At 61.9% G+C, this 41,892-nt stretch carries 37 protein-coding genes (1 of these 37 cut by a window edge); 17 read left to right on the top strand and 20 right to left on the bottom strand.

All coding sequences use genetic code 11. The annotated features are described in order from the left end of the window. From KGA89_RS02335 to nagE, 5 genes are all read left to right on the top strand, one after another. A partial coding sequence (locus KGA89_RS02335; RefSeq protein WP_223470417.1) for a GntR family transcriptional regulator occupies positions 1 to 705 on the top strand: 705 nt, incomplete at its 5' end. 17 nt (positions 706 to 722) lie between these two features. After that, positions 723 to 1,829, top strand: coding sequence for an N-acetylglucosamine-6-phosphate deacetylase (gene nagA, locus KGA89_RS02330; protein ID WP_003205247.1), 1,107 nt, complete (start codon positions 723 to 725; stop codon positions 1,827 to 1,829). Beyond that, complete coding sequence (locus tag KGA89_RS02325) at positions 1,810 to 2,832, top strand: SIS domain-containing protein (protein ID WP_003205249.1); 1,023 nt, start codon at positions 1,810 to 1,812, stop codon at positions 2,830 to 2,832. The genes nagA and KGA89_RS02325 overlap by 20 nt, the downstream gene beginning before the upstream one ends. Positions 2,833 to 2,883: 51 nt before the next feature. Beyond that, entirely contained in the window at positions 2,884 to 5,397 is a 2,514-nt protein-coding gene (gene ptsP, locus KGA89_RS02320) for a phosphoenolpyruvate--protein phosphotransferase (protein WP_223470416.1), read from the top strand. A 33-nt stretch (positions 5,398 to 5,430) separates the two neighbouring features. Continuing rightward, on the top strand, positions 5,431 to 7,146 hold the full coding sequence (gene nagE / locus KGA89_RS02315) for an N-acetylglucosamine-specific PTS transporter subunit IIBC (RefSeq protein WP_223470415.1): 1,716 nt from the start codon (positions 5,431 to 5,433) through the stop codon (positions 7,144 to 7,146). Between the two features lie 250 nt (positions 7,147 to 7,396). Here the strand turns inward: nagE and KGA89_RS02310 are convergent, their stop codons facing one another. Then, positions 7,397 to 7,708 (bottom strand): YqfO family protein, encoded by a 312-nt coding sequence (locus KGA89_RS02310; RefSeq protein WP_003205254.1) that lies wholly within the window; start codon positions 7,706 to 7,708, stop codon positions 7,397 to 7,399. Positions 7,709 to 7,712: 4 nt separating this feature from the next. Beyond that, on the bottom strand, positions 7,713 to 11,609 hold the full coding sequence (gene purL, locus KGA89_RS02305) for a phosphoribosylformylglycinamidine synthase (RefSeq protein WP_003205256.1): 3,897 nt from the start codon (positions 11,607 to 11,609) through the stop codon (positions 7,713 to 7,715). 288 nt (positions 11,610 to 11,897) lie between these two features. Between purL and mltF the strand changes: the two genes are divergently transcribed. Next, the gene (gene mltF / locus KGA89_RS02300) at positions 11,898 to 13,358 is read left to right on the top strand and encodes a membrane-bound lytic murein transglycosylase MltF (RefSeq protein ID WP_003205258.1); all 1,461 of its coding nucleotides are present in this window, start codon (positions 11,898 to 11,900) and stop codon (positions 13,356 to 13,358) included. Between the two features lie 91 nt (positions 13,359 to 13,449). Here mltF and pdxJ read toward each other — a convergent pair whose 3' ends face one another. The 8 genes from pdxJ to lptF form a co-directional block, all read right to left on the bottom strand. Beyond that, a complete protein-coding gene (pdxJ, locus tag KGA89_RS02295) occupies positions 13,450 to 14,193 on the bottom strand; it encodes a pyridoxine 5'-phosphate synthase (RefSeq protein WP_003205260.1) in 744 nt (247 codons plus the stop codon). 49 nt (positions 14,194 to 14,242) lie between these two features. Beyond that, positions 14,243 to 14,932 (bottom strand): DNA repair protein RecO, encoded by a 690-nt coding sequence (gene recO, locus KGA89_RS02290; RefSeq protein ID WP_003205262.1) that lies wholly within the window; start codon positions 14,930 to 14,932, stop codon positions 14,243 to 14,245. A 170-nt stretch (positions 14,933 to 15,102) separates the two neighbouring features. Continuing rightward, complete coding sequence (gene era / locus KGA89_RS02285) at positions 15,103 to 16,005, bottom strand: GTPase Era (RefSeq protein ID WP_003205264.1); 903 nt, start codon at positions 16,003 to 16,005, stop codon at positions 15,103 to 15,105. Further along, on the bottom strand, positions 15,998 to 16,687 hold the full coding sequence (gene rnc, locus KGA89_RS02280; protein ID WP_003205268.1) for a ribonuclease III: 690 nt from the start codon (positions 16,685 to 16,687) through the stop codon (positions 15,998 to 16,000). Before rnc ends, era begins: the two co-directional genes overlap by 8 nt. A 183-nt stretch (positions 16,688 to 16,870) precedes the next feature. Beyond that, complete coding sequence (lepB, locus tag KGA89_RS02275) at positions 16,871 to 17,725, bottom strand: signal peptidase I (protein ID WP_003205272.1); 855 nt, start codon at positions 17,723 to 17,725, stop codon at positions 16,871 to 16,873. Between the two features lie 5 nt (positions 17,726 to 17,730). Next, positions 17,731 to 19,530, bottom strand: a complete 1,800-nt coding sequence (lepA, locus tag KGA89_RS02270; RefSeq protein ID WP_003205274.1) for a translation elongation factor 4 — start codon at positions 19,528 to 19,530, stop codon at positions 17,731 to 17,733. A 198-nt stretch (positions 19,531 to 19,728) separates the two neighbouring features. Continuing rightward, positions 19,729 to 20,790: an LPS export ABC transporter permease LptG gene (gene lptG / locus KGA89_RS02265; protein ID WP_057448993.1), complete on the bottom strand. Its 1,062-nt coding sequence runs from the start codon at positions 20,788 to 20,790 to the stop codon at positions 19,729 to 19,731. Then, complete coding sequence (gene lptF, locus KGA89_RS02260) at positions 20,783 to 21,904, bottom strand: LPS export ABC transporter permease LptF (protein WP_223470414.1); 1,122 nt, start codon at positions 21,902 to 21,904, stop codon at positions 20,783 to 20,785. The genes lptG and lptF overlap by 8 nt, the downstream gene beginning before the upstream one ends. A 313-nt stretch (positions 21,905 to 22,217) precedes the next feature. On the opposite strand from lptF, the gene KGA89_RS02255 reads away from it, so the two are divergent. The 5 genes from KGA89_RS02255 (at position 22,218) to rlmF (ending at position 28,942) form a co-directional block, all read left to right on the top strand. Then, positions 22,218 to 23,708, top strand: a complete 1,491-nt coding sequence (locus KGA89_RS02255) for a leucyl aminopeptidase (protein ID WP_223470413.1) — start codon at positions 22,218 to 22,220, stop codon at positions 23,706 to 23,708. Between the two features lie 60 nt (positions 23,709 to 23,768). Further along, positions 23,769 to 24,197: a DNA polymerase III subunit chi gene (locus KGA89_RS02250; RefSeq protein ID WP_003205282.1), complete on the top strand. Its 429-nt coding sequence runs from the start codon at positions 23,769 to 23,771 to the stop codon at positions 24,195 to 24,197. An 8-nt stretch (positions 24,198 to 24,205) separates the two neighbouring features. Then, a complete protein-coding gene (locus KGA89_RS02245; RefSeq protein ID WP_027911412.1) occupies positions 24,206 to 24,571 on the top strand; it encodes a hypothetical protein in 366 nt (121 codons plus the stop codon). A gap of 241 nt (positions 24,572 to 24,812) precedes the next feature. After that, positions 24,813 to 27,659: a valine--tRNA ligase gene (locus KGA89_RS02240; RefSeq protein ID WP_003205286.1), complete on the top strand. Its 2,847-nt coding sequence runs from the start codon at positions 24,813 to 24,815 to the stop codon at positions 27,657 to 27,659. A gap of 257 nt (positions 27,660 to 27,916) precedes the next feature. Continuing rightward, the gene (gene rlmF, locus KGA89_RS02235; protein WP_223470412.1) at positions 27,917 to 28,942 is read left to right on the top strand and encodes a 23S rRNA (adenine(1618)-N(6))-methyltransferase RlmF; all 1,026 of its coding nucleotides are present in this window, start codon (positions 27,917 to 27,919) and stop codon (positions 28,940 to 28,942) included. An 80-nt stretch (positions 28,943 to 29,022) separates the two neighbouring features. On the opposite strand, the gene KGA89_RS02230 is transcribed toward rlmF, so the two are convergent. After that, positions 29,023 to 29,304, bottom strand: a complete 282-nt coding sequence (locus KGA89_RS02230; protein ID WP_003205289.1) for an HU family DNA-binding protein — start codon at positions 29,302 to 29,304, stop codon at positions 29,023 to 29,025. A 396-nt stretch (positions 29,305 to 29,700) separates the two neighbouring features. On the opposite strand from KGA89_RS02230, the gene yejK reads away from it, so the two are divergent. Both yejK and KGA89_RS02220 read left to right on the top strand, forming a co-directional pair. Continuing rightward, the gene (yejK, locus tag KGA89_RS02225; RefSeq protein ID WP_003205290.1) at positions 29,701 to 30,705 is read left to right on the top strand and encodes a nucleoid-associated protein YejK; all 1,005 of its coding nucleotides are present in this window, start codon (positions 29,701 to 29,703) and stop codon (positions 30,703 to 30,705) included. Beyond that, positions 30,705 to 31,061: a glutaredoxin family protein gene (locus tag KGA89_RS02220; protein WP_027911414.1), complete on the top strand. Its 357-nt coding sequence runs from the start codon at positions 30,705 to 30,707 to the stop codon at positions 31,059 to 31,061. The genes yejK and KGA89_RS02220 overlap by 1 nt, the downstream gene beginning before the upstream one ends. A 187-nt stretch (positions 31,062 to 31,248) precedes the next feature. Here the strand turns inward: KGA89_RS02220 and KGA89_RS02215 are convergent, their stop codons facing one another. From KGA89_RS02215 to KGA89_RS02195, 5 genes are all read right to left on the bottom strand, one after another. Continuing rightward, positions 31,249 to 32,184, bottom strand: coding sequence for a glutathione S-transferase family protein (locus KGA89_RS02215; protein WP_223470411.1), 936 nt, complete (start codon positions 32,182 to 32,184; stop codon positions 31,249 to 31,251). A 79-nt stretch (positions 32,185 to 32,263) separates the two neighbouring features. Further along, positions 32,264 to 32,587 carry a GIY-YIG nuclease family protein gene (locus KGA89_RS02210; protein WP_003205293.1) on the bottom strand — a complete coding sequence of 108 codons (324 nt, stop codon included), beginning with the start codon at positions 32,585 to 32,587 and terminating at the stop codon, positions 32,264 to 32,266. Positions 32,588 to 32,627: 40 nt separating this feature from the next. After that, positions 32,628 to 33,098, bottom strand: a complete 471-nt coding sequence (locus KGA89_RS02205) for a nuclear transport factor 2 family protein (RefSeq protein ID WP_063324522.1) — start codon at positions 33,096 to 33,098, stop codon at positions 32,628 to 32,630. 87 nt (positions 33,099 to 33,185) lie between these two features. Further along, positions 33,186 to 34,490 carry a CynX/NimT family MFS transporter gene (locus KGA89_RS02200; protein ID WP_223470426.1) on the bottom strand — a complete coding sequence of 435 codons (1,305 nt, stop codon included), beginning with the start codon at positions 34,488 to 34,490 and terminating at the stop codon, positions 33,186 to 33,188. Positions 34,491 to 34,526: 36 nt separating this feature from the next. Beyond that, positions 34,527 to 35,186, bottom strand: a complete 660-nt coding sequence (locus KGA89_RS02195) for a FadR/GntR family transcriptional regulator (RefSeq protein WP_223470410.1) — start codon at positions 35,184 to 35,186, stop codon at positions 34,527 to 34,529. A 166-nt stretch (positions 35,187 to 35,352) separates the two neighbouring features. Here KGA89_RS02195 and KGA89_RS02190 point away from each other — a divergent pair, with 166 nt between their 5' ends. Both KGA89_RS02190 and KGA89_RS02185 read left to right on the top strand, forming a co-directional pair. After that, positions 35,353 to 35,664: a type II toxin-antitoxin system MqsR family toxin gene (locus tag KGA89_RS02190; protein ID WP_003205297.1), complete on the top strand. Its 312-nt coding sequence runs from the start codon at positions 35,353 to 35,355 to the stop codon at positions 35,662 to 35,664. After that, positions 35,661 to 36,149: a type II toxin-antitoxin system MqsA family antitoxin gene (locus KGA89_RS02185; protein ID WP_223470408.1), complete on the top strand. Its 489-nt coding sequence runs from the start codon at positions 35,661 to 35,663 to the stop codon at positions 36,147 to 36,149. Before KGA89_RS02190 ends, KGA89_RS02185 begins: the two co-directional genes overlap by 4 nt. A gap of 67 nt (positions 36,150 to 36,216) precedes the next feature. Here KGA89_RS02185 and KGA89_RS02180 read toward each other — a convergent pair whose 3' ends face one another. The 4 genes from KGA89_RS02180 to KGA89_RS02165 all read right to left on the bottom strand — a co-directional run bounded on the left by KGA89_RS02180 (position 36,217) and on the right by KGA89_RS02165 (position 40,379). After that, on the bottom strand, positions 36,217 to 36,981 hold the full coding sequence (locus KGA89_RS02180; protein WP_003205299.1) for an amino acid ABC transporter ATP-binding protein: 765 nt from the start codon (positions 36,979 to 36,981) through the stop codon (positions 36,217 to 36,219). An 11-nt stretch (positions 36,982 to 36,992) separates the two neighbouring features. Next, positions 36,993 to 38,090 (bottom strand): amino acid ABC transporter permease, encoded by a 1,098-nt coding sequence (locus tag KGA89_RS02175; RefSeq protein WP_003205300.1) that lies wholly within the window; start codon positions 38,088 to 38,090, stop codon positions 36,993 to 36,995. 10 nt (positions 38,091 to 38,100) lie between these two features. Next, positions 38,101 to 39,282 carry an amino acid ABC transporter permease gene (locus tag KGA89_RS02170; RefSeq protein WP_214512392.1) on the bottom strand — a complete coding sequence of 394 codons (1,182 nt, stop codon included), beginning with the start codon at positions 39,280 to 39,282 and terminating at the stop codon, positions 38,101 to 38,103. A 65-nt stretch (positions 39,283 to 39,347) separates the two neighbouring features. Then, on the bottom strand, positions 39,348 to 40,379 hold the full coding sequence (locus tag KGA89_RS02165) for an amino acid ABC transporter substrate-binding protein (RefSeq protein WP_003205302.1): 1,032 nt from the start codon (positions 40,377 to 40,379) through the stop codon (positions 39,348 to 39,350). A 473-nt stretch (positions 40,380 to 40,852) separates the two neighbouring features. Here KGA89_RS02165 and KGA89_RS02160 point away from each other — a divergent pair, with 473 nt between their 5' ends. Together KGA89_RS02160 and rhlB are read left to right on the top strand one after the other, a co-directional pair. Further along, positions 40,853 to 41,509, top strand: a complete 657-nt coding sequence (locus KGA89_RS02160; RefSeq protein WP_223470406.1) for an alpha/beta hydrolase — start codon at positions 40,853 to 40,855, stop codon at positions 41,507 to 41,509. Between the two features lie 98 nt (positions 41,510 to 41,607). Beyond that, on the top strand, positions 41,608 to 41,892 hold the beginning of the coding sequence (gene rhlB, locus KGA89_RS02155) for an ATP-dependent RNA helicase RhlB (RefSeq protein ID WP_057448977.1). It continues 1,179 nt past the right edge of the window; only the first 285 of its 1,464 coding nucleotides appear in the window; the start codon lies at positions 41,608 to 41,610; its stop codon lies off the right edge, out of view.

Raw genomic sequence — 41,892 nt, 5'->3', positions numbered from 1 at the left:
GACGACACCCAACCCACCCCGCTCTACCTGCAACTGGCCCGCAACCTGGAGGCCGCTATCCACGCCGGCCAGTGGAAAGCCGAGCAAGCAATGCCCTCCGAACGCAGCTTGAGCGAGCAACTGGGCATTTCCCGGGTCACCGCCCGCAAAGCGCTGGAAGTACTGTTCGAACAAGGCCTGATCCGCCGCAACCAAGGCTCGGGAACGTTCATCACCCCGCGCCTCGAACAACCGCTCTCGCGCCTCAGCGGGTTCAGCGAAATGCTCCGGCTCAAAGGCTTCGTGCCCGGCTCCCAGTGGCTGGAGCGGGAAATCACCCCGCCAACCCACGAAGAACTGATTCGCCTGGGCCTGTCACCCACTGACAAAGTCGCCCGGCTCAAACGGCTGCGCAAGGCCGACAACACGGTCATGGCCATCGAGATGAGCACCCTGCCCGCATCAATCATTCCCAAGCCACAGGCGGTGGGCGATTCGCTTTATGAATTCCTCGATGGCATCGGCAAACCGGTGGTGCGCGCCCTGCAACACATCCAGGCCATCAACGCCTCGGACGAGTTCGCCGCCCTGGTGGGCATTGCCCCCGGCACCGCAATGCTACTGATGACCCGGGTCGGCTACCTGGAAGACAACACGCCCATCGAAGTCACCGACACCTATTGCCGCAACGACTACTACGACTTTGTCGCAGAGCTGCGGCGCTAGACGACCAGAGAATCCCAATGTCCGAAGACAACATCCTCACCGCCAACGGCTGGATACGCGGCCGCCTGGTCCACGAACACGGCAAGGTCGTGTCCGTCGAAGGCCAGCCCTGCGACCCGGCGAGCAACGACCTGCCCTACCTGCTGCCCGGCTTCATCGACCTGCATGTGCACGGCGGCGGCGGCAAAGACATCATGGAAGGCGCGCCAGCGTTCGAAACCATTGCCCGCACCCACGTGCGCTTCGGCACCACGGCGCTGCTCGCCACCACCATGACCGCGCCGAGCGAAGAAATCGCCAGCGTACTCAAGGCCCTCGGTGAGTTCTGCGAACAGCGGCCCAGCGGCAGCGCACGCGTGCTGGGGGTGCATTTGGAAGGCCCCTATATCAACCCCGGCAAACTCGGTGCCCAACCGAATTTCGCCCACACCGCGTTGATGGCCGAAGTGGAGGCCTACCTGGCCCTGGCACCGATCCGGGTGATTACCATCGCACCGGAAATCGCCGGGCACGACGCCTTGATTCGCGCGCTCAGCGCCCGGGGCGTGCGCATGCAGATCGGCCATACCCTGGGCAGTTACGAAGAAGGCGTCGCGGCACTGGCGGCCGGGGCCAGCAGTTTCACCCATTTGTACAACGCCATGAGCCCGTTGCATCACCGCGAACCGGGCATCGTCGGCGCGGCTCTGGCCCATGCCCGATATGCCGAGTTGATTCCCGATTTGCTGCACGTGCACCCCGGTGCCATGCGCGTGGCCTTGCGTGCGATCCCGTGCCTGTATTGCGTCACCGACTCCACCGCCGCCGCCGGAATGCCCGACGGCGAATACAAGCTGGGCAGCCACACCGTGACCAAATGCCTCGGCGGTGTGCGCCTGGCCGACGGCACGCTGGCCGGCAGCACCCTGACCATGGACCAGGCCCTGCGCAACCTGGTGAAGATCGGCCTGCCCCTCGCCGAAGCCTCGCAACGCCTGTCGCAATTCCCCGCCGACTACCTCGGCCTGCCCGAGCGCGGACGCCTGCAACCCGGCGCCTGGGCTGACTGTGTGCGCCTTGATCGTGCCCTGAACCTGATCGACGTGATGGTCGAAGGAGAAGCCATTGACTTCCAAAATGCTTGAAGAGGCCCTGGCCTCGTCCGCCGCCGTCGAGCGCCAATTGCGGCTATTGGACCCCGCCCTGCAGGAAATTGCCGGGCGTCTGCGCCGCCAACCGCCGCAAGTGGCGATGACCGTGGCCCGTGGCAGCTCCGACCACGCCGCCAGCTACTTTGCCTACCTGACCATGCAACAACTGGGGTTGCCGGTGGCGTCGCTGCCGATGTCGGTGGTGACCATGCAGCAGGCGCCGCTGAAGGTCAGCGGCCAGGTGGCGTTCGCATTCTCCCAATCGGGGCAAAGCCCGGACCTGGTGAACAGCCTGCGCCTGTTGCGCAAGCGCGGCGCGTTGAGTGTGGCGATGGTCAACGCAGAGGACTCTCCGCTGGAGGCGGCCTGTGAATTCAGCGTGCCCTTGTGCGCCGGCATCGAAAGCAGTGTCGCCGCGACCAAGAGTTTCATCGCCACTCTCAGCGCCAGCGCGCGTCTGGTGGCCCATTGGAAAGACGATGCAGAATTGCTCGAAGCCGGCACCGCGCTGCCCGAAGGCCTGCGCGATGCCGCGAGCCAGGATTGGAGCGCCGCCGTCGAGGCCCTGCGTGACGGCCAGCGCTTGATGGTCATCGGCCGTGGCGCCGGGTTCGCCATCGCCCAGGAAGCCGCGCTCAAATTCAAGGAAACCTCAGCGATCCAGGCCGAAGCCTTCAGCAGCGCCGAGGTCCGCCACGGGCCGATGGCACTGATCGATGCAGATTACCCGCTGTTGGTGTTCGCCCCGCGCGGCGCCGAGCAGGCTGGTGTGTTGAGCCTGGCCGCCGACATGCGCCAACGCGGCGCCCGGGTGCTACTGGCCGCGCCCGATGACATCGCCGAGCGCAACCTGACGCTGTCCCGCGCCGAACACCCGGCCCTGGACCCGATCCTGGCGATCCAGAGCTTTTACCGCATGGCCGCCAGCCTGGCTGAGGCCCGAGGCCTGGACCCGGACCAGCCACGGCACTTGAGCAAGGTCACCCGGACCCACTGAACCGACAATCCTTTAACGCAAGGTCAACGAAATTACAAAGAGAGCGAGCCCATGCCCAACAACAATAAAGAGCTGACCCTCAGCGCCCCGCTCAGCGGGCCGGTGCTCACCCTCGCCAACGTCCCGGACGCGGTGTTCGCCAGCGGCGCCATGGGCGACGGGATCGCCATCGATCCGCTGAACGACACCCTCTACGCCCCCTGTGACGGCGAGGTGATCCACGTCGCTCGCACCGGCCACGCCGTGACCCTGCGGGCCGACAACGGCGCCGAACTGCTGCTGCATCTGGGGCTGGACACTGTCGAATTGCAGGGCGACGGTTTTTCCATGCTGGTCAAGGAGGGCACGCGGGTCAGCAACGGCCAGGCGCTGCTGCGTTATGACCTGGACAGCGTGGCACAGCGCTGCAAAAGCCTGGTCAGCCTGCTGATCATCACCAATGGCGAGCACTTCCAGGCTCGGCCGATTACCCTCAAAGGGGTCAAGGTCGGCGAGCCGTTGCTGCACATCGTCAGCAAGACACCGGGTGAAACACGCGACGATGAAGCGGACGTCGGCATCGAAGTGTTCGGCCAGATCCGCATCGCTCATCGAGGCGGCCTGCACGCGCGGCCGGCCGCCTTGGTTCGCCAGACCGCCCAAGGCTTCAAGAGTCGCTCGCACCTGCACTTCAGCGGTCGATTGGCGTCCTGCGACAGTGTGATGGGCATGATGGGCCTGGCGATCACCGAACAGGCCGAAGTGCACGTCAGTTGCCGTGGCAGCGATGCCGAGGCGGCGTTGCAAGCGCTGCTGAAAACATTATCCACAGCCCTGGCCGAAGAGGCCCATGCCGAGGCACCGCCGGCCAAGGCGCCCAGCCGTAGCGCCGAAGACGGTGTGCTGCACGGCGTATGCGCCGCGCCCGGCCTGGTCAGTGGAGCGCTGGTTCACCTGGAAGGCATTCAGTTGCCCGAGGATGTCGGGGGTCACGACGTCGCAGAACAACGGCAACGGCTTCGCGATGCCTTGGCGCAGGTCAGTCGCGAGATCCAATTGACCCTGGACAACGCCAAGGCCCGGCGCCACGTCGATGAGCAAGCGATCTTCAGCGCCCACTTGGCATTGTTGGAAGATCCGGTCCTGCTGGACGCCGCCGACCTGTCGATCGAACAAGGTTGCGCCGCGCCCCACGCTTGGAGCCGCTCCATCGACGAGCAGTGCCAAGTGCTGCGGCAACTGCAAAGCACGCTGCTGGCCGAGCGCGCCAATGATTTGCACGACTTGCGCCAGCGGGTCTTGCGGGTGCTGTTGGGGGAAGCCTGGCAATTCGACGTACCGGCGGGCGCCATTGTCGTCGCGCAGGAACTGACCCCATCGGACCTGTTGCAACTCAGCGCCCAAGGCGTGGCCGGTGTGTGCATGGCCGAGGGCGGCGCGACGTCCCACGTGGCGATCCTGGCCCGTGGCAAAGGCCTGCCCTGCCTGGTGGCATTGGGCGAGGCACTGCTTGCACAGGCACCGGGGCAATCGGTGGTGCTGGACGCCGACGGCGGCCGCCTCGAACTCACGCCAACCGCCGAGCGCCTGGCGCAGGTGCAGCAAGCACAGACCCGACGCACAGCCCTGCGCGCCCAGCAACAGACCCTCGCCCACACGCCGGCGCGAACCGTCGATGGGGTGGAGGTTGAAGTTGCCGCTAACGTCGCCTCCAGCGCCGAAGCCAGCCAGGCCTTTGCCAACGGCGCCGATGGCGTTGGCTTGCTGCGCACCGAGTTTCTCTTCGTCGACCGCCACACTGCCCCCGACGACGAAGAGCAACGCCAGGCCTATCAGGCCGTGCTCGATGCCATGGGCGACAGGCCAGTGATCATCCGCACCATCGACGTCGGTGGCGACAAACAATTGGATTACCTGCCGCTGCCGGCCGAAGCCAACCCGGTGCTCGGCCTGCGGGGCATTCGCCTGGCCCAGGTGCGCCCGGAACTGCTGGATCAGCAATTGCGAGCCCTGCTGCAGACTCGCCCACTGCACCGCTGCCGGATTTTGTTGCCGATGGTTACCGAGGTTGACGAACTGCTGCACATCCGCCAGCGTCTCGACGCCTTGGGTGCCGAACTCGGCCTGAGCGAACGCCCGCAACTGGGGGTGATGATCGAAGTACCAGCCGCCGCCCTGCTGGCCGAGCAACTGGCCGAGCACGCGGACTTCCTGTCCATTGGCACCAACGACCTGTCCCAGTACACCCTCGCCATGGACCGCGACCACGCCGGCCTCGCCGCCCGGGTCGATGCCTTGCACCCGGCGCTGTTGCGACTGATCGCCCAGACCTGCGCTGGCGCCGCCAAGCATGGGCGCTGGGTTGGCGTATGCGGGGCCTTGGCTTCCGATCCCCTGGCCACACCGGTGCTGATAGGCCTGGGCGTACGGGAGCTGTCGGTCAGCCCGCCGCAGGTCGGCGAAATCAAGGACCGCGTGCGTCACCTCGATGCCGCCCAGTGCCGCCGCGTCAGTACCGATTTGCTGAACCTGGCCAGTGCCGCCGCCGTGCGCCAGGCCTGCCATCAACACTGGCCCCTGGGCTGAGCCACGTCGGACAACAATAAAAGGAGAGACGCCATGTACCAGCATTTCATTGAAGGGCTGCAACGCCTCGGCCGGGCGCTGATGTTGCCCATCGCGATCCTGCCGATAGCCGGCCTGCTGCTGCGCCTGGGTGACACGGACCTGTTGAATATCGCGATCATCCACGATGCCGGCGAAGCGATTTTCGCCAACCTGCCGATGATCTTCGCCATCGGCATCTCTGTGGGTTTCGCCCGGGACAACAACGGCACGGCGGGGCTGGCCGGGGCCATCGGTTACCTGGTGATGATCGCGACGCTGAAGGTGCTCGACGCCAGCATCAACATGGGCATGCTCGCCGGGATCATCAGTGGTCTGCTGGCCGGCGCGCTGTACAACCGCTTCAAGGACATCAAGCTGCCGGAGTACCTGGCGTTCTTTGGCGGCCGACGCTTCGTGCCGATTGTCACCGGCTTCAGCGCCGTCGGTCTCGGCGTCGTGTTCGGCCTGATCTGGCCGCCGATCCAGCACGGCATCAACAGCTTCGGCGAGCTGCTGATGGCCAGCGGCAGCTTCGGCGCGTTCGTCTTCGGTGTATTCAATCGGTTGCTGATCGTCACCGGCTTGCACCACATCCTCAACAACATGGCCTGGTTCATCTTCGGCAGCTTTACCGACCCGACGACCGGGGCGGTGGTCACCGGGGACCTGACCCGTTATTTCGCCGGCGACCCCAAGGGCGGCCAGTTCATGACCGGGATGTTCCCGGTGATGCTCTTCGGTCTGCCCGCGGCGTGCCTGGCGATGTACCGCAACGCCCTGCCCCAGCGACGTAAGGTCATGGGCGGGATCCTGCTGTCCATGGCGCTGACCTCGTTTCTGACCGGTGTCACCGAACCGATCGAATTCGCCTTCATGTTCCTTGCGCCGCTGTTGTACCTGGTCCACGCGCTGCTCACCGGCCTGTCGATGGCGGTGACTAATCTACTGAACATCCACTTGGGCTTTACCTTCTCCGGCGGTTTCATCGACATGGTCCTGGGCTGGGGCGAATCCACTAACGGCTGGCTGGTCGTCCCGGTGGGCCTGGCCTACGCGGCGATCTATTACCTGGTGTTCGACTTCTGCATCCGCCGCTTCGACCTGAAGACGCCGGGGCGCGAAGAGGTACCGGCGGGCGACAAACCGGCCATCGCCGAAAACCAGCGGGCCGCTGCCTACATCCAAGCGTTGGGCGGCGCTGACAACCTGATCACCCTCGGCGCCTGCACCACGCGCCTGCGACTGGACCTGATAGATCGCAACAAGGCGTCCGACGCCCAGCTCAAGGCCCTCGGCGCCATGGCCGTGGTCCGCCCCGGCCACGGCGGCAGCCTGCAGGTGGTGGTGGGGCCGATGGCCGACAGCATCGCCGATGAAATCCGCTTGGCGTTGCCCTCTTCCGAACGGCCAGCCAGCGCATCCGTGGCCGAAGTGGTTGCGTCTGCCCCACCGGCTGTCGTCTCCGAAGCCGAAGCGCAACAATGGCTCGCGGCCCTGGGCGGTGGCGGGAATGTGGTGCAGCTCGATTGCGTGGCGATGAGCCGTTTGCGCGTGCAACTGGCCGATGGCAAAGGGTTGTCGGAAAGCCAGCTCAAGGCGCTGGGTTGCCAGGGGGTCAGCTCGCTGGAGGATGGTGTGTGGCACTTGTTGCTAGGGGAAAAAGCGCCAGGGTTGTGGCGGGCGTTGGAGGCGGTGGTGCCGAGTCGTCAGGCGGGTGTCAAAGCCTGAGTTTTCGTTGCCTGAAAGTACGCCATCGCGAGCAAGCTCGCTCCCACAGGGTTCGGTGTCGATCACTTGTTTTGTGAACGACACCCATCCACTGTGGGAGCGAGCTTGCTCGCGATGGGGCCTGTACACACCCCACAACTATATCTGACACAGCGCAATCCCCGTGGCGAGGGTTCATGTACACAGAATCACGGGCAATAAAAAACCCGCTGAATCCATCAGCGGGTTTTTCATTTCAAGCGCCAGAGGATCAGAAATCCTCCAACCGCCACACTTCATACGCCGGTGTCTCGTAGGGATGGCTGTGCTTCAGCGCCTCCACCACTGGGCGGATCAACTCATCGGCCACCACCAGTTCCACCTTCCATTCCTCGACCTGCTCGACCTGCCCTGCTTCGCCAATGAACGGCTGGCTGCCGTCCAACGGGCGAAACTGGCCCAGGCCCAACACTTGCCAGGCGCAGTGGTCATAGTCGCCGATTCGCCCGCCACCGGCAGCGAATACGGCGTTTTTGACCACGTCCAGATGGCTGGCCGGAACGAAGAAGCAGAGCTTGTACACCGCCTTAGTTCACCCAGACGCGGGCGTTGCGGAACATGCGCATCCATGGCGCGTCTTCGTTCCAGTCGTCCGAACGCCACGAGTTCTGCACCGCGCGGAATACACGCTCGGGGTGCGGCATCATGATCGTGACGCGGCCGTCGCGGCTGGTCAGGCCGGTGATCCCGCGCGGCGAGCCGTTCGGGTTGGCCGGGTAGGTTTCGGTGACCTTGCCGTGGTTGTCGACGAAGCGCAGCGACACACAACCGGACAAGTCGGCCTCGAGCAACGCTTCTTCGCTTTCGAATTCCGCGTGGCCTTCGCCGTGGGCGATGGCGATCGGCATGCGCGAACCGGCCATGCCCTGCAGGAAGATCGAATTCGACTCCTGCACCTGGACCATCGCCACGCGGGCTTCGAACTGCTCGGAACGGTTACGCACGAAGTGCGGCCAGAACTCGCTGCCCGGGATCAGCTCGTGCAGGTTGGACATCATCTGGCAACCGTTGCACACGCCGAGGGTGAAACTGTCGGTGCGTTCGAAGAAACCCTGGAACGCATCGCGGGCGCGGCTGTTGAACAGCGCCGACTTGGCCCAGCCTTCACCGGCACCCAACACGTCACCGTAGGAGAAACCGCCGCAAGCGACCATGCCCTTGAAGTCGTTCAGGTCGACACGACCGGCGAGGATGTCGCTCATGTGCACGTCGATCGCGTTGAAGCCGGCGCGGTCGAATGCCGCCGCCATTTCCACCTGACCGTTGACGCCCTGCTCGCGCAGGACCGCCACTTGTGGGCGAATGCCTTTCTTGATGTAGGGCGCGGCCACGTCGTGGTTGACGTCGTAGCTGAGCTTGGCGCTCAGGCCCGGGTTGTCTTCTTCCAGCAGCGCGTCGAATTCCTGCTCGGCGCAATCGGCGTTGTCGCGCAGGCGCTGGATCTGGTAGCTGGTTTCCGCCCACTGGCGCTGCAACAGGCTGCGCTGGCCTTCAAAGACGGTGTCGCCATTGAAGGTGATGTTGATGTGGGCGTTGTTGATCGGCTGGCCGATCACCGAGACGCAGTCGGCCAGGCCAGCTGCGCTGAACTGGGCGAGGATGTCCGGGGTGGCGTCCTGGCGAACCTGGATCACCGCGCCCAACTCTTCGTTGAACAGGATGGCCGGGATTTCGGCCTTGGACTCGGCAACGCTGTCGAGGGTCAGGCTCAGGCCGCAGTGGCCGGCAAAGGCCATTTCCACCACGGTGGTCAGCAAACCGCCGTCGGAACGGTCGTGGTAGGCCAGCAGGTGACCGTCGGCGTTGAGACCCTGGATGACGGCGAAGAATGCCTTCAGGTCTTCGGCATCATCGACGTCCGGCGCTTGCGAGCCGAGCTTGCCGTGCACCTGGGCCAGGATCGAGGCGCCCATGCGGTTCTGGCCACGGCCCAGGTCGATCAGGATCAGATCGGTGGTGCCCTTGTCCATGCGCAGTTGCGGGGTCAAGGTCTGGCGGATGTCGGTGACCGGGGCGAAACCGGTCACGATCAGCGACAGCGGCGAAGTCACGCTCTTGTCCACGCCTTCGTCGTTCCAGCGCGTGGCCATGGACATGGAGTCCTTGCCCACCGGAATGGTGATACCCAGCTCAGGGCACAGCTCCATGCCGACAGCCTTGACCGTGTCGTACAGGCGGGCGTCTTCACCCGGGTGACCGGCGGCGGACATCCAGTTGGCCGACAGCTTGATGTCGGAAATCTTGCCGATGCGCGAAGCCGCAATGTTGGTCAGGGTCTCGCCAATCGCCATGCGGCCCGACGCCGGGGCGTCCAGCAGTGCCAGCGGTGTGCGCTCGCCCATCGCCATGGCTTCACCGGTGTAGACGTCGAAGCTGGTGGCGGTCACGGCCACGTCAGCCACCGGCACCTGCCACGGGCCGACCATCTGGTCACGGGCCACGAGGCCGGTGATGGTGCGGTCGCCGATGGTGATCAAAAAGCTCTTGCTCGCCACGGCCGGGTGATGCAGCACGCGCTCGATGGACTCGGCGAGGTCGAGGGTCGACGGATCGAAATCGTCGCCCAGCTCGGCTTCGCGAACGGCCGAACGGTGCATGCGCGGGGCCTTGCCCAGCAGCACTTCCAGCGGCATGTCCACCGGGCTGTTGCCGAAATGGCTGTCGGTGACGGTCAGTTGCGGCTCGGCGGTGGCTTCACCCACTACCGCGAACGGGCAGCGCTCGCGCTCGCAAATAGCCTTGAAGCGCTCGAAGTCCGCCGGGCCGACCGCCAGGACGTAACGTTCTTGGGACTCGTTGCTCCAGATTTCGTGCGGGGCCATGCCCGGCTCGTCGTTTGGAATGTTGCGCAGTTCGAAGCGGCCACCGCGGCCACCGTCGTTGACCAGTTCCGGGAAGGCGTTGGACAGGCCGCCCGCGCCGACGTCGTGGATGAAGCTGATGGGGTTGTGGTCACCCAACTGCCAGCAACGGTCGATGACTTCCTGGCAACGGCGTTCCATTTCCGGGTTTTCCCGTTGGACCGAAGCGAAGTCCAGGTCCGCCGAGCTGGTGCCGGTGGCCATGGAGGAAGCGGCGCCGCCGCCCAGGCCGATGAGCATGGCCGGGCCACCGAGGACGATCAGCTTGGAGCCGACCAGGATCTCGCCTTTCTGCACGTGTTCGGCGCGGATGTTGCCCATGCCACCAGCCAACATGATCGGCTTGTGGTAACCACGGACTTCCTCACCACGCGGGGTGGTGATGGACTGTTCGAAGGTACGGAAATAGCCGGTCAGGGCCGGACGGCCGAATTCGTTGTTGAACGCCGCGCCCCCCAGGGGACCTTCGATCATGATGTCCAGGGCGTTGACGATGCGCTCAGGCTTGCCGTACGGCTTTTCCCACGGCTGTTCGAAGCCCGGGATCTGCAGGTTCGACACGGTGAAGCCGGTCAGGCCGGCCTTGGGCTTGGCACCGCGCCCGGTGGCGCCTTCGTCGCGGATCTCGCCACCGGAACCGGTGGACGCGCCCGGGAACGGGGCAATCGCCGTCGGGTGGTTGTGGGTCTCGACCTTCATGAGGATGTGCACCGGTTCCTGGACCGCACCGTACTGGCGGGTCTCAGGGTTCGGGTAGAAGCGACCGGCAACGTTGCCGACGATCACCGCCGCGTTGTCCTTGTAGGCCGACAGCACACCTTCGTTGTGCATCTGGTAGGTGTTCTTGATCATGCCGAACAGGCTTTTTTCCTGGTCCTGGCCATCAATGTCCCAACTGGCGTTGAAGATCTTGTGGCGACAGTGCTCGGAGTTGGCCTGGGCGAACATCATCAGTTCGATGTCGTGCGGGTTGCGCTTCAAGCCCTGGAAGGCGTTGACCAGGTAATCGATCTCGTCTTCAGCCAGGGCCAGGCCCAGCTCGACGTTGGCTTTTTCCAGCGCGGCACGGCCGCCGCCCAGTACATCGATGGCGGTCAGTGGCTTGGGTTCGGCGTGGCTGAACAGGCCGGCGGCCTGCTCCAGGTTGCCCAGGACGACCTGGGTCATGCGGTCATGCAGACCGTCGGCGATCAGTTGGGCCTCGGCCTCGCTGAACTCACCGGCGACATAAAAGGCAATACCGCGCTCCAGACGCTGGACTTTCGCCAGGCCGCAGTTGCGGGCGATATCGCTGGCCTTGCTCGACCATGGCGAAATGGTGCCGAAACGCGGCAGCACCAGGAACAGGCGACCGGCCGGCTCCTGGACAGGAACACTGGGACCGTACTTCAGAAGGCGCGCAAGCACCTGCTGTTCGTCGCCGGTCAAACCGCCGGTGACTTCGGCGAAGTGAGCGAATTCAGCATACAAGCCACTGACAGCCGGAACCTTCTGGCTCAGTTGCTCAAGGAGTTTGCTGTGGCGAAAGGCAGAAAGGGCAGGAGCGCCGCGCAGGATCAACATCTTCGGGACAGCCTCGGGAAGGGGGTGTGCTTTGAGGCCGTGCATTCTAGCCTAAACCGCCGCCAACGGCACCCGAAACGGCACGCGCGGTGCTGGCCGAATGTCGGTCTTTGCGCACACGGCGCAATTGGACACCCGCGCCAAGGTTTTCGCAGAGTTATTTTTCAGCGACGCAAAGCCCTGCGCACCCCGGCCGGCCGGTGCTGCGGACATGTTTTGCAATGGCTAGCAGACTGGCCATTTGCTGTCGAGATATGGCGGTAGGGGCCGTTTGCGTATACTGCGCAGATGTTTTCCCCAACGGCTTTGCGTCCGCGATATGCCAGATGGCTGATCGCAACCGGACTCTTCCTGGTGCTCAGTGGTTGTGTTGAGAAACCCAACACACTGGAGCGCGTAAAGGAGGATGGCGTGCTGCGGGTGGTTACCCGAAACAGCCCCGCCACCTACTTTGAGGATCGTAACGGTGAAACCGGCTTCGAATACGAGCTGGTGAAGCGCTTCGCCGACGATTTGGGGGTGGAACTGAAGATAGAGACCGCCGACAACCTCGACGACCTCTTCAGCCAGATCGGCAAGCCCAACGGTCCGGTATTGGCCGCCGCGGGCCTGGTCAGCAGCGAACAGCGCAAGAAGCAGGTGCGGTTTTCCCGCTCCTATCTGGAAGTCACCCCGCAGATCATCTACCGCAACGGCCAGTCACGCCCGACCGACGCCGCCGCCCTGGCCGGCAAGAAAATCATGGTGCTCAAGGGCAGCACCCACGCCGAACAGCTGGCACAGTTGAAGCAGCAGTATCCGGGCATCGAATACGAAGAATCCGACGCGGTCGAAGTGGTCGACCTGTTGCGCATGGTCGACGAGGGCCAGATCGACCTGACCCTGGTGGACTCCAACGAAGTGGCGATGAACCAGGTGTACTTCCCCAACGTGCGCGTGGCTTTCGACCTGGGCGATGCCCGCAGTCAGAGTTGGGCGGTCGCCCCCGGCGAGGACAACAGCCTGCTCAACGAGATCAACAGCTACCTGGAAAAGGTGCAGAAGAACGGCACCTTGCAGCGCCTCAAAGACCGCTATTACGGGCACGTCGATGTCCTCGGCTACATGGGCGCCACCACATTCGCCCAGCATTTGCAGCAACGGCTGCCCAAATACGAACAGCACTTCAAGGCCTACGCCAAGCAAGAGAAAGTCGATTGGCGCCTGTTGGCCGCGATCGGCTATCAGGAATCGCTGTGGCAACCGGCGGTCACGTCCAAGACCGGCGTGCGCGGCCTGATGATGCTGACCCAGAACACGGCCCAGGCCATGGGCGTGTCCAACCGCCTGGATCCGAAGCAGAGCATCATGGGCGGTGCCAAGTACCTGGCGTACATGAAGGACCAACTGGACGAAAGCATCGAAGAGCCCGACCGCACCTGGTTCGCCCTCGCCGCCTATAACGTGGGCAGCGGTCATCTGGACGACGCCCGCAAACTGGCGGCCAAGGAAGGGCTGAACCCGAACAAGTGGCTGGATGTGAAAAAAATCCTGCCGCGCCTGTCGCAGAAACAGTGGTACAGCAAGACCCGCTATGGCTACGCCCGCGGTGGCGAGCCGGTGCATTTCGTGGCGAACATCCGTCGCTACTACGACATCCTGACCTGGGTGACGCAGCCACAGCTTGAAGGCAACCAGGTGGCCGAGGGCAACTTGCACGTGCCGGGTGTCGACAAGAGCAAGCCTAGCCAGGAATCCCCGCAGCTCTGACAGCCAGACACAACCCTTAATCTGGGGGGGGACCTGTGGGAACAGGTGCCTGTGGGAGCAAAGCTTGCTCCCGCAGGATGTGGTGGCAGGGTCAGGGTTTGGCGGCAGCCAGGATCAACGCTTTCATTTCCGCTACCGCCGACTTGAACCCGACGAACAACGCATGGGCCACCAGCGCGTGGCCGATGTTCAGCTCGTTGATGCCTTTGATGGCCGCGACGGCTTCGACGTTATGGTAGTGCAGGCCATGGCCGGCGTTGACGATCAGGCCCTGGGCCAGGCCACAGGCGACGCCATCGGCGACCCGTTGCAGCTCATCGGCCACATCCGTGGGGGTCTGGGCATCGGCGTAACGGCCGGTGTGCAGTTCGATGGCCGGCGCGCCAACACGCTTGGACGCCTCGATCTGCCGTTCGTCGGCATCAATGAACAGCGACACCTCGGCGCCGATCTTCGACAGGCGTTCCACCGCCATGCTGATCCGCGCCTCCTGCCCCGCCACGTCGAGGCCGCCTTCGGTGGTCAGCTCCTGGCGCGTCTCCGGCACCAGGCAGATGTGCGCCGGGCGGATGCGCTCGGCGAACGCCATCATTTCTTCGGTCACGCCCATCTCGAAGTTCATGCGGGTTTGCAGCACATCCTTGAGCAGCAGCACGTCCCGCTCCTGGATGTGACGACGGTCTTCACGCAGGTGAACGGTGATGCCGTCGGCGCCCGCCTCTTCCGCGTCCAGTGCGGCCTTGACCGGATCCGGGTAACGCGTACCGCGGGCCTGACGCAGGGTGGCGACATGGTCGATGTTCACGCCGAGAAGAATGCGATTGCTGGTGCTCACGAAAAGGCTCCTGAATGGGCAAATGGTCGGCCCACAGCATACGGGTTGATCAGGGCTTGCGAAACAACTCGCGACTGACCAGTGGCCGTCCGCCCAGATGCACAGCCAGGGCCTGGCGCATCAGCCGCTTGGCTGCCGACAAGGCGCCCGGCGCACTCCAGTCGGCCTCGGCCATGGCCAGCAGCTCGGCACCGTTGAACAACCCCGGTTGCAGCAGGTAGACCTGCTCCAGGCCGGCATCCACCTGCAAGCGGTACAGGCCATCGGCGGCGATGGGTTCGCCGTGCAGGTCAGTGTTCAGGGCGAAGCCATAGCCCAGGTCATCCAGCAGTCGCCATTCGAAGGAGCGCAGCAGCGGCTCCAGCGGCCGGCCTTCAGCCAGCGCCAGCAGCGTGGCGGCGTAGTGGTCGAAGACGGCCGGGTGGGGATCTTCGGCGGGCAGCAGGCGGATCAGCAGTTCATTGAGGTACAGGCCGCTGAACAGCGCCTCACCATTGAGCCACGCCGCAACGCCATTGCTTTCCATGCGCCCGACATTTTTCAACTCGCCCCGGCCACGGAACTCGACTTCCAGCGGCACGAACGGCCGCGCCAACGTCCCGGCCTTGCCCCGCGCCCCACGCAACACCGCCCGCAGCCGCCCTTGCGGCGTGAGGAAGTCCACCAGGGCGCTGCTTTCGCGGTAGGCGCGACTGTGGAGGACGTAGGCGGATTGGCCGGTGGGTTGGGTTGGGGGCATGGGAATCAGAGTTCTCAATGAGTAATGCGATTTTACTGACAACCACAAACCACTGTGGGAGCGAGCCTGCTCGCGATGAGGGACTGATATTCAACAGGGATGTTGACTGACAGACCGCTATCGCGAGCAGGCTCGCTCCCACAGTGGAATTCATGCACTCAAGTAAACGATTACAGATCGCCGTAACCCAACGAACGCAATGCCCGCTCGTCATCGGACCAGCCACCCTTCACCTTGACCCACAGGTTGAGCATGATCTTGGAGTCGAACAGCAGCTCCATGTCCTTGCGCGCCTCGGTGCCGATGCGCTTGATGCGCTCGCCCTTGTCGCCAATGATGATTTTCTTCTGGCCGTCACGTTCGACGAGGATCAACGCATGAATGTGCAGGGTCTTCCCCTGTTGCTTGAACTCTTCGATCTCGACCGTGATCTGGTAGGGCAGCTCGGCGCCCATCTGACGCATGATTTTCTCACGCACCAGCTCGGCAGCGAGGAAACGGCTGCTGCGGTCGGTGATCTGGTCTTCGGGGAAGAAATGATCGTTTTCCGGCAGGTGTTCGGCAATCACCCGCTCCAGCGCGTCGAGGTTATGGCCGTGCTGGGCAGAGATCGGGATGATCTGGGCGTTCGGCAACTGTTCCTGCAACCAGGTCAGGTGCGGCATCAGTTCAGCCTTGTCTTCGATGCGATCGGTCTTGTTCAGCGCCACGATCAAGGGACCCGTCACGTACTGAACGCGTTCCAGGACCATCTGGTCTTCTTCGGTCCACTTGGTGCGGTCGACCACGAAGATCACCACGTCGACGTCTTTCAACGCCGCCGAGGCAGTCTTGTTCATGTAGCGGTTCAGGGCCTTTTCGCCGCCCTTGTGCATGCCCGGAGTGTCGACGTAGATCGCCTGCACGGCGCCTTCGGTCTTGATGCCCAGCATGTTGTGACGGGTGGTCTGGGGCTTTCGCGAAGTGATTGCCAGCTTCTGGCCCAGGATGTGGTTCAGCAGCGTGGACTTGCCCACGTTCGGCCGACCGACAATGGCGACATAGCCGCAGCGGGTGACGGTTGTATCAGTCATTGCCATTCTCCACACCCAGGGCAATCAGTGCTGCGGCGGCCGCTACCTGTTCGGCAATACGACGACTCACACCCTGACCCCGGCTTTTTTCATTCAATAGGACCACTTCGCATTCGACGAAGAAGGTACGGCAATGCGGCTCACCCTGGATATCCACGACTTCGTAGCGCGGTAGCTCGCAACTGCGCGATTGCAGGAACTCCTGCAAACGGGTCTTCGGGTCCTTGTTGGTGTCCACCAGCGTCAGGCTGTCGATCTCGGAGGTCAGCCAGGCCAGCACGCGTTCGCGCGCCATTTCCATGCCTGCATCCAGGTAGATCGCACCAATCAACGCTTCCAGGGCATCGGCCAGGATCGACTCGCGACGGAAACCGCCGCTTTTCAACTCACCAGAGCCCAGGCGCAGATAGTCGCCAAGGTCGAAACCACGGGCCAATACGGCCAGGGTCTCACCTTTTACCAATCGTGCGCGCAAACGCGACAACTGGCCTTCGCGGGCCAGCGGGAAACGCTCGAACAGCGCCTCACCGGCCACGAAGTTGAGGATGGCATCACCCAGGAATTCCAGGCGTTCGTTGTTGCGCCCGGCAAAACTACGGTGAGTGAGGGCCAGGAGCATGAGGTCCTGGTCCTTGAAGGTGTAGCCGAGCTGGCGCTCGAGACGGCTTAGAGAAACGCTCACGGTTTACCCACGCTGAGTTCGTGGCTGGATTCCACCGCCACGACGGCAAGGCGCCGTTGGCTTGGGACAATTAACGCTGTGTTCAAAAATACGTCCTGACTATCGTTGGCTTCATGCCTTCGGGCAACCTTGCGCAGGCTCCAGAAAAGCATTCGGCGCTGTGTTCAACAGCGCCGTGTGTGATTACTTGATCAGGCCAACCCGCGAGAAATTCGGCAGGTGACTGAGTTTGGGTTCCGGCCAGCTCATCCAGACCGCAAAGGCCTTGCCGACGATGTTACGGTCCGGGACCATGCCCAGCAGGTCCTTGGGAATGTTCGGATCATCCCAGTACCGGCTGTCGTTGGAGTTGTCGCGGTTGTCGCCCATCATGAAGTAGTGCCCCGCCGGCACGGTCCACGAATGGTCCGGCGTGGCGCGGTAGCGGCTCATTTCCTTGCGGATCAGGTGCTCGGCCTCGCCGAGTTTTTCCCGGTAGAGCTCGGCACTGCCCAGCGTACCCGGCTCGGAACCGAGCAACTGTTCGGCCACCGATTCGCCATTGACGAACAGGCGCTTGTCGGCGGTGTAGCGAACCGTGTCGCCCGGCAGGCCGACCACACGCTTGATGTAGTTGACGTTCGGGTCGCTCGGGAAGCGGAACACCATGACATCGCCGCGTTGCGGGTCACCGACTTCGATGACCTTCTTGTCGATCACCGGCAGGCGGATCCCGTAGGAGAACTTGTTCACCAGGATGAAATCGCCCACGTCCAGGGTCGGCTTCATCGAGCCGGACGGGATCTGGAACGGCTCCACCAGGAACGAGCGCAGCACCAGCACGATGAACAGCACCGGGAAGAACGACTTGCCGTACTCGACCAGCAGCGGTTCCTTGTTGAGCTTTTCGACCACCACACCATCAGGCTGGCTGACGCTGCCCTGATAAGAGGCGATGGCCGCCCGGCGCCGAGGCGCCAGGAACAACAGATCAAGCAACGCCAACAGGCCGCAGACAAACACGGCGATAACCAGCAACAGCGGGAAATTTAGCGACATAGGACCTAACTATCCAACCTGAGCACCGCAAGGAAGGCTTCTTGTGGAATTTCCACGTTACCGACCTGCTTCATGCGTTTTTTACCGGCCTTCTGCTTTTCCAACAGCTTGCGCTTACGGCTGACGTCGCCACCGTAGCATTTGGCCAATACGTTCTTTCTGAGCGCCTTGACGGTTGTACGCGCCACAATCTGCCCGCCAATGGCGGCCTGGATTGCCACATCGAACATCTGCCGCGGAATCAGTTCCTTCATCTTCTCGGTCAATGCACGACCTTTGTAGTGCGCGTTGTCACGGTGCACGATCAATGCCAGGGCATCGACTTTCTCACCGTTGATCAGCACATCCAGCTTCACCAGATTAGCCGATTGGTAACGATCGAAATGATAGTCCAGCGAAGCATAGCCGCGACTGGTGGATTTGAGGCGGTCGAAGAAGTCCAGTACCACCTCGTTCATCGGCAGGTCGTAGGTCACCTGGACCTGCGTGCCGAGGAACAGCATGTCGTGTTGTACGCCACGCTTCTCGATGCACAACGTAATGACGTTGCCCAGGTGCTCCTGAGGCACAAGGATGTTGGCCCGCACGATCGGCTCGCGCATGTCTTCGATGGCCGACAGGTCCGGCAGCTTGGACGGGTTGTCGACGTAGATGGTCTCGCCGTTCTTGAGCAACAGCTCGAAAATAACCGTCGGCGCCGTGGTGATCAGGTCCAGGTCGTACTCGCGCTCCAGGCGCTCCTGGATGATTTCCATGTGCAACATGCCCAGGAACCCGCAACGGAAGCCGAAGCCCAGGGCATCGGAGCTTTCCGGGGTGTATTGCAGGGACGAGTCGTTCAGGGTCAGCTTTTGCAGGGCTTCGCGGAAATCCTCGAAATCGTCGGAGCTGACCGGGAACAGGCCGGCATAGACCTGTGGCTGGATGCGTTTGAAACCTGGCAGCACATCGACATCAGGGGTAGAGCTCAAGGTCAGGGTGTCGCCGACCGGCGCCCCGTGGATGTCCTTGATGCCGGCGATGATGAAGCCCACTTCACCGGCCTTCAGGTCTACGGTGGCGGTGTGTTTCGGGTTGAATACACCGACGCTGTCCACCAGGTGGATCTTGCCGGTGGACTTGACCAGGATCTTGTCGCCCTTTTTCACGCGGCCATGGCGCACGCGAACCAGGGAAACCACGCCCAGGTAGTTGTCGAACCAGGAGTCGATGATCAACGCTTGCAGCGGATCCTCGATGTTGCCGGTCGGCGCGGGAATGGTGTGCACCAGGCGCTCGAGCACTTCGTCCACGCCCAGGCCGGTCTTGGCACTGCAGGTGACCGCGTCGGTGGCGTCAATGCCGATGATTTTCTCGATTTCTTCCTTCACGCGGTCCGGATCGGCCTGGGGCAGGTCGATCTTGTTCAGCACCGGCATGACTTCCAGGCCCTGCTCGATGGCCGTATAGCAGTTGGCAACCGACTGGGCTTCGACGCCCTGGCCAGCATCGACCACCAGCAGCGCACCTTCACAGGCCGCCAACGACCGGCTGACTTCATAGGTGAAGTCGACGTGGCCCGGGGTATCGATGAAGTTCAACTGATAGGTGATGCCGTCGCGGGCCTTGTAGTAGAGGGTAACGCTGTGGGCCTTGATGGTGATCCCGCGTTCACGCTCCAGGTCCATGGAGTCCAGGACCTGGGCTTCCATTTCACGCTCGGCCAGGCCGCCGCACATCTGGATGAAGCGATCGGCCAGCGTCGACTTGCCATGGTCAATGTGGGCGATGATGGAGAAATTGCGGATATGACTCAAATCACTCACGGATCAACACTCAAAAAGGCTGCAGGCATAGCCCGCCGAAAAATAGCCGGGAATTGTACCTGATACACCGCGCAAGTGGGAGCAAAGCTTGCTCGCGAAACAGCCACCTCGATCTATGAAAGACCACAGGGCCTTCATCGCGGGCAAGCCTTGCTCCCACACAGCCTTGCTCCCACAGCCCCCTCGCTACACGAGCAATCAACCGGCCCGACGCAACAGCCAGAGCCCGGCCAACGCGCAGATACCGGCCGGCACCAGCACCGCAAACAACGGCGAGAAGCCGAACACCAGGCTCGACGGCCCCAGCAGATCCTGGGCAATGCGGAAAGTGAAGCCCACCAGCACGCCGGTAAACACCCGCTGGCCAAGGGTCACCGAACGCAGCGGGCCGAAAATGAAGGAAATCGCCATCAACACCAGGGCGGCGGTGACCAACGGTTGCAACACCTTGACCCAAAAAGCCAGCCAGTAGCGACCGTTATTCAAGCCCTGGTCCGCCAGGTAGTGGATATACCCCCACAAGCCGGTAATCGACAGCGATTCAGGCGCCATCACCACGGTGCTGAGCAACTGCGGGCTGATCGACACGTCCCAACGCTCCTGCGGGGCGGCGACCACCTCGGTGCGCTTGTCATGGAACAAGGTGGTCGTGACATCGCTCAGCTGCCAGTGGTCCTCGGCGAAATTGGCGCGCTTGGCAAAGCTCGACGACAGCATGTGCCGCTGGTCGTCGAAGCGATAACGGGTCACGCCGTACAGAATGCCGTTGGGCTGGACCGAGTTGATGTGGATGAATTCGTCGCCCTGGCGGTGCCACAGGCCGTGCTTGGCGCTTTGCGCATCGCCGCCACCCTGGGCCAGGGAACGATTGGCCTGGGCAGTATTTTCGGTGGCTGGGGCGATGTATTCGCCGATCAACACACCCACCAGCATCAACACCAGCATGGGCTTCATCACCGCCCAGACGATCCGACCAATGGACACGCCGGCGGCGCGCATGATGGTCAGCTCGCTATTGCTGGCCAGGCTGCCCAGGCCGATCAGGCAACCGATCAGCGCCGCCATCGGCAACATGTCGTACAGCCGCCGAGGCGCGGTCAGCAGCACGTAGCTCATGACGTCCATCAGGGTATAAGTGTCGCTGACGTCGCTCATTTCATCGATGAAGGCAAACAGGGTCGCCAGGCCGAGAATGATCCCCAGCACCGCGAGGATCGCCATGAACACGCTGCTGCCGATGTAGCGATCGAGTTTAACCACGGGCCACCTCCAGCGCGCTGCGACGACTGGCCAGCTTCAGGCGTAGCGGCTCCCAATAGAGCAACCCCAGGCCGATGACCAGGAAGATCGAGTGCACCCACCACAGGCCCAGGGCTGGCGGGATCTTGCCTTTCTCCAGCGCACTGCGGGCGGAAATCAGGATGGTCAGGTAAGCCATATAGAGAAGAATCGCCGGCAGCAGCTTGAGGAAACGCCCCTGGCGCGGATTGACCCGCGACAGCGGGACCGCCATGAGGGTCACGATGAATACCAGCAGCGGCAAGGACAGGCGCCATTGCAGCTCGGTACGGGCACGAATGTCGTCGTTGCCCAGCAGGCTGGCGGTGGGCATCGCGTCGCGGTCAGTGACTTCGTCGCTGACCTCGGGCTTGGGCAACAGCACGCCATAGGTGTCGTACTGGATGGCCCGGTAATCGGCCTGCCCCGGCTTGCCGTCATAGCGATAGCCGTTTTCCAGGATCAGGTAGCGGTTGCCGTCGGGATTGATTTCCTGCCGGCCCTTCTCGGCCACCAGCACGGAAATGCCACGGTCCTTCTTGGTATCCGAAGACAGGTTCTTTTGTGTAATGAAGACGCCGGCCAGGTCGATCCGATCGTCCGAGAGCTGTTCGGTGTAAGTCACCCGCGTACCGTCGCGCAGGGCCTGGAAACGCCCCGGCACCAAGGTGTCGAACTCAGTCATGGCGTCCTGCTGGTTGATCAGCAGTTGGAACTGGTTGGCGCCCTGGGGTGCCAGGCTCAGGCTCAGCCAGGCCACCACCAGCGCCACCAACGTGGCCGGGAACAGCGTCATGCGAAACAGTCGTTGTTGGCTCATGCCGGTGGCCGACAGCACGGTCATTTCGCTGTCCAGGTACAAGCGCCCGTAGGCCAGCAGGATGCCGAGGAACAACCCCAGCGGCAGGATCAATTGCAGGAAGCCCGGCAGGCGGAACCCCATGATCAGGAACAGCGAGCCCGGGTCCAGGGCACCGGAGGCCGCCTGGGCGAGGTATTTGATGAAGCGTCCGCTCATGATGATGACCAGCAGCACGGCGCTGACGGCACTCAAGGTCAATAAGACTTCGCGGGATAGATAACGAAAGACGATCAAACCAGACACTCCAGGGTTGTCAGGCTAAGGCGGCCAAACAAGCAAACGTATCGAGTCGGCGCGCCAACGCGAGCCGCCGAAAAAAGAGCCGCATTATCCTGTGATTGGAGGCGCCTGTCACTTCGCACGCTTTAAGCCGGTGCTTAAAGCCAAAAGTTAGCGCCGTCGAGGGTTGTCAGGCTCGGGCGCCGGGGTTCAAACTGCGGCCTTTGTCGCCGGCAAGCACCGGCGCTTCTTTTATATAGAAGAAGCTCGCTCAGCGCGCCACCGTCTCGGCGCCTGGCCTCTTGACCATTGACTCAGGGATCCGGACATGGAACTGGTTGTAAAAAGCGTCAGCCCAGAAACGTTGAAAACCGCCACACTGGTAGTCGCCGTCGGTGAAAACCGCAAGCTTGGCGTGGTCGCCACCCAGCTCGATACCCTGAGCGGCGGGGCCATCAGCGCCGTACTCAAGCGCGGCGACCTGGCCGGCAAGGTCGGCCAGAGCCTGTTGCTGCAAAACCTGCCCAACCTCAAGGCCGAGCGCGTGCTGCTGGTGGGCGTGGGCAAGGACGCTGAACTGGGCGACCGTCCATTCCGTAAAATCATTGCTGGCGTGCTGGGTACCCTCAAGGGCCTTGGCGGCGCTGATGCCACCCTGGCGCTGGACGAGTTGGTGATCAAGGGCCGCGACAGCTACGGCAAGAACCGCTTGCTGGCCGAAACCCTGGTGGACGGCGAATACCAGTTCGACCAGTTCAAGAGCCAGAAAGCCGAACCCCGCGCCCTGAAAAAAATCACCCTGCTGACCATCAAGGCTGCCCAGGCTGAAGTCCAGCGTGCCGTGACCCACGCCACCGCGATTGCCAACGGCATGGCGTTCACCCGCGACCTGGGCAACCTGCCGCCGAACATCTGCCACCCAACGTTCCTCGGCGAACAAGCCAAGGCACTGGGCAAGGAGTTCAAGGGCCTGAAGGTCGAGGTCTTCGACGAGAAGAAGATCAAGGACCTGGGCATGGGTTCGTTCTATTCCGTCGGCCAGGGCAGCGCCCAACCTCCGCGCCTGATCGTCATGCAATACAACGGCGGCAAGAAATCCGAGAAGCCGTACGCACTGGTCGGCAAGGGCATCACCTTCGACACCGGCGGCATCAGCCTCAAGCCGGGCGCGGGCATGGATGAGATGAAGTACGACATGGGCGGCGCCGCAAGCGTGTTCGGCACCCTGCGCGCCGTGCTCGAATTGCAACTGCCGATCAACCTGGTGTGCATCCTGGCCTGCGCCGAGAACATGCCCAGCGGTACGGCCTCGCGTCCGGGCGACATCGTCACCACCATGAGCGGCCAGACCGTGGAAATCCTCAACACCGACGCCGAAGGCCGCCTGGTGCTGTGCGATGCCCTCACCTACTCCGAGCGCTTCAAGCCGCAAGCGGTGATCGACATCGCGACCCTGACCGGCGCCTGCATCGTCGCCCTCGGTTCCCACACCTCGGGCCTGCTGGGCAACAACGATGAGCTGATCGGCCAACTGCTCAGCGCCGGCCAACAGGCCGACGACCGCGCCTGGCAGTTGCCACTGTTCGACGAGTACCAGGAACAACTGGACAGCCCGTTCGCCGACATCGCCAACATCGGCGGCCCGAAAGCCGGGACCATCACCGCAGCCTGCTTCCTGTCGCGCTTTACCAAGAACCTGAACTGGGCGCACCTGGACATCGCCGGCACGGCGTGGACCAGCGGCGGTAAGGACAAGGGCGCCACCGGTCGTCCGGTGCCCCTGCTGACCCAGTACCTGCTGGACCGCGCCAAGGCCTGACACCAATGACCGTCGCTGGCGTCGCCCTCGGGTGGCGCCAGCGGCGGCTCAGGAACCGCAATGACCAAAGTCGATTTCTATATCCTGCCCAGCGCCGATCCGTCGGCGCGGCTGGATTTCGCCTGCAAGCTCGTTGAAAAAGCCTGGCGCATGGGGCACCGCATCTACCTGCATTGCAGCGATGCCGCCCAGCGCGAGGACCTGGACGCACGTCTGTGGGCCTTCAAAGGCGAGAGCTTCGTGCCCCACGGCCCGGCCGAGAGCGAACCCGAAGGGTTGATCGTGCTGGGGCTGGGGGATGACTGCGGCCAGCACCAGGACCTGCTCGTCAACCTCGACCTGAAAGTACCGGCCTTTGCCCAGCGCTTCGCCCGTGTGGCGGAAGTGGTGGTCGAAGACCCGGCCATCCGACAAGCCGCGCGGGAGAGTTTCCGTTTCTACCGCGAACAGGGCTATCCTCTGCAAGACCACCGTTTACAGCGACTCTGAGCCCTACGATGGACACTCCAAAACCGCCACAAAAACCCGCGCACCTGCTGGATGACCTCGAGTCGATCCGCCAACTGCTCGGCGACGACAACCTGCAACCGCCGCTGCTGACCGACACGGTCGTGCACGAGCCGGTGCATGATGAACAGATCCCCCTGCTGTTCGACCCGATCAACGGCCAGCCGGAACCCAAGCCTGCCGCCAAGACCGAAGCCAAAGGGCCCGACGCCCTGCTGCACCTGGACCGCGAACTGCGCGCTGCGGCGCAGTTGATCATGCAGGACGTCATCGACGACTTCGCCCCGCACATCGAGACCGAGATCAAGCGCCGGCTGGATGCGCGGATGGAGCGGTTGCTGAGCCAGTACGAGTAACCCCGAGATTTACTGACTACCGAACACCTTGTGGGAGCGAGCTTGCTCGCGATAGCAGTGTGTCAGTCAACATCAATGTTGCTGATCTACCGCTATCGCGAGCAAGCTCGCTCCCACATTGTTCGGTTGCGCCCACAAGCCATCTGCCAAGCTTCCAGCTTGCTGCATGTGGCTTGCACCAGCCCCGCCCGCTATACTTCCCGGCTTTTCCTGAATAAATGCCAATAGGGTCCCGCCGCGCATGGATAAGACCTACCAGCCGCACGCCATTGAAACTTCCTGGTACAACACCTGGGAGTCCGAGAATTATTTCGCTCCGCAAGGCGCGGGCGATTCCTACACCATCATGATCCCGCCGCCGAACGTCACCGGCAGCCTGCACATGGGCCACGGTTTCAATAACGCGATCATGGACGCGCTGATCCGTTTCCGGCGCATGCAAGGTCGCAACACCTTGTGGCAGCCGGGCACCGACCACGCCGGTATCGCCACGCAGATGCTGGTGGAGCGCCGCCTCGAAGCCCAGGGCCAGAATCGCCATGACCTGGGCCGCGAGAAATTCCTCGAGAAAGTCTGGGAATGGAAAGACGAGTCCGGCGGCAACATCAGCCGCCAGATCCGTCGCCTCGGCTCGTCCGTGGACTGGAGCCGCGAGCGCTTCACCATGGACGACGGTCTTTCGGAAGCGGTGAAGGAAGCCTTCGTGCGCCTGCATGAGGACGGGCTGATCTATCGCGGCAAGCGCCTGGTCAACTGGGACACCAAGTTGCACACGGCCATTTCCGACCTCGAGGTGGAGAACCATGACGAGAAAGGTTTCCTGTGGAACCTGAAGTACCCACTGGCCGACGGCGCCAAGACCGCCGAAGGCAAGGATTACCTGATCGTCGCCACCACGCGTCCGGAAACCATGCTGGGCGACTCCGCCGTGGCGGTGAACCCGAACGATGAACGCTACCAGGCGCTGATCGGCAAGTTCGTCGAACTGCCCCTGGTTGGCCGCCGTATCCCGATCATCGGCGACGACTACTGCGACCCTGAATTCGGCACCGGCTGCGTGAAAATCACCCCGGCCCACGACTTCAACGACTACGAAGTCGGCAAACGCCACAACCTGCCGCTGCTGAACATCTTCGACAAGAACGCCAACATATTGCCGGCAGCCCAGGCGTTCAACCTCGACGGCACGCTGAACGAAAGCGTCGACGGCCAGATCCCGGCCGAATACGCAGGCCTGGACCGCTTCGAAGCACGCAAGCAGATCGTCGCGGCGTTCGATGCCGCCGGCCTGCTGGTCAGCGTCGACGACCATGCCCTGAAAGTCCCGAAAGGCGACCGCTCCGGCACCATCATCGAACCGTGGTTGACCGACCAGTGGTACGTATCCACCAAGCCGCTGGCCGAGCCTGCGATTGCCGCCGTGGAAGACGGCCGCATCCAGTTCGTGCCCAAGCAATACGAAAACATGTACTTCTCGTGGATGCGCGACATCCAGGATTGGTGCATCAGCCGTCAACTGTGGTGGGGCCATCGCATTCCGGCCTGGTACGACGAGTCGGGCAAGGTCTATGTCGGCCGTGATGAAGCCGAAGTCCGCGCCAAGCACAACCTCGGCCCGGACGTGGCGCTGCAACAGGACAACGACGTCCTCGACACCTGGTTCAGCTCCGGCCTGTGGACCTTCTCCACCCTGGGCTGGCCGCAGCAGACCGAATTCCTGAAGAAATTCCACTCCACCGACGTCCTGGTCACCGGCTTCGACATCATTTTCTTCTGGGTCGCCCGGATGATCATGTTGACCATGCACCTGGTGAAGAACGAAGACGGCACTCCGCAAGTGCCGTTCAAGACCGTCTACGTCCACGGCCTGGTGCGCGACGGCCAGGGCCAGAAGATGTCCAAGTCCAAGGGCAACGTCCTGGACCCGCTGGACATCATCGATGGCATCGACCTGGAAACCCTGGTGCAGAAACGCACCTCCGGCCTGATGCAGCCGAAACTGGCGAAGCAGATCGAGAAAGCCACCCGCGAAGAATTCGCCGAGGGCATCGCCAGCTACGGCACCGACGCCCTGCGCTTCACCTTCTGCTCGCTGGCGTCCACCGGTCGCGACATCAAGTTCGACATGGGCCGCGTCGAAGGCTATCGCAATTTCTGCAACAAGATCTGGAACGCCGCGCGCTACGTGCTGGATAAAGGCGAAGACTGCGGCCAGAACGGCGAAGCCTTTGAGCTGACCCTGGCCGATCGCTGGATCATTTCGCAGTTGCAGCGCACCGAAGCCGAAGTGACCCGCCAGCTCGATCAGTTCCGTTTCGACCTGGCCGCACAAGCCTTGTACGAGTTCATCTGGAACCAGTATTGCGACTGGTACCTGGAACTGTCCAAGCCTGTGCTGTGGGACGAAAACGCACCGGTCGAACGCCAGCGCGGCACCCGTCGCACCCTGGTGCGCGTGCTGGAAGTGGCCCTGCGCCTGGCGCATCCGTTCATGCCGTTCATTACCGAGGAAATCTGGCAGCGCATCGCACCGCTGGCAGGCGCCCAAGGCAAGACGATCATGCTGCAACCGTGGCCGGTGGCCAACGAAAGCCGCATCGATCCGGCGGCCGAAGACGACATCGAGTGGCTCAAGACCTTCATGCTGGGCCTGCGTAACATCCGCGCCGAAATGAACATCGGCCCGGGCAAGCCACTGGCCCTGTTCCTGAAGAACGCCAGCGCCGAAGACCTGCGCCGTCTCAACGAAAACGAGGCGTTGCTCAAGAAACTGGCGAAGCTTGAATCGGTGACGGTCCTGGCAGCCGGCGAAGAAGCACCACTGTCGGCCACCGCCCTGGTTGGCGAGATGGAAGTGCTGGTGCCGATGGCGGGCCTGATCGACAAGGCCGCGGAACTGGCGCGCCTGGACAAGGAAATCCTGCGCCTCAAAGGCGAAGTGCAGCGGGTCGGTGGCAAGCTGTCCAACGCCGGCTTCGTCGACAAGGCGCCGGCCGAAGTCATCGAGAAGGAACGGGCCAAACTGGCCGAGGCGGAACAGGCCTTGGGCAAGCTGGCCGAGCAGCACGCGCGGATCGCCAGCCTGTAACAGCGGTTCGCAATGAAAAGGGAGGTCCAGTTGGACCTCCTTTTTCATGCCTGTCACTTTCCTTTTCAGGTATCGCAAAACCCATGTGGGAGCGAGCTTGCTCGCGATAGCGGCGGGTCAGCCAACCCATATGCCAACTGACACACTGCTATCGCGAGCAAGCTCGCTCCCACATTTAAACCGTGCAGTCATCAAGACCGGGCCGGATGTGGGACAATGCCCGCCACTTTTTGAGCCATCCCCGAATCGACTCGCCCATGACCGCCCCCCGCACACCCAAACCTGCCCGCCAGAAGCCCAAGTCCGCCCCAGAGGCTAAAACCGTGGCGCCGCGTGAGAAGGCCAGCCTGCATCCGCGCAACCGCCACCAGGGCCGCTACGACTTCCCAGCGTTGATCAAGAGCACGCCGGAACTGGCAAAGTTCGTGATCATCAACCCCTACGGCAAGGAAAGCATCGACTTTGCCAGCCCTGAGGCCGTGCGAGTGTTCAACCGGGCATTGCTCAAAGCTTTCTATGGCATCGCCCACTGGGATATCCCGGCCGACTACCTGTGCCCACCGGTGCCAGGTCGGGCGGACTATGTACACTTCCTCGCCGATTTGCTCGCCAGCCACAACGAAGGTGAAATCCCCCGCGGGGCGGCGGTCAAGGTGCTGGACATCGGCACCGGCGCCAACTGTGTTTATCCATTGATCGGCTACAGCGACTACCGCTGGCACTTCCTCGGTTCGGAGATCGATCCGACGGCCATCGCCTCGGCCAAGGCCATCGTCCAGTCCAATGGCTTGAACAAAGCCATCCAGTTGCGCCAGCAAGCCAACCGCAAGCAGATTCTCCTGGGCCTGCTGGACGACACCGAACGTTTCGACCTGACGATGTGCAACCCGCCGTTCCACGCCTCCCTGGAGGAAGCCACCAAGGGCAGCCAGCGCAAGTGGCGGGCACTGGGCAAGGCCGATCCGAAGCGCAAGCTGCCGGTGCTGAATTTCGGCGGCCAGGCTGCGGAGTTGTGGTGCGAGGGTGGGGAAGCCCGGTTCGTGACGCAACTGATCGACGAAAGCGCGCAGCTGGCCGGGCAAGTGCTGTGGTTCAGCACTCTGGTGTCGAAGGCGTCGAACCTGCCGGCGATTCAAACCGCGCTGAAAAAGGCCGGGGCGCTGCACAGCCAGGTGGTGGAGATGTCCCAGGGTCAGAAGCAGAGTCGTTTCGTGGCCTGGACCTTCCAGACCGAGGCGCAGCAACAGGCTTGGCGCAAGTCGCGTTGGGTTCGCAAGGATTAGAAAGACACCTACGGGTGATTTTCAAGGCAATAAAAAACCGTGCCCGGATCGCTCCGAGGCACGGTTTTTTTATTGCGGTCTTACTTGTTGACCGCGTCGGTCAGGCCTTTGGCCACAACCAGCTTGATCACTTTCTTGGCAGCGATTTCGATGGCAGCGCCAGTCGAAGGGTTGCGGCCGGTACGGGCAGGACGCTCGGTGACTTTCAGCTTGCCAACACCTGGCAGAGTGATTTCGCCGCCATTTTCCAGCTGATCGGCAACGACTTGGCCCAGTTGGTCCAGCAGCGAACGCACGGTAGCTTTTGGTGCGTCTACAGATTCAGCCAAATCAGCGATCAGTTGGTCTTTAGTAAGAGCCATGTAGTGTTCCTTCCCTATCAAATTCATATGGATTGCAGAGTGCAGTGTCAGCCATCGAGCCCGATCTCTCTTGATCAGGCACCCTCGGCAATCACCGCGACGGATCGGGGTAATAGATGCCGAAAACCGGGATTGGTTCGACCTGACAGATGCTGAATGCACGCTTAACGCAGTGACTTCGCGTAAGACCGGGCAAAACTAGCACAACGCCTCTGAAATATCCGCCTCTAGCTACCCATTTGGTCAGCTTTCTTGCGCTAAAACGTTAAAAAAATGCATATAGGGTGTCGGACGGGTCTGAAAGGGCCTTTGCCGGATTCCAAAACCAGTGATTGCGGTACACTGGGCCCTTTTTCGGGGAGCGCGCCCTCCTCTCTTTCATCAGCCGAGAAATCCATGCCGATCCGTCATTGCATCGTCCACCTGATCGACAAAAAACCCGACGGCACCCCAGCTGTGCTCCATGCCCGCGACTCCGAACTGGCAGAGTCCACGGCCATCGAGAACATGCTCGCCGACCTCAACGAGAGCTATAACGCCAAGCAAGGCAAGGCCTGGGGCTTTTTCCATGCCGAGTCCGGGGCGCATCCGTTCAGCGGCTGGCTGAAGGAGTACCTGGACGGCGGCAAGGACTTCACCGCCTTCAGTCGCGTGGCGGTGGAACACCTGCAAAAGCTGATGGAAGAGTCCAACCTGTCGGTGGGCGGCCACGTGCTGTTCGCACATTACCAGCAAGGCATGACCGACTACCTGGCCATCGCCCTGCTGCACCACAGCGAAGGCGTAGCGGTGACCGATGAGCTGGACGTGACTCCGTCCCGCCACCTGGACCTTGGCCAGTTGCACCTGGCGGCGCGGATCAACGTGTCGGAATGGCAGAACAACAAGCAATCGAAGCAGTACATCTCGTTCATCAAGGGCAAGAACGGCAAGAAGGTCTCGGAGTATTTCCGTGATTTCATCGGCTGCCAGGAAGGTGTCGACGGCCCCGGCGAGACTCGGACCCTGCTCAAGGCCTTCAGTGACTTCGTCGAAAGCGAAGACCTGCCGGAAGAGGATGCCCGGGAAAAAACCAAGACCCTGGTCGACTACGCCAGCAGCCAGGCCAAGCTCGGCGAGCCGATGGGCCTGGAAGAACTGTCCGAACTGATCGACGAAGATCGCCCGAAAGCCTTCTACGACCATATCCGCAACAAGGACTACGGGTTGTCGCCGGAAATCCCGGCGGATAAACGCACCCTCAACCAGTTCCGCCGCTTCACCGGCCGCGCCGAAGGCTTGTCCATCAGCTTCGAAGCGCACTTGCTGGGCTCCAAGATCGAGTACGACGAAGAGGCCGGCACGCTGATCATCAAGGGCCTGCCCACGTCGCTGACCGACCAGCTCAAGCGTCGCAATTGATGTTTGGTGGGGTGCTGAAGAAATTCCTGCTGATTCTGCTGGTGGTGGTGGCCTATCAGAACTGGGGCAAGATCGAGCGGGTGTTCAACCCGTCACAGATGGTTTCCGAGCAGATCCGCAGCAACGCCCGCGTCGTGCTGTATGCCACCGACTGGTGCGGCTACTGCAAGGCAACCCGGCGGTTCCTGGATGAGAAAGGCGTGCCGTTTCGCGAGTTCGATATCGAGAAGGACACCGAGGCGCGCAAGACTTATGAGGCGCTGGGTGGCCGGGGGATTCCGATCCTGGATGTAAACGGTACGTTGATTCGTGGGTATGAGCCGGAGAATATTCTCAAGGCTTTGTCCGCGATATAGGTTTGAGGGCCTCATCGCGAGCAAGCTCGCTCCCACACAGTGATCGGCGGCAAACGCAGATCCTGTGAACCACACACCTATCCTGTGGGAGCGAGCTTGCTCGCGATAGCGGACCAACATTCAACATCAATATCGACTGATCTGGCGCCATCGCGAGCAAGCTCGCTCCCACAAGGTCATTCGTTGTTCATCGAGCCTCGATCCGGAAGCCAAAACGCGGAAAGTGCACATGCACCGCCCCGCCCCGCTCGTCTTCGCGACGCAGAATCAATTCTTCGCTGCCAGCAAACAACAACTCCCCGACCACCGGATCGACACCATAATCGGTCGCGGCGATGCTCACCTGTTGCCCTGTCGTGAACCCGTTCGGCTCGTCGAATACCTCATCCGGCAGCGCTGCCGGCGTAGCGTTGCGGGCAACGTCCAAGGCTTCTTCGGCACTCATCTGGCTCGAGGCACCATGGCCGAAACCCAACACCCGCGCCAACCAGGCCGAGACAGCCGGATAAGCATCCACCAGCGGCGAGGTAACCGGAGTGCCCTTGAGGAACCACAGCGGATGGGCCATGGCGAAGTCGGCGATCGACGGATCACCCAACAGGAAATCGCCCTCCTCGCGCTGCAACTGTTGCTCTAGACGCGCCATGATCGTCGGCCATTGGTGCTTGGCCTGCTCGGCGGCCAAGCGCGTAGTCGTGCCGCCACTGAACAGCCCGGCACGGTCGCTGATGAACGCCTTGATCGCTTCGGGCGATAGCTTGGCGAACCGTGCCGCCACCGACTCCGGCTGGAACACCAGGCTCACCGCATGCTGGAACACCACCGAATCGGCCCACGCTGCAAAGGACGCGGCAAGCATTTCCCGGCCTTCGGGGAACAGCGCCGGCGAAGCTTTTTCCTGCTCCAGGCGGCGAGCCATCAGCGACGTATCGCAATAGACATCCGCGCCGACCTGCAACACCGGCGTCTTGCGATAGCCACCCGTCAACGCCGTCAGGTCAGGCTTGGGCATCATCGGCGGGATGTTCACCGAACGCCAGGACAGCCCCTTGAAGCCCAGCAGCAGCCGGGCTTTTTCCGCGAAAGGAGACGTTGGGTAATGATGAAGGATCAGCTCTGACATGAGATTAGCCACTGCAGGAATGAAGTCTTACAGCTTAGCGCGCCTGATCGGGACAGCCTACCGGCCTGATAAAGGCCTATCAGCCCGGCTGATTGAGCGACAGCGCGCTGGCCACCAGGCATTCCTTGGCGCTTTTCTTGAGTTTTTTGATCAGCCGCTCCTGGCGCAGGGCCTCGCCCTTGTCGCGACAAGCCTCGGTGTATACCAGGGCCACTGCCGGGCTGGAAAGAAAGAAGCGTGCCCCCTTGCCGCTTTGATGCTTGGCGAAACGCCGCACCGGGTCATCACTGACGCCGCAGTACAGCGAACCGTTGGCGGCCCGCACCAGGTAGACGAACCAGGGCTTGTCCGCTTCGGTGGGACCTTGTGCAGGCAGATCGGGAGAGAGAGTGGCGGTCGTCACTAGATGTTCAACAGGTCGGCAAAGACAAGCCGCGATCTTATCAGCGACTGGCCTGGAACGCCCGAAGCCCCTTGAGCGCCTGGGCCCTGACGGCGTTGCGTACCAGTGGTGTCCAGCCCAGCAACAGGCCCTTGGCACCCAATGCCTGGCGAGACCAGCGCCACAGATCGAAGCTGTCGTGGTGCTCACAGATCTTGCCGTCGCGAAAAACGAAGCGCGCCTGAATGTCATTGATCACGACGTTGCCGGTCTGGCTGAACAAGTACGTCGCCACCCAATGGGCACCACCGGTACGCTCATCGCTGCGCACGTTATCGAAGGTCAGGGAAAAGTCCTTGGCCCGGGTCGTCAGCATGCGCCACATGTCGCCGGCATCGCGCCCGCGCAGCTCGCCGAACGCCGGGTCGCTGAACAGCACGTCGTCGGTGTAGCAAGCGCTCATGGCTTCGGCGTCCAGGCGTTGGAAGGCCTGATAAAAGCGGCTGATCAAGGCGTTGTGGGCATCACTCATGGACAGGCTCCGAAAAACGTTTCAGTAGGCCAGTACGATAATCTTCCGCCGCAGGGAAGACTATCGTCATTCGCCATGAAAATGATATCAACGAAGGTCAGTGACCCTTTCGCTGCTGACCCCGACGTACAACGCCCGGCCTGCGCCGATGCCGGCGATGATCGCCCCCAGGCCAACCAGGCCGAAGATCCAGCCCAGGGCATTCCAGCCGCCGGTCAAGTCGTGGACCACACCCACCGCGAACGGCCCCAGCGACGCCAGGGTATAGCCGAACCCCTGGGCCATGCTGGAAAGGTTGGCGGCCACGTGGGCGTCCCGCGAACGCAACACGATCAGCGTGAGCGCCAGGCTGAATGATCCGCCCTGCCCCAAGCCCAGCAGGATCGCCCAGCCCCACAAGCCATCGAGCGGCGCGTAGAGGCAACCGAACAAGCCACCCAGGACCATGAGCATGACGATCACGATGGCCAGGCGCTGGTCCTTGCCGCGCGTTGCCAACCAGGGCGCCGCGAGGGAACTGATCAACTGCACGATGACCGAACCGGACAGCACGAGCCCGGCCTGGGTCGGGGTCAGGCCACGGCCAATCAGGATCGACGGCAGCCAGCCAAAGACGATGTAGGCCAGGGACGATTGCAGCCCCATGTACAACGTCACTTGCCAGGCCAGGGGATCACGCAGTAAGCCGCGGACCCGATAAGCCACTTGGTGGGCTCCGTGTTTCTCGCCCACTTGCGGTAACCAGAACACCGCGGCCAGCAGCGCCGGGACCACCCAGAAGCCCAGGCCCAAGGCCCAGCTGTGGCCAAGCTGCTCGCTCAGCGGCACGGTCGCCCCGGCCGCCATCGCCGCGCCCAGGCACAAAGCCATGGTGTAGACACCGGTCATGGTGCCGGCCTGTTTGGCGAAGTCGCGCTTGACGATGCCCGGCAGCAGCACGCCGATCACACCGATACTCGCGCCGGCCAGGATGCTGCCGACAAACAGCCCGACCTGACCGAAGGCGCTGCGCAAGACAATCCCGCCCGCCAGCGTCAACAAGATCCCCAGCACCACGCGCTCGGCACCGAAGCGCCGCGCCAGCACCGGCGCCAGCGGCGCGAACAGGCCCAGGCAAAGCACAGGCAATGTGGTCAGCAAACCGGCCTGGGCAGCCGACAGGCCGAGGCTTCCTGACACTTCGCTGAGCAACGGCGCCATGCTCGACAACGCCGGACGCAAGTTCAGCGCCACCAGGATCAACCCGAGCAGCAACAGCCAGGGGCGGCGCACCAACGGAGGGTGCTGCTGGGCCTGCTCATCGTCGGCCTCGGCGTCGATCAACAGTTCTTCGAGTTCGGCGGCGCGTTTGGGCGCCGTCGAAGTGGCAGGGTCAAGCAGATCGCGGGACATGGAAAACTCGGGTTCGGGGCTCAGGGTTTCAAGCACTCAGGGTTCATTGATCAATTGGCGGCACAGGGACTTGGCCCGTTGCGGATCCTGTTGCTCGACGGCTTCAAGGATTTCGACATGCAGGTCGAACACATGTTGATGGCGCGGGGTGTTGTTGAGGCTCTGGCGCAGCTGTGCGCCGATGACGCTGGAGAAGTAGCGATAGAGTTCACTGAGCGCAGGGTTGTGCGCGGCATCCACCAGGAGGCGGTGGAACACCAGGTCGCAGGCGATGTAGTGCTCCAGGTCGCCGTGATAATGCTCGCCGCTGTCTTGCAGCGCCCGGCGCAAGGCAAGCAGATCCTCATCGGTGCGCCGCAGCGCCGCCAGGCCAATGGCCTCTACCTCCAGGATATGCCGGGTTTCCCGGGCCTGTTCCAACGAACAGCGGGACAGCACCTTGAGCGTATCCAGCGGATCAACCACTGCCCGCACGTAACTGCCGTCGCCCTGGCGGATCTCGATCAGCCCGGAAAACGCCAGCACGCGCATGGCTTCGCGCACGGTGTTGCGGCTGATACCCAGTTCCGCCACCAACTCCGGCTCGGTGGGCAAGCGCTGGCCGACGGCCCACATACCATCGCTGATACGTCGACGCAATTGCTCCAAGGCCTGATCGACTAGGGAGCGCTTTATTAATGGAGAAATATCTGACATGGAGTCCGCCCTTTCATCCAATCATAGGATGAATTTTCTGACATGTTAGTCAGCTTCATCCCAGAGAACAAGCGCCTAGGGTTTAAGGGCAGATAAAGAGCGAGATTTTCGATTGGTCAAAATTACCCTTTGAGGGTAATTTTAGAGACAAGGTAAATGACTTCTTATGGAAAAGAGCACGCCCCATTACGAGCTGGCAGAGGTCAAGGCCGAGGTTCGCAGGTTGGGAAGCAAGGCGTTCACGATGAGCGCGCGGGAAGGCGGACGGAGGATGACGTTAAGTCTTGCCCAGATGCTGCGGATCGTTCACCTGCTGGAGTACAGGATGCTGCACAAATCGATGACCACCTATGCCGATCACCGAATCTGGCAAGACGTCTATCACACAACATTTCAGGATCGGGAGATCTACATCAAAGTGACTTACCGCCCCGGCGGTGGGCATCCGGTGATCTCCTTCAAAGAGAAAAACCAATGAAAACACAGCAATGTGTCAGCTGTGGCACAGACAAGGCGATGCATCACTTCAAGAATCGCAGCTTCTCAGTCGACTACAAGCGGGTCGCCCGACCGGTGCACGACATCGCCGGGTGGGAGTGCCAGGTCTGTGGCGAAATAGAATTCGATCACGATACCGACAGCGCCGAGCGCTATTCCAAGGCAAGCGACCAGTTGCTCGAAGACTGTGTTCAAGCCATGGGCGCAGAGATCAAGCGCATCCGTCGCAAACTGCATCTCACCCAGAAAGAAGCCGTGAAGTTACTGTCCGGCGGTGGGCACAATGCCTTTTCCCGCTATGAGCGAGGCGAGATCCCCCCACCTCAACCGCTGTTCATGCTGATGCGCCTGCTGGATCGTCATCCGCACCTGATGGCCGAGATCCAGATCCTGGACGAAGGCACCAACCTGCGGCAGTTGTTGCTTGACCGCCACCCCGAGCGCGAAACGGTGCTCAGCTCCTGAGGTGAAGAAAACGCAGGCAAAAATAAACCCGGACAAGTCCGGGCTTATTTCACTGCCTAAGGCCGGATCAATGCAGGATCTGGCTCAGGAACAGCTTGGTGCGGTCATTCTGCGGGTTGTCGAAGAAGTCGTTCGGCGCGGCCTGTTCGACGATTTCACCCTTGTCCATGAAGATCACGCGGTTGGCCACGGTGCGGGCGAAACCCATTTCGTGGGTCACGCAGAGCATGGTCATGCCGTCTTCGGCCAGGCCGATCATGGTGTCCAGCACTTCTTTCACCATTTCCGGGTCGAGGGCCGAGGTCGGCTCGTCGAACAGCATGATTTTCGGTTTCATGCACAGGGCACGAGCGATGGCCACGCGCTGTTGCTGACCGCCGGAGAGCTGGCCCGGGTACTTGTTCGCCTGCTCTGGAATGCGCACGCGCTCCAGGTAATGCATGGCGATTTCCTCGGCCTTGCGCTTGGGCATCTTGCGTACCCACATCGGCGCCAGGGTGCAGTTCTGCAGGATGGTCAGGTGCGGGAACAGGTTGAAGTGCTGGAACACCATGCCGACTTCACGGCGGATCGCTTCGATCTGCTTGAGGTCGTTGGTCAGCTCCACGCCGTCGACCACGATGCGGCCCTGCTGGTGCTCTTCCAGGCGGTTGAGGCAGCGGATGGTGGTGGACTTGCCGGAGCCCGACGGGCCGCACAGCACGATACGCTCGCCCTGCTTGACGTTCAGGTTGATGTCTTTCAACACGTGGAACTGGCCGTACCACTTGTTGACGCCCTGCATCTGAATAATGCCTTCAGGGCTCACAGGCTGTTTGATCGCTTCACTCATAAACTACGCTCCTAACGCTTGTGGCCAGTGTCCAGCTTGCGTTCCAAATGCATGGAATAGCGGGACATACCAAAACAGAAAATCCAGAACACCAGGGCGGCGAACACATAGCCTTCAGTGGCCATGCCCAGCCATTTCGGGTCAGCGGCAGCTTGTTTCACGCTGTTGAGCAGGTCGAACAGGCCGATGATGATCACCAGGCTCGTGTCCTTGAACAACGCAATAAAGGTGTTGACGATACCCGGGATCACCAGCTTCAGGGCTTGCGGCAGAATCACCAGGCCCATGCTGCGCCAGTAACCCAGGCCCATCGCCGCGGCCGCTTCGTACTGGCCCTTGGGAATGGCTTGCAGGCCACCACGCACCACTTCGGCAATGTAGGCCGACTGGAACAGGATCACCCCGATCAACGCCCGCAGCAGCTTGTCGAAGTTCATGCCTTCAGGCAGGAACAGCGGCAGCATCACCGAGGACATGAACAGCACCGTGATCAATGGCACGCCGCGCCAGAACTCGATGAAGGTCACGCAGACTACGCGAATCGCCGGCATGTTCGAACGACGGCCCAACGCCAGGACGATGCCTAGCGGCAGTGCACCGACGATACCGACGGTAGCGATCACCAGGGTCAGCATCAGGCCGCCCCATTGGCTGGTCGCCACGGCGTCCAGGCCGAACACGCCGCCGTGCAGCAGGCACCAGGCGATGATCGGATACAGCACCAGGAAACTCAGGCCGTAGATCGCCTTGCGCGGGAAGCGCGAGATGAACAACGGCGCCACACCGATCACTGCCAGCCATACGGTCAGGTCGACGCGCCAGCGCAGATCCGTCGGGTAATAGCCGTACATGAACTGACCGAAACGCTGCTGGATGAACACCCAGCAGGCGCCTTCCTTGGTGCAGTCGGCGCGGGTGGTACCGACCCAGTTGGCATCGAGGATCGCCCAGTGCAACAGCGGTGGAACGATCAGGTAGATCAGGTAGAACGCAAACAGGGTCAGCAGCGTGTTGATCCAGCTGGAGAACATGTTGGCGCGCATCCACGCCACCACGCCGATGCTGCTGCCCGGCGGGGGCATGTCTGGTTTGAAAGTATGAGTCGTCATGCGCGTTTCCTCACCGCTCGATCAGCGCAATGCGCTTGTTGTACCAGTTCATCAGCAACGAAATGCTGATACTGATCGCCAGGTACACACTCATGGTGATCGCAATCACCTCGATGGCCTGGCCCGTCTGGTTCAACACTGTGCCGGCAAACAGCGAAACCATTTCCGGGTAGCCGATACCGGCCGCCAGGGAGGAGTTTTTCGCCAGGTTCAGGTATTGGCTGGTCAACGGTGGAATGATCACGCGCAGGGCCTGCGGGATGATCACTTTGCGCAGGGTCGGACCGTTGCGCAGCCCCAGGGAACGGGCGGCTTCGGTCTGGCCGTGGCTGACCGACTTGATGCCCGAGCGTACGATCTCGGCGATGAACGCCGCGGTGTACACGGTCAAGGCCAGGGTCAAGGCCAGCAGTTCCGGGATCAGCACCCAGCCACCGACGAAGTTGAAGCCCTTGAGCTCCGGCATTTCCCAATGCACCGGCGCACCAAAAAGCAGCGCGCTCAACGCCGGGATCACCAGAAACAGCGCCAGGCCGACCCAGAATTTATGAAACGGCTCGCCAGTCGCTTCGAAACGCTTGTTGGCCCAACGCGTCATCAGCACGATGGCGACGATCGCCAGCACAACACTGATCACGAACGGCCAGAACCCTTCGGCCATCAGCGCGGCAGGCATGTTCAGGCCCCGGCTGCTGACAAAGAAGGTGTCGCCGAAGTTATGGGCGGCCCGCGGTCCTGGCATGCTCAGGAATACCGCGAAGTACCAGAACAGGATCTGCAACAGTGGCGGGATATTACGGAAAACCTCGACATAAACGGTTGCCAGCTTGGAAATGATCCAGTTCTGCGACAGCCGTGCCACACCGATGATGAACCCCAGGATGGTTGCCAGGATCACGCCAATGAACGTGACCAGCAGCGTGTTGAGCAACCCGATGAGAAAAACCCGGGCATAGCTGTCCGCTTCGGTGTAGTCGATCAGGTGTTGGGCGATGCCGAAACCGGCACTGCGTTCCAGGAAGCCGAAACCGGAGGTGATGCCTCGGTGCTGAAGATTGGTTTGTGTGTTATCGAACAGAAACCAGCCCAGCGCGATAACCGCCACGACAGTGACGATTTGAAATACCCACGCACGCACTCGTGGATCGCTGAGGCTGAGCCTCTGCTTAGGTGCGCCGATTGAATTTTGCATGAAGTGCCCCGCAAAGAATGGAACAGAACATCACCCGGTGGTTGGCCCACCGGGTGATAGAACCATCAGCGCACTGGTGGTGCGTATTGAATGCCGCCGGCGTTCCACAGAGCGTTCAGGCCGCGGTCGATTTCCAGCGGAGTGCCCTTGCCGAGGTTGCGCTCGAACATTTCACCGTAGTTGCCGACCTGCTTGACGATCTGCACAACCCAGTCTTTCGGCAGTTTCAGGTCTTTGCCGTATTCACCGTCAGCGCCCAGCATACGAGCGACATCAGGGTTCTTGGTGGACTTGGCTTCGGCCTCGACGTTCTTCGAGGTCACACCCGCTTCTTCAGCGTTGAGCAAGGCGTAGCCGGTCCAACGGACAATGGCCAGCCACTCGTCGTCGCCGTTACGCACGACTGGGCCCAGGGGCTCCTTGGAAATGGTTTCCGGCAGAACCACGTAGTCCTTTGGCGAAGCCAGCTTGCTGCGCTGGGCGAACAGCTGGGATTTGTCCGAGGTCAGCACGTCGCAACGACCGGATTCCAGCGACTTGGCGCTTTCATCGGAGGTGTCGAAAGTGATCGGGGTGTACTTCAGGCCGTTTGCGCGGAAGTAGTCGGAAACGTTCAGCTCGGTGGTGGTACCGGCCTGGATGCAGATGGTTGCACCGTCCAGTTCCTTGGCGCTCTTGACGCCCAGCTTGTTGTTGGCCAGGAAGCCGATGCCGTCGTAGTAGGTGATGAAGCCTGGGAATTTCAAGCCCATGCCCGCGTCACGGGAGCTGGTCATGGTGGAGTTGCGCGAGAGCATGTCGATTTCGCCCGATTGCAGCGCGGTGAAGCGCTCCTTGGCGTTCAACTGGCTGAACTTGACCTTGGTCGCATCGCCAAATACAGCAGCGGCCACGGCACGGCAGAAGTCAGCGTCGATACCGACGATTTTGCCGGTCGAATCAGGCACCGAGAAACCCGGCAGGCCATCACTCACACCACATTGCACAAAACCTTTTTTCTGCACGGCATCCAGAGTTGCACCCGCCTGAGCGAACCCGCTGACACCAAGGACTGCTGCTGCAGTCATGACGGCCAGGGTGGATTTCAGTAACTTCATTCAAACCTCCAGTTTTGCTCTTGTTGTGTCGGAGCTCGAGCCCTGTCGCACCCTTTTGGGGCATTGCCGACCCTTGTTGGCTTTTTTTAGGGTCAACCGACGTCTGGACCTTCGCTATGAGTCTAATAATGAGGATGTCCGTAAACAGTGGTCATGCCCATCTCTCACCAATCGGCCGAACGGGCTGTAGCCCTTCACGTTCGCGAAGCCCGTAGCGGCTACTGGCGAACATTCATCACCGGATTTCTGATATCCCATGCGTCGCGGTGAACTGATAGTGTTACCGCACAGCGTAAGAATCATCACTCGGGTACACCCATAGCAAAGCCCGTACCAGACCGCTGCGCTTAGCCCTTGTAAAACACGTCAAGACAAAAACTTTCAACTTTGCGACATCTAATTAACTGAGACACCGGACACGCACTGTAATCACGCACTGATTGGGCGCGCCCGCACAGATTTGGAGCACAACCATGACCGACCCCCTGATTCTCGAGCCCAGCAGCACTGCCGACGCGTGCGTTATCTGGCTTCACGGCCTGGGCGCCGATCGTTTTGATTTCCTGCCAGTCGCCGAAATGTTGCAGCAAAGTTTGCTCACCACACGTTTCGTTCTACCCCAGGCACCGACCCAACCAGTAACGATTAACGGCGGCTACGCCATGCCCAGTTGGTACGACATCCGGGCCTTGAGCCCGGCGCGGGCCATTGACGAACAGCAGCTCGAAGCCTCGGCACAACGGGTCATCGACCTGATCGACACCCAGCGAGCCAGCGGAATAGACGCCTCGCGGATTTTCCTGGCGGGTTTCTCCCAGGGCGGCGCGGTGGTCTATCACACGGCATTCGTGAAATGGCAGGGCCCGCTGGGCGGCGTGGTCGCGCTGTCTACTTATGCACCGACTTTCAGCGATGAGCTGCAATTGTCGGCCAGCCAGCAACGCATTCCGGTCCTGGCGCTGCACGGCCAATACGACGAAGTGGTACTCAACCCCATGGGTCGGACCGCAAAAGAGTATTTGAAGCAGCATGGTGTCACCGTGACATGGCAAGAATACCCAATGGGCCACGAAGTGTTACCCGAGGAGATTCGCGACATCGGCACCTGGCTGGCCGAGCGGTTGCGCTAAGAGGCTGATAGCCACGCCGGCCCTTTGACGATCACACTACGCCGCGCCCGTTTCTTGCATTACACTGGCCGGCGTACATTCCTTAACCAATCGATGAGATGACCGTGCTCAAAGCACTCAAGAAGATGTTCGGTAAAAGCGAGGCCGAGCAACTCGCGCCTGGCTCCACTGCGCCGACCCACGGCCCGAGCCGTACCGATGCGCAACAACCGCGCCGGGCGGCACCTGTTGCACAGGCAACAAAAGAACCCGTCGCCCAGCCTGTTACGGCCCCCGAGCCCGAGAAACCACGCAACGAAGCCCCCAGGCCACGTCGCGAACGCGCACCGAAACCGCCGGTCGTCGCCTGGAAGCTCGAGGACTTCGTCGTAGAACCCCAGGAA

Origin of the sequence: Pseudomonas sp. A-RE-22, from assembly GCF_019956035.1 — a bacterium.
GTDB lineage: Bacteria > Pseudomonadota > Gammaproteobacteria > Pseudomonadales > Pseudomonadaceae > Aquipseudomonas > Aquipseudomonas brassicacearum.
This window is presented reverse-complemented; position numbering and strand designations above follow the sequence as displayed.

What these genes read in the sequence shown, in the direction of transcription:
- nagA (WP_003205247.1), top strand. Translation starts at nt 723, where the DNA reads ATGTCCGAAGACAACATCCTCACCGCCAACGGCTGGATACGCGGCCGC.
- ptsP (WP_223470416.1), top strand. Translation starts at nt 2,884, where the DNA reads ATGCCCAACAACAATAAAGAGCTGACCCTCAGCGCCCCGCTCAGCGGG.
- nagE (WP_223470415.1), top strand. Translation starts at nt 5,431, where the DNA reads ATGTACCAGCATTTCATTGAAGGGCTGCAACGCCTCGGCCGGGCGCTG.
- purL (WP_003205256.1), bottom strand. Translation starts at nt 11,609, where the DNA reads ATGTTGATCCTGCGCGGCGCTCCTGCCCTTTCTGCCTTTCGCCACAGC.
- mltF (WP_003205258.1), top strand. Translation starts at nt 11,898, where the DNA reads ATGTTTTCCCCAACGGCTTTGCGTCCGCGATATGCCAGATGGCTGATC.
- recO (WP_003205262.1), bottom strand. Translation starts at nt 14,932, where the DNA reads ATGCCCCCAACCCAACCCACCGGCCAATCCGCCTACGTCCTCCACAGT.
- era (WP_003205264.1), bottom strand. Translation starts at nt 16,005, where the DNA reads ATGACTGATACAACCGTCACCCGCTGCGGCTATGTCGCCATTGTCGGT.
- lepB (WP_003205272.1), bottom strand. Translation starts at nt 17,725, where the DNA reads ATGTCGCTAAATTTCCCGCTGTTGCTGGTTATCGCCGTGTTTGTCTGC.
- KGA89_RS02255 (WP_223470413.1), top strand. Translation starts at nt 22,218, where the DNA reads ATGGAACTGGTTGTAAAAAGCGTCAGCCCAGAAACGTTGAAAACCGCC.
- KGA89_RS02250 (WP_003205282.1), top strand. Translation starts at nt 23,769, where the DNA reads ATGACCAAAGTCGATTTCTATATCCTGCCCAGCGCCGATCCGTCGGCG.
- KGA89_RS02245 (WP_027911412.1), top strand. Translation starts at nt 24,206, where the DNA reads ATGGACACTCCAAAACCGCCACAAAAACCCGCGCACCTGCTGGATGAC.
- KGA89_RS02240 (WP_003205286.1), top strand. Translation starts at nt 24,813, where the DNA reads ATGGATAAGACCTACCAGCCGCACGCCATTGAAACTTCCTGGTACAAC.
- rlmF (WP_223470412.1), top strand. Translation starts at nt 27,917, where the DNA reads ATGACCGCCCCCCGCACACCCAAACCTGCCCGCCAGAAGCCCAAGTCC.
- KGA89_RS02230 (WP_003205289.1), bottom strand. Translation starts at nt 29,304, where the DNA reads ATGGCTCTTACTAAAGACCAACTGATCGCTGATTTGGCTGAATCTGTA.
- yejK (WP_003205290.1), top strand. Translation starts at nt 29,701, where the DNA reads ATGCCGATCCGTCATTGCATCGTCCACCTGATCGACAAAAAACCCGAC.
- KGA89_RS02220 (WP_027911414.1), top strand. Translation starts at nt 30,705, where the DNA reads ATGTTTGGTGGGGTGCTGAAGAAATTCCTGCTGATTCTGCTGGTGGTG.
- KGA89_RS02215 (WP_223470411.1), bottom strand. Translation starts at nt 32,184, where the DNA reads ATGTCAGAGCTGATCCTTCATCATTACCCAACGTCTCCTTTCGCGGAA.
- KGA89_RS02205 (WP_063324522.1), bottom strand. Translation starts at nt 33,098, where the DNA reads ATGAGTGATGCCCACAACGCCTTGATCAGCCGCTTTTATCAGGCCTTC.
- KGA89_RS02200 (WP_223470426.1), bottom strand. Translation starts at nt 34,490, where the DNA reads ATGTCCCGCGATCTGCTTGACCCTGCCACTTCGACGGCGCCCAAACGC.
- KGA89_RS02195 (WP_223470410.1), bottom strand. Translation starts at nt 35,186, where the DNA reads ATGTCAGATATTTCTCCATTAATAAAGCGCTCCCTAGTCGATCAGGCC.
- KGA89_RS02190 (WP_003205297.1), top strand. Translation starts at nt 35,353, where the DNA reads ATGGAAAAGAGCACGCCCCATTACGAGCTGGCAGAGGTCAAGGCCGAG.
- KGA89_RS02185 (WP_223470408.1), top strand. Translation starts at nt 35,661, where the DNA reads ATGAAAACACAGCAATGTGTCAGCTGTGGCACAGACAAGGCGATGCAT.
- KGA89_RS02180 (WP_003205299.1), bottom strand. Translation starts at nt 36,981, where the DNA reads ATGAGTGAAGCGATCAAACAGCCTGTGAGCCCTGAAGGCATTATTCAG.
- KGA89_RS02175 (WP_003205300.1), bottom strand. Translation starts at nt 38,090, where the DNA reads ATGACGACTCATACTTTCAAACCAGACATGCCCCCGCCGGGCAGCAGC.
- KGA89_RS02170 (WP_214512392.1), bottom strand. Translation starts at nt 39,282, where the DNA reads ATGCAAAATTCAATCGGCGCACCTAAGCAGAGGCTCAGCCTCAGCGAT.
- KGA89_RS02165 (WP_003205302.1), bottom strand. Translation starts at nt 40,379, where the DNA reads ATGAAGTTACTGAAATCCACCCTGGCCGTCATGACTGCAGCAGCAGTC.
- KGA89_RS02160 (WP_223470406.1), top strand. Translation starts at nt 40,853, where the DNA reads ATGACCGACCCCCTGATTCTCGAGCCCAGCAGCACTGCCGACGCGTGC.